General features: G+C 68.4%; 39 protein-coding genes and 4 pseudogenes. 22 read left to right on the top strand and 21 right to left on the bottom strand.

Annotated elements, in window-relative coordinates; genetic code table 11:
• Nucleotides 1-151: 151 nt before the first annotated feature.
• The 3 genes from ACWIHY_RS28865 (at nt 152) to ACWIHY_RS28855 (ending at nt 1,306) form a co-directional block, all read left to right on the top strand.
• Nucleotides 152-454: an ATP-binding protein gene (locus tag ACWIHY_RS28865; protein WP_454378736.1), complete on the top strand. Its 303-nt coding sequence runs from the start codon at nt 152-154 to the stop codon at nt 452-454.
• Nucleotides 455-491: 37 nt separating this feature from the next.
• Nucleotides 492-620 (top strand): hypothetical protein, encoded by a 129-nt coding sequence (locus tag ACWIHY_RS28860; protein ID WP_454378734.1) that lies wholly within the window; start codon nt 492-494, stop codon nt 618-620.
• Between the two features lie 476 nt (nt 621-1,096).
• Complete coding sequence (locus ACWIHY_RS28855) at nt 1,097-1,306, top strand: hypothetical protein (RefSeq protein ID WP_069925154.1); 210 nt, start codon at nt 1,097-1,099, stop codon at nt 1,304-1,306.
• A gap of 792 nt (nt 1,307-2,098) precedes the next feature.
• On the opposite strand, the gene ACWIHY_RS28850 is transcribed toward ACWIHY_RS28855, so the two are convergent.
• Complete coding sequence (locus ACWIHY_RS28850; RefSeq protein ID WP_229843852.1) at nt 2,099-2,248, bottom strand: hypothetical protein; 150 nt, start codon at nt 2,246-2,248, stop codon at nt 2,099-2,101.
• 420 nt (nt 2,249-2,668) lie between these two features.
• Here ACWIHY_RS28850 and ACWIHY_RS28845 point away from each other — a divergent pair, with 420 nt between their 5' ends.
• On the top strand, nt 2,669-3,034 hold the full coding sequence (locus ACWIHY_RS28845; protein WP_454378744.1) for an STAS domain-containing protein: 366 nt from the start codon (nt 2,669-2,671) through the stop codon (nt 3,032-3,034).
• A 53-nt stretch (nt 3,035-3,087) separates the two neighbouring features.
• On the opposite strand, the gene ACWIHY_RS28840 is transcribed toward ACWIHY_RS28845, so the two are convergent.
• On the bottom strand, nt 3,088-3,309 hold the full coding sequence (locus tag ACWIHY_RS28840; protein ID WP_454378731.1) for a hypothetical protein: 222 nt from the start codon (nt 3,307-3,309) through the stop codon (nt 3,088-3,090).
• A gap of 407 nt (nt 3,310-3,716) precedes the next feature.
• Here ACWIHY_RS28840 and ACWIHY_RS28835 point away from each other — a divergent pair, with 407 nt between their 5' ends.
• Complete coding sequence (locus ACWIHY_RS28835; protein WP_454378729.1) at nt 3,717-4,238, top strand: hypothetical protein; 522 nt, start codon at nt 3,717-3,719, stop codon at nt 4,236-4,238.
• Nucleotides 4,239-4,274: 36 nt separating this feature from the next.
• Here the strand turns inward: ACWIHY_RS28835 and ACWIHY_RS28830 are convergent, their stop codons facing one another.
• Together ACWIHY_RS28830 and ACWIHY_RS28825 are read right to left on the bottom strand one after the other, a co-directional pair.
• Nucleotides 4,275-5,528, bottom strand: coding sequence for an IS701 family transposase (locus tag ACWIHY_RS28830; protein WP_454378728.1), 1,254 nt, complete (start codon nt 5,526-5,528; stop codon nt 4,275-4,277).
• Between the two features lie 53 nt (nt 5,529-5,581).
• Nucleotides 5,582-5,882 (bottom strand): annotated as a pseudogene (locus ACWIHY_RS28825) (NF041680 family putative transposase); the annotation flags it as partial.
• Between the two features lie 893 nt (nt 5,883-6,775).
• Between ACWIHY_RS28825 and ACWIHY_RS28820 the strand changes: the two are divergent.
• The 4 genes from ACWIHY_RS28820 to ACWIHY_RS28805 all read left to right on the top strand — a co-directional run bounded on the left by ACWIHY_RS28820 (nt 6,776) and on the right by ACWIHY_RS28805 (nt 12,739).
• Nucleotides 6,776-8,857 carry a HelD family protein gene (locus ACWIHY_RS28820; protein ID WP_454378726.1) on the top strand — a complete coding sequence of 694 codons (2,082 nt, stop codon included), beginning with the start codon at nt 6,776-6,778 and terminating at the stop codon, nt 8,855-8,857.
• Between the two features lie 652 nt (nt 8,858-9,509).
• Nucleotides 9,510-9,647 carry a hypothetical protein gene (locus ACWIHY_RS28815; RefSeq protein ID WP_454378724.1) on the top strand — a complete coding sequence of 46 codons (138 nt, stop codon included), beginning with the start codon at nt 9,510-9,512 and terminating at the stop codon, nt 9,645-9,647.
• A gap of 534 nt (nt 9,648-10,181) precedes the next feature.
• The gene (locus tag ACWIHY_RS28810; protein ID WP_454378723.1) at nt 10,182-11,939 is read left to right on the top strand and encodes an aminotransferase class I/II-fold pyridoxal phosphate-dependent enzyme; all 1,758 of its coding nucleotides are present in this window, start codon (nt 10,182-10,184) and stop codon (nt 11,937-11,939) included.
• Nucleotides 11,936-12,739: a phosphatidate cytidylyltransferase gene (locus tag ACWIHY_RS28805; protein ID WP_454378721.1), complete on the top strand. Its 804-nt coding sequence runs from the start codon at nt 11,936-11,938 to the stop codon at nt 12,737-12,739. The genes ACWIHY_RS28810 and ACWIHY_RS28805 overlap by 4 nt, the downstream gene beginning before the upstream one ends.
• Nucleotides 12,740-13,443: 704 nt before the next feature.
• On the opposite strand, the gene ACWIHY_RS28800 is transcribed toward ACWIHY_RS28805, so the two are convergent.
• From ACWIHY_RS28800 to ACWIHY_RS28785, 4 genes are all read right to left on the bottom strand, one after another.
• Entirely contained in the window at nt 13,444-13,785 is a 342-nt protein-coding gene (locus ACWIHY_RS28800; RefSeq protein WP_454378719.1) for a HopJ type III effector protein, read from the bottom strand.
• A gap of 419 nt (nt 13,786-14,204) precedes the next feature.
• Nucleotides 14,205-14,630: a hypothetical protein gene (locus tag ACWIHY_RS28795; RefSeq protein ID WP_454378717.1), complete on the bottom strand. Its 426-nt coding sequence runs from the start codon at nt 14,628-14,630 to the stop codon at nt 14,205-14,207.
• Nucleotides 14,631-15,043: 413 nt separating this feature from the next.
• Nucleotides 15,044-15,673, bottom strand: coding sequence for a class I SAM-dependent methyltransferase (locus tag ACWIHY_RS28790; protein WP_454378715.1), 630 nt, complete (start codon nt 15,671-15,673; stop codon nt 15,044-15,046).
• Between the two features lie 706 nt (nt 15,674-16,379).
• Entirely contained in the window at nt 16,380-18,512 is a 2,133-nt protein-coding gene (locus ACWIHY_RS28785; protein ID WP_454378714.1) for a SpoIIE family protein phosphatase, read from the bottom strand.
• 785 nt (nt 18,513-19,297) lie between these two features.
• Between ACWIHY_RS28785 and ACWIHY_RS28780 the strand changes: the two genes are divergently transcribed.
• The 3 genes from ACWIHY_RS28780 (at nt 19,298) to ACWIHY_RS28770 (ending at nt 23,792) form a co-directional block, all read left to right on the top strand.
• Nucleotides 19,298-19,516 carry a hypothetical protein gene (locus ACWIHY_RS28780; protein ID WP_454378712.1) on the top strand — a complete coding sequence of 73 codons (219 nt, stop codon included), beginning with the start codon at nt 19,298-19,300 and terminating at the stop codon, nt 19,514-19,516.
• Nucleotides 19,513-20,688, top strand: a complete 1,176-nt coding sequence (locus ACWIHY_RS28775) for an FG-GAP repeat protein (protein ID WP_454378710.1) — start codon at nt 19,513-19,515, stop codon at nt 20,686-20,688. Before ACWIHY_RS28780 ends, ACWIHY_RS28775 begins: the two co-directional genes overlap by 4 nt.
• Before the next feature lie 371 nt (nt 20,689-21,059).
• Nucleotides 21,060-23,792: a SpoIIE family protein phosphatase gene (locus tag ACWIHY_RS28770; RefSeq protein WP_454378709.1), complete on the top strand. Its 2,733-nt coding sequence runs from the start codon at nt 21,060-21,062 to the stop codon at nt 23,790-23,792.
• A gap of 52 nt (nt 23,793-23,844) precedes the next feature.
• Here the strand turns inward: ACWIHY_RS28770 and ACWIHY_RS28765 are convergent, their stop codons facing one another.
• Entirely contained in the window at nt 23,845-24,720 is an 876-nt protein-coding gene (locus ACWIHY_RS28765; RefSeq protein ID WP_454378708.1) for an ABC transporter substrate-binding protein, read from the bottom strand.
• Nucleotides 24,721-25,059: 339 nt separating this feature from the next.
• The gene (locus ACWIHY_RS28760) at nt 25,060-26,316 is read right to left on the bottom strand and encodes an FAD-dependent oxidoreductase (protein ID WP_454378706.1); all 1,257 of its coding nucleotides are present in this window, start codon (nt 26,314-26,316) and stop codon (nt 25,060-25,062) included.
• Between the two features lie 98 nt (nt 26,317-26,414).
• Between ACWIHY_RS28760 and ACWIHY_RS28755 the strand changes: the two genes are divergently transcribed.
• Nucleotides 26,415-27,419: a helix-turn-helix transcriptional regulator gene (locus tag ACWIHY_RS28755; RefSeq protein ID WP_454378704.1), complete on the top strand. Its 1,005-nt coding sequence runs from the start codon at nt 26,415-26,417 to the stop codon at nt 27,417-27,419.
• A gap of 25 nt (nt 27,420-27,444) precedes the next feature.
• On the opposite strand, the pseudogene ACWIHY_RS28750 reads toward ACWIHY_RS28755, so the two are convergent.
• A pseudogene (locus tag ACWIHY_RS28750) lies at nt 27,445-27,900 on the bottom strand (IS30 family transposase); the annotation flags it as partial.
• Between the two features lie 79 nt (nt 27,901-27,979).
• Here ACWIHY_RS28750 and ACWIHY_RS28745 point away from each other — a divergent pair.
• Nucleotides 27,980-28,828 (top strand): annotated as a pseudogene (locus ACWIHY_RS28745) (IS5 family transposase); the annotation flags it as partial.
• Between the two features lie 34 nt (nt 28,829-28,862).
• Here the strand turns inward: ACWIHY_RS28745 and ACWIHY_RS28740 are convergent.
• Nucleotides 28,863-30,281: an IS701 family transposase gene (locus tag ACWIHY_RS28740; protein ID WP_454378703.1), complete on the bottom strand. Its 1,419-nt coding sequence runs from the start codon at nt 30,279-30,281 to the stop codon at nt 28,863-28,865.
• 79 nt (nt 30,282-30,360) lie between these two features.
• Nucleotides 30,361-31,329 carry a hypothetical protein gene (locus ACWIHY_RS28735; RefSeq protein WP_454378701.1) on the bottom strand — a complete coding sequence of 323 codons (969 nt, stop codon included), beginning with the start codon at nt 31,327-31,329 and terminating at the stop codon, nt 30,361-30,363.
• 736 nt (nt 31,330-32,065) lie between these two features.
• Here ACWIHY_RS28735 and ACWIHY_RS28730 point away from each other — a divergent pair.
• Nucleotides 32,066-33,289 carry a glycosyltransferase gene (locus tag ACWIHY_RS28730; protein ID WP_454378700.1) on the top strand — a complete coding sequence of 408 codons (1,224 nt, stop codon included), beginning with the start codon at nt 32,066-32,068 and terminating at the stop codon, nt 33,287-33,289.
• Between the two features lie 664 nt (nt 33,290-33,953).
• On the opposite strand, the gene ACWIHY_RS28725 is transcribed toward ACWIHY_RS28730, so the two are convergent.
• Nucleotides 33,954-34,631: a hypothetical protein gene (locus ACWIHY_RS28725; protein WP_454378699.1), complete on the bottom strand. Its 678-nt coding sequence runs from the start codon at nt 34,629-34,631 to the stop codon at nt 33,954-33,956.
• A gap of 111 nt (nt 34,632-34,742) precedes the next feature.
• Complete coding sequence (locus ACWIHY_RS28720; protein WP_454378698.1) at nt 34,743-35,249, bottom strand: hypothetical protein; 507 nt, start codon at nt 35,247-35,249, stop codon at nt 34,743-34,745.
• Nucleotides 35,250-35,402: 153 nt separating this feature from the next.
• Here ACWIHY_RS28720 and ACWIHY_RS28715 point away from each other — a divergent pair, with 153 nt between their 5' ends.
• Both ACWIHY_RS28715 and ACWIHY_RS28710 read left to right on the top strand, forming a co-directional pair.
• Nucleotides 35,403-35,654, top strand: coding sequence for a hypothetical protein (locus ACWIHY_RS28715; RefSeq protein WP_454378696.1), 252 nt, complete (start codon nt 35,403-35,405; stop codon nt 35,652-35,654).
• A gap of 200 nt (nt 35,655-35,854) precedes the next feature.
• Nucleotides 35,855-36,319 (top strand): hypothetical protein, encoded by a 465-nt coding sequence (locus ACWIHY_RS28710; protein WP_454378695.1) that lies wholly within the window; start codon nt 35,855-35,857, stop codon nt 36,317-36,319.
• A gap of 42 nt (nt 36,320-36,361) precedes the next feature.
• Here the strand turns inward: ACWIHY_RS28710 and ACWIHY_RS28705 are convergent, their stop codons facing one another.
• Nucleotides 36,362-37,453, bottom strand: coding sequence for a NucA/NucB deoxyribonuclease domain-containing protein (locus ACWIHY_RS28705; protein ID WP_454378694.1), 1,092 nt, complete (start codon nt 37,451-37,453; stop codon nt 36,362-36,364).
• Between the two features lie 951 nt (nt 37,454-38,404).
• Here ACWIHY_RS28705 and ACWIHY_RS28700 point away from each other — a divergent pair.
• The 4 genes from ACWIHY_RS28700 to ACWIHY_RS28685 all read left to right on the top strand — a co-directional run bounded on the left by ACWIHY_RS28700 (nt 38,405) and on the right by ACWIHY_RS28685 (nt 41,898).
• The gene (locus ACWIHY_RS28700) at nt 38,405-38,674 is read left to right on the top strand and encodes a hypothetical protein (RefSeq protein ID WP_454378692.1); all 270 of its coding nucleotides are present in this window, start codon (nt 38,405-38,407) and stop codon (nt 38,672-38,674) included.
• Nucleotides 38,675-39,675: 1,001 nt separating this feature from the next.
• Entirely contained in the window at nt 39,676-39,900 is a 225-nt protein-coding gene (locus ACWIHY_RS28695) for a hypothetical protein (protein WP_454378691.1), read from the top strand.
• A gap of 588 nt (nt 39,901-40,488) precedes the next feature.
• The gene (locus tag ACWIHY_RS28690; RefSeq protein ID WP_454378689.1) at nt 40,489-40,797 is read left to right on the top strand and encodes a hypothetical protein; all 309 of its coding nucleotides are present in this window, start codon (nt 40,489-40,491) and stop codon (nt 40,795-40,797) included.
• A 9-nt stretch (nt 40,798-40,806) separates the two neighbouring features.
• On the top strand, nt 40,807-41,898 hold the full coding sequence (locus tag ACWIHY_RS28685; protein WP_454378687.1) for an IS630 family transposase: 1,092 nt from the start codon (nt 40,807-40,809) through the stop codon (nt 41,896-41,898).
• A 136-nt stretch (nt 41,899-42,034) separates the two neighbouring features.
• Here the strand turns inward: ACWIHY_RS28685 and ACWIHY_RS28680 are convergent.
• The 5 genes and pseudogenes from ACWIHY_RS28680 to ACWIHY_RS28660 all read right to left on the bottom strand — a co-directional run.
• Nucleotides 42,035-42,277: pseudogene (locus ACWIHY_RS28680) on the bottom strand (IS3 family transposase); the annotation flags it as partial.
• Between the two features lie 118 nt (nt 42,278-42,395).
• Nucleotides 42,396-42,806 (bottom strand): IS3 family transposase, encoded by a 411-nt coding sequence (locus tag ACWIHY_RS28675; protein WP_454378686.1) that lies wholly within the window; start codon nt 42,804-42,806, stop codon nt 42,396-42,398.
• A 69-nt stretch (nt 42,807-42,875) separates the two neighbouring features.
• Nucleotides 42,876-43,178, bottom strand: coding sequence for a transposase (locus ACWIHY_RS28670; protein WP_454378685.1), 303 nt, complete (start codon nt 43,176-43,178; stop codon nt 42,876-42,878).
• Between the two features lie 109 nt (nt 43,179-43,287).
• Nucleotides 43,288-44,127, bottom strand: coding sequence for a hypothetical protein (locus tag ACWIHY_RS28665; RefSeq protein ID WP_454378684.1), 840 nt, complete (start codon nt 44,125-44,127; stop codon nt 43,288-43,290).
• Nucleotides 44,124-44,744 (bottom strand): ATP-binding cassette domain-containing protein, encoded by a 621-nt coding sequence (locus ACWIHY_RS28660; protein ID WP_454378683.1) that lies wholly within the window; start codon nt 44,742-44,744, stop codon nt 44,124-44,126. Before ACWIHY_RS28660 ends, ACWIHY_RS28665 begins: the two co-directional genes overlap by 4 nt.
• A gap of 496 nt (nt 44,745-45,240) precedes the next feature.
• Here ACWIHY_RS28660 and ACWIHY_RS28655 point away from each other — a divergent pair, with 496 nt between their 5' ends.
• Nucleotides 45,241-45,588: a phosphatase PAP2 family protein gene (locus tag ACWIHY_RS28655; RefSeq protein ID WP_454378681.1), complete on the top strand. Its 348-nt coding sequence runs from the start codon at nt 45,241-45,243 to the stop codon at nt 45,586-45,588.
• Nucleotides 45,589-45,767 lie beyond the last annotated feature (179 nt).

Raw genomic sequence — 45,767 nt, 5'->3', positions numbered from 1 at the left:
CGCGGCTGCCTCGCGCAGTGCTTCGACGGGATCGGCGTTCTCGGTGATCGACGAAATATCAACTCCAGTCATGAGTCAACCTTAGTTGACCTCCCTTTCAATCGTCAACCTAAGTTGACCGCACCGGTGAGTAGGGGCGAACTTGCGACAGGTGGCCAGTTCGTCGCCCCAGGTGATCGCTGGCCCGTCGGGGACTGGAAAGTCGCACTTCACGGGGGTCTGGCACAGGCCGCGATCGAGAAGGACCTGCGAGTGGCCTGGTTCACTGGAGACCCTGAGCGCGGCGATCGGCAAGTCGAAGGTCGACGGGTCCACAGCCCGGACCGTTGCGCGGATCTGCTGGGCGGACCTCATCGTCGTCGACGACATCGGCCTGCTGCCCGTCGGCGAGGACGCCGCCGAGGCGTTCTACCGGATCACCGCGCCGCTTACGAACGCCGCTCGATCGCAGTGACCAGCAACATCCACCCCCCTCAGGCTTCGACACGATCATGCCCAAGACCCTCGCCGGAGCCAGTACCGACCGCCTGATGCACCACGCCCACCTCGTCACCACCACCGGCGACTCCCACCGACTCGCCGAGGCCCTCGCCGACAAGGGAGTGGTCCCCCTGCACTGACCCCCACCCCCAGGAACACCACTGGCCACAGGCGTGGCTTTCCGCTGGCCACCAGGCTGGATACCCAACGACCACCCACCTGGGCATCTCAATGACCGTTGACACCTGGATCGCCACCCCATCCCAGAGCCAAGTAGCCCGGATGTCCACAAGACGCGCCTTCTGCAGAACACCCAGCGGTTCCGGTGCTCGGCGAAATACTCCCCCGGTCGCACACGCGGCCCGTCACACCTCCCGGAGCGGGTGTCGGTGGGCCTGGACGGCGCGTCAAAGGGCGCTCCTGAGCCGCGTCGCTGCGCGAGGACCCCTGCGGGGCCACCCATGACCCATCACCCCGGCCCACGCCCGCGTAAACGTCCGGCACCCCGAATCCCCCCGCCGGCCTACGCCGATTCGCCCCAACGGACGCCATGCCTTCTCATGGAAGCAGCATGCGGACAAGGCCCCACACGCCGCCGGCGCAGAAAGGCACACCGATGCACGAGATGCGCGCGGAGTCGACCATCGGCACGGGCGAACTGATCTGGCATGTCATCCGCAAGGACCTGACCACCAGCTCCCTGTGCGGGCGCTTCCTGGACCCTGCCTCCCCAGCCGCACCGCTCACTGAGAACGAAGCTACCGAACGGTACTGCTCCTCCTGCATGACGGCCTTCGTCGCAGCAGTACAAGACCAGCGGCACTGACCGGCAGACGTGCGGCCGGCCCCCGCTCCTCGCCCACCGGAGACGTGCGGACGGCCTTCGTATCCCCGCCCCCAGCGGATCGCCAAGACGCCACGACGACCAGCGCCCACCCTCGTCCGGATGTGGGGGGGGGCCGGCTGTACCGGCCGGTACAGCGTGGTGCAGGGACGGGGGGAGGGATGGCCCCGCACCACGCTGGTCTGCCGGTGCCCCCGAGGGCGCCTGCCCGACAGCATGCCCCACCCCGCGAAGGGCCCCCCGACCGAAACGGCAGTGCCCACCACGCTTCACCCGGCCGGGCCCGTGACGCAGGGTTCACCACCGCAGTTGAGCCGGGCGACGCGCGCAACCCTTGGGATTCCATCGCTCGCGTTCCCGGGGCCCCGATAACCGCGCCTGGCTCGGGCCCCCCACCCCAGCCCCATCGGTCCCAGGCGACGGCCGCCGTGTACAGACCGGCGAGCTCCGGTGCTTCAGCGGCGCGGCGATCGCCGACCGCGCGGGCGACCGGCAGGTCGCGTCCGTCAGCTATGGAGTGCAGAGCGCGCCAACTTAGGACAGAGGCGCGGGAACTACTTGGCGCGTACAAGGCACCACGCGGACACTGGCGTTGCCCGAGCTTCTACGGCATCGTGGGGCGCCAGGAGAGGCCGACTCCGCTCACCCAAACCCAGGGCTAGATACTGGTCACCGTGGGTGCTGTCTGTTCTCGTTCTCGTGGACAAAGCCATAGGGTTCTTCAACGCACGATCTCCGTGCCCGCTCCCAGGGCGCATAGGCCCGGCGGTGTGGTCAAGGCGCCAGGGGCTTGTCGTCGGTGTGGCCGCACACCCAGGCCAGGGCGTCGTGGACACCGTGGATGTAATCGCGGGGCACGGTGCGCTGGGTAGAGTCTTGAATCTGCACGGTGGCGGCGTCCGCCTCCGCGATCAGTACCTCCATTGCTGGTGCACCGTCCGTTCCTTGCGCGGTGATGGGCGCGGGCTCCCCACGCCCCAGCGCCCAGAGGTACCCAGCCAGAGCACCCCGGGCATACTGCGTCTGCCGATCCGGCCCGGCAGCCCCAGCCTCCAAACACTCGAAGGCTCGTTCGACCTCGGTCACATCACGGACTCCGGTCTTCGCCTGCGTCGTACTGAGCGGATGCCTCGTCATACAGATACAACTAACCCCGCTCACTCAGACCATGTCACGGCGCACCCGGCGCTCACCCGGCAAGCGGTAGCCGCCCCGGCGCACCAAACCCCATGCGAATACAACCCGTAGGTACGGGCAGCGCATACGACGGCTCGCTCACGGGGAAGGCGAAACGCGTCACGCAGAACCTTTGACAGTCACCTGCGTCCTGGACACGCTGTGGACATGGAAGAGGACCTAGGCACCCAATCCGTGTACTCTGCGCCGGCCCAGCGGTTCGGGGTGTGCAGCACCACCACCGGCGGCTCGACCACGGTGTTCGTCGCCGGGGAGATCGACTTCCAGACCTCGCCACAGCTCGGCACCATGTTCGCCGCCGTGCTCTCCCACCACGGACCTCGCACCAAGATCGACCTCAGCCAAGTGTCCTTCTGTGACTGTGCAGGATTGAACGTCCTCCTCCAAGCCCGCGCCCAGGCCACAGACGCCGGGACTCGCTTCAGCCTGACAGGACCCGTCCCACCCGCCGTCGACCGACTGTTCCATGCAACTGGCACCTCCGCCGTACTACCAGTCACACCAGCGGCCTGAAACGGCCAACCGGCTCGGACATCGCCGCCGCTGACTACCAGGGCGCTGTGGGCTCATCCCCCGGGGCGGGTGAGCCCCCGGACGAGCGGCGCCACGCCCAGCGGGCCGTCCACGATCCAGAGCTGATGCGCTGCCAGGATCGTGCGCAGCGCCTGGTGCATGGCAGCATGCTGGGCATCGCGCAGATCCTTGGGCAGATGGACGGCGGCCGCCGCATCCTGCTGCCACAGCACCCGCAGCGCACGGCCGTTACCCAAAGCCGGGGCCAGGCCCACGCCGTTCTCCTCACCGTCCGCTGTCGCTTCAGTGTTGTGCGGCTGCAGGCCCGCCAGCAGTGCAACCTCGGCGGCATCTGATCCGCAGCCGCCATTACAAGACCGTGACCGACGAGGACGGCAACCACGTCACCGAGGCTGAAACCCGAAGTGCTCTTGCATCTCACTCTCGTGGTAACCAACCTTGCCTATGCGCCGTGGCAGGCCGACTGTCTCGGTTTGCAGGATGGGGGGACGACGCTCGTGGTGAATGGTCGGGTACGGCTCAGTGGCGGTACTGCCTGGCAGACGGACTTCAGACGCCGGACTACAGGCCGCCAGGTGCGTACGGCCATGGAGGTCGCCACGACCGCCGCGCGCTGAACGGCGCCCTCACCAAGTTGCAGAGGGCGATCGACACCCACGCAGTGGCGAAAGCGGCCGACCTGTACGAACTCGCCTGGCATCAGGCGTCGCAGGCACCTCCGAGCGAGACCAGGGAACAGCGCCCGCAGCTGAAGTCGTTCAAGGACATCCTGGGTTCGCGTCGCTGGCGGAACGAGGAACGGCGCCAGGCCGCCGAAAGCCCAGCACCCAAGGCCGCACCGAATCCTGAGCGGCGTGTGCTGCCCAAGCCCCGGCCGGTAGCAGATCCGGCACCGACGCGCAGCGTGGTCTGGTCCTCGAACCCCAGCTCCGAGCCGCCCAAGCACCGGCAGGCACAGACCGCGCCTGCCGTGGCTGGGTCGCGTCCGTCATCCCGTGCGGCGGCGCCGGCACTGCTGGAGCCCGGACGGCTGTGGGAGATCGCTACCGAACTGCGGCCCGCGCTCGAACAGACCGCCCGCGCGGGCGCCACCATCAGCTGGCCCGCGATCCGCAAGCGCCTTAGTACTCCAGCGGGATTTCGTGTCCTGGGCTGGTTCTTCTTCGGTAGTGGCTGCGTTTAGCGGTGGCTTGGTGGCGTCTGCGCCAGTGGGACCACATCAGCGCCTGGGCCCGGGGTTCGCGGGGTGGTCCTGGGGTCGGGAGGAGAGTTGCCAGGAGCCTTCGGATCTCTGCCACGGTGAGGGGGATGAGGCTGGTGGATTCGTTTCTGCAGCCCCCTTTTGTGTGGTGTCTGGCCGGGCTGCGAGGGCGGTGAGGAAGGCGTGGGCGAGCATGGCGAGGGTGATGTGCCGGTACCAGCCCGGGTAGCGGCGGACTTCGTACTCGTCCAGGCCGCACTCGTTCTTCGCGGCCTGGAAGCATTCCTCGACGGCCCACCGGGCTCCTGCTATCCGCACGAGTTCGGGGACCTCGACCGCGGTCGGGGCATAGCCGATGTAGTAGGCGATCTCAGCCGGGTCGGAGAGGCTGCGGCGGGCCAGGACCCACCGGTAGTGGGTGGGCGGCTTGGGATCGAAGACCAGGTTCACCGGCAGCTGTGCGGCTGCCCAGTCATAGACACGTGGACCTTTTGCGCCCGGCCCGCAGGACAGCCGTTGCCAGGCGTCGGGCGGGGCATCGTCGATGAGTTCGTCGATGCGCCAGACGCCGGCGAGGGACTTGAGCTGCTGGGACTTGGGAACGGCGACCACATAGCCCAGACCGTGTTGTTCAAGGCGCCGGCGGAAGGCCCAGTCCTGGCCGTAGGCCTCGTCCGCAGTGACCCAGGCGACGGGGGTGCCGGCCGCCATGGTTCGGGCGATGATTGCCTTGGCCAGGTCGCCTTTGGTTGCGAATCCGCGTTCCTCGGGGATCTTCGCCGCCCGGCAGCGTTCGGGATCCTTCGTCCACGACTTGGGCAGGTAGAGCTCACGGTCGACCAATGCCCGCCCGCGGGACGTGGCATAGGCGGCGAAGACTCCGATCTGGCAGTTGTCGATCTTTCCTGAAGTTCCGGTGTACTGCCTGCCAACACCGGCCGAAGTGCTGCCCTTCTTGATGAACCCCGTGTCATCGATGATCAGCACACCGCCCGGTCCGAGGGTTTCGACGACGTAGTCGCGCACCTTGTCCCGCAGACTTTCGGCGTCCCATCGGGCTCCGTTCAACAGGTGCTGGAAACCTTCAGGGGTGCGGTGACCTGCGTATTCAGCGAGCTGCCAGCCGTTCTTCCGTGTCACCGGCCCCAGCAGTCCACGTACGTAATCCCGCATCCGCCACCGCAAGTCCACCCGGCTGAACAGGCCCGCGACCCGGCCCAGCAACGACTCCAACTCGGCTGTCCAAACGTCTACTTCAACGGTCCCCACCATGACCAGCACAACGACCAATCCCAGCCCAGGACACGAAATCCCGCTGGAGTACTAAGCCAGAACGGCTTGTTCGCCCCTCCACTGGGGCAGCTTCTCAACCGTCAGGCGGATCACGGTGCCCTCAATGATTGGCAACGGACCCTGGTAGTCGATCCACGCGGCCCGCCGGGTAAGCCGAGGGTGGAGCCGGTCCCACGCCTGCGCGGTCGCCGTCCCGTACCAGGTGGTGCTGGACTGGGTATCCGCGGTGACCTCGCCCCACGTGGCCGGATGGCCGAGGACGAACTCGCCGCCGCGCTGGGGCGGCCGACCGCCTTGCGGCGGGGTTCTGCGGGAGGGTCGGACCGGTTCCTGGTCGCGTTGCTGGCAGTAGGCGGCGCCCTGCTGACCTCGGAGTACGGGGGCGGCTTTTCGACCTTCCATGGGGCGTCGTATCTCACGGACGTTTCACGAGGCCGTCAGCTTTCTGCCCTACGCTACGACAGCTCGCCGCCTGCGAAGTTGTGAATACATACCGTCTACAGACTGAGACATTCAGCCATCGGTGACGTGCTGGACATGGCACTCTGAGGTGTGACTCTCAAAGCGGTTGCCCCGACCGCTAGCTCACCGCCATCACGTTGACCTCAGCATGTGCGCGCATCCGCGCCAGGTGCGGCACCACGACTTCGCGGGGTAGCTGTCGTTCTCGGCCGGGTGGGGCACCCGCGAGACCCTGCACGTCACTCTTGTGCGGCCCGAGCTGGTTGTGGAGGTCGGGGTCGACGTCGCCCGGGACAGCGCCGGGCGCTGGCGGCTCCCCGCCCGCTGGCACCGGCCCCGCCCCGACCTCTCCCCCGCCGACCTCCCCCGGTTCACGCCACCCGGGCCGACGGGCTGACCACGTACACCGGACCAGCCCGCGACCGCGCATGGGCCACCCGGCCGTCGTACGGCCTCCGTGACGTCACCGCCGCCATGGCGCGGCACGGGCACTGCGGCTCCGAAGTCCCGGACAGCGTCGTTGAACCCCGCCAGATTGTTCCGGCCCAGCTGGCATTCTCATCCCCGTCCAGCCCTGGGCTGAGAGCGAGCAAAGGCGGGCATCGGGAGCGCAATTGGCGATATACGGAACGGCGGAATGCATGCTACGCCATACGGTCAGCCGTCATGGATCAGCCGTAGGGCCATGGCTTACCAAGTAAGTCAAGACTTACCTTTAGGGAACGTTGACCTTATGGTGTGGCTCGAATCGAAGGAGTCCCCTGTTGTCGAAACTGAATGATCCCGCTGTACGTGCGGTTGAATCGGAGCGGGAATCTGTCTCCGCCTTATATGAGTTGCTCACCGAGCGGCTTTCCGAGGCGCGAGTACACCGAGCGAGTGTGCTGAAGGCCCCGGCGGAAAGCGCCGGTGAGGCATACGAGAGAGAAATCGCCGCCGAGCGTCTGGCCAAGGAAATCGGCCGGCTCGAGGGCGCCGAAAAGGGGCTGGTCTTCGGGCGCATCGACTGGACGGATGGCACGGCCCTGCGCATCGGGCGAATCGGACTGCATACGGAGGAGCACGACCTGCCTCTGCTCGTGGACTGGCGCGCGAACGCGGCGCGGCCCTTCTACGAGGCGACACCGGTCCACCCGATGGACCTGCGGCGGCGCCGGCACCTGCGCCTCGAGGAGCGCACGGTCATCTCGGTGAGCGACGAACTGCTGGACGGGACCGCCCCGACCGACGAGGACGTCGTGGGGGACGGCCCGTTGACCGAGGCTCTGTCGGCACGGCGTACGGGCAGGATGCACGCGGCCGTCGCGACGCTGCAGGCCGAGCAGGACGTGATTGTCCGCTCCGCCCACCGCGGGGTGACCGTGGTGCAGGGCGGGCCCGGCACCGGCAAGACGGTGGTCGCCCTGCACCGGGCGGCCTATGTCCTGTACGCGTTCCCGCGCGCCGCAGAGGAGGGCGTCCTGGTGGTAGGCCCGAACGCCCGGTTCCTCAACTACATCTCCCAGGTCCTTCCCTCGCTCGGAGAGAACGACGTCGTTCTGGCGACCTGCCGGGAACTGGCCGGAGTGTCCACGGACACGGTGGACCCGTTCGATGCGGCGCGTCTCAAGGGCAGCTCCGACCTCGCCGACGCCTTGGCCGACCTGCTGCGCGTCCACCAGGCCCCCGCCGGTGACTTCACCGTGCGGGTCGGACAGGAACTGGTTCACCTCTCCGGCGAGGAAGTCGCCACGGCACGAGACACCGCCGTGGCAGCCGCACCGGGGCACAACCCCGCGCGCCAGGTGTTCAAAGAACTCTTGGTCGACGCCGTCACCGACGCGATGCAACGAGACATGGGCGACCTCCTGGAGCAGATCGACGCCGATGCCGAGAGGATGACGGGCATCAACCTCGACCGGTTCACGGGAGCCGCCCAGCGCCGTGCCGAAGGTGCGGCCGACTCGGGTCCGGTCCACGAGCTCGACCTGGACGCCATCCGAGCCGATCTCCTCGACGACGCCGGCGTCGACCGGGCGGTCGAGGTGCTGTGGCCGCGGCTGGTACCCGGTGACCTCGTGAAGGCGCTCCTGAAAAACGCCGGCGCTCTCGCCGAGCGCCTGCCCGGCCTGACCGCGCAGGAGCGGTGCCTTCTGCTGCGCGGTCCGGACGACCAGTGGACCGATGCCGATGTGCCGTTGCTGGACGAGGCGGCGAGTCTGGTCGACGGACCCCCCGAGCGAACGTACGGGCACGTCGTCGTCGACGAGGCGCAGGAACTGACCGCCATGCAGTGGCGGATGATCGTCCGCCGCTGCCCGGCAAGGGCGATGACGCTGGTGGGTGACTTCGCCCAGGCAGGCCCCGTCGCGACAGCACGCGACTGGAAGGAAGCACTGAGCCCCCACGTCGGACCGCGGTTCAAACTGCACAACCTGACCGTCAGCTACCGCACCACGCAGGAGATCCTGGGAAACGTCCGGGACCTGCTCACGCGGATCGCTCCGGACCAGAAGCCCACACGGTCACTGCGAAGCGGTGAGAGCCCTCGCACCGTGACCACACCTCCGGACGGGTTGGTCACCGCCGTCGTTCAGGAACTCCGCGCCCAGAGCACCGCGCACCCGGGCGAGCTTCTGGGCGTGATCTGCGCGGACACCAGGGTGAGCGAGCTGACGGCCCAAGGCATCGCTCACCACGCACGCATCGTGCCGGCGTCCGAAACACGCGGCCTGGAATTCGACGAGGTCGTCGTCATGAACCCCGAGGAAATCATCACGGCCCGCCCCGGTGGGGAAAGGGACTTGTACGTAGCCCTGACCCGGGCCACCAAACGCCTCTGCACGATCACCGTCCAGCCCGCCTGACGACTTGGCGCCCGCGTCGCCGCCGCGCGGAGGAGGACGCGGACGGCACGACGTGGGACGTCGGCCGGCTTCGGGTCGAGCCGTTGACCAGCCCACAGGGATACGGGCTCTACACCCGGTACGAACGGGGCCGTGCTGGAGAAGGCCGCCGCCGATGGGCAGTTCCCCTCGCTCAGCACTCCTGACGCCGGAGTCGTCCGCCCGCTCATGCCGAAGAACGACAACTTGGCGATGCCCACTCGGACGCCGTCGAGCCCGAGGACGCGTTCCGCCCAACGTCCCTCGATCGGCGTCTTGCCCTCCAGCTCCGTGCCAAGTTCCACGAAGAACGAAAGATCAGTGTCACGTCGTCGACAACGATGAGGACGTCGCCCATCCGCTGGATCGTCATGCTGGCCCTGGCAGCGCGGCGCAGAGCACGGTCACGCCTGGCACGACGGGTGGGTGGACATGGAGGGCGCCATTCAAGGCAGGCCGCACGTACTGGTGGGCCGCGACGGGGGCATGGTCCTCTTCGCACGCGGCGCCGACAACGCCCTGCACCACCGCTGGCAGACCGGCACCGGCGGACCCTGGTCCGCATGGACACCCCTCGGCGGGACAACTGACCGACGATCCCTCCCTCGTTCTCAACCCGAACGGCGCCCTGTCGATGTTCGGCCGCGATCCGGGCGGCCGGGTGACCCACACCTGGCAGCGCGGCGCGGAACACGGCCACGCCTGGCACGACCAGTGGGTCAACATGAAGGGCAGCCTCGCCCCCGAAATGCCGGACGCCGTCACCGCATAACCCGCCATGGCCGGAAGACGCGGCGCGGGCACCCGCGAGCACCTACCCCGGACCGGGCACCTGCTCCGAACGCCCGCGCCGCGCCGCGCCGCCACCGCCGCGGCGCGGTTCCGCACTTCTACGGCGCCTCGGGCAGCATGCATCGCCACCGTCGGCATCTCCACCACCAGCGGGGTTTCTCCGACGGACACCGGCAGGAGGCCAAATCCCGGCCGGCGTCTTCGACCGTAACCTGCCGCGCCGGAGACCCGGTCACCGATGGAGGCCGTTCGCGACCGCCCGCCCGCTGTGGCGGGACGGCACCGCCGGTACGGAGCAGAACGTCCCCTGGCAGGGGGAACCTGAGACAGCCGGGAGCTCGATGCAATGATCGCGACGGTCGGGGCCACAGGTCACGGGACCGCAGCAGCCTGGACATCGGCGACCGGAACCGCCTGAGTACGCATACTCAAACCGCCTGAGCTGTCTGCCCCTGCTCCCCGGAACCGGTCGCGGCCACACTGGACCGCCTTGTCCCCGTACGAAGAGGTTCCGATGAGCCGTCTGCTCAGCCTGCGTTCCGCCACCACCGGTGACCTGTCCTGGATTCATGCACTGCGCCACCGCGTCTACGCGGAGGAGCTGGGCCAGCAACTGCCCAATGCCGAGGGGCGGCTGGTCGACGGGTTGGACGGCGACAACGTCTACCTGGTCGCGGCGCGGTGTGCGGACCGTGTCGGGTTCGTGAGCGTGACGCCTCCGTGGGCGGGCCGGTACGGGCTGGACAAGTACCTGACCCGGGCCGAGCTTCCGCTCCTCGACGAGAGCGACGTCTTCGAGGTGCGGCTGCTCACCGTCGAGCCCGACGAGCGGACCGGCGCGGCAGGCGCGCTGTTGATGTACGCGGCGCTGCGCTGGATCGCGTCCCGGGGCGGGCGACGGGTGGTGGCGATGGGCCGCGCCGACCTGGTCGGCATGTACCGGGCGGCGGGTCTGCGTCCCGTCGGCCGTACCGTCCGCAGCGGGCTGGTCGACTTCGAGGTGCTCACCGGGGAGGTGGCGGAGCTGTCGCGGGGTTCGGCGGGGCGGCATGCGGCGACCCTGACCCGGTTGGCGGCCGGCGTGGACTGGCGGCTGGACGCGCCGTTCGCGCCCCGGCCGGACGGCTGTGAGCACGGTGGGGCCTCGTTCACCGCGATCGGCGCGGACTTCCGCACGCTCGAACGGCGTCACGAACTGGTCGGGGCCGACGTCCTCGACGCCTGGTTCCCGCCGGCTCCCGGAGCGCGGGCGGTGCTCACCGAGGACGCCGGGTGGGTCTCCCGCACATCACCACCGACCGGTGCGGAGGGCTTGCTCGCGGAGCTCGCCGCGGTCCGCGGCCTGCCCCCGGAGACGCTCGCGGTCGGCGCCGGCTCCTCCGACCTGATCTTCCGTGCCTTCGGCCGGTGGCTGACGTCGGCGAGCCGGGTCCTGCTGATGGACCCTGGGTACGGCGAGTACGCCCATGTTGCGGAGCGAGTGATCGGCTGCTGCGTGGACCGGTTTCGGCTGCGGCGCGAGGAGGGTTGGCGCATCGATCCGGCCAGGTTGTCGGCGGTCGTCGCGGACGGGTCGTACGACCTCGTGGTTGTGGTCAACCCGAACAACCCGACCGGCCGCCATGCACCGGCCGCCGAGTTGCGCGCGGTGATCACCGCCGCCCCGGCCCGGACCCGCTGGTGGATCGACGAGGCATACCTCGGCTACGTCGATCCCGCCGAGTCTCTCGCCCCGTTCGCCGCGCGGGACCCGCGAGTGGTGGTCTGCACCTCGATGTCCAAGACGTACGCCCTCTCCGGCGTGCGGGCTGCATACCTGGTGGCCGAGCCGGGTACGGCGGCGGAGCTGCGCCGGTGGACCCCGCCGTGGGCGGTCGGGCTGCCGGCCCAGCTCGCGGCGGTGGCGGCCCTGCGCGACCCGGCGTACTACACCAACGTGCTGCGGCGCACGCACGAGCTGCGCCGCCGGCTCGCCGCTGACCTGGCCGCGGTGGACGCGTCGGTCACGGTCGGGGAGTCGGTGGCCAACTTCCTGACACTCACGCTGCCGCCGGGCGGGCCGAGCGCCGCGTCTTTGGTCGCGGAGTGCCGACGCCACGACGTGTACCTGCGGGACCTGTCGCCGCTGTCGGCGTCGTACGAGGGCCGGACCGTGCGCGTCGCGGTCCGCGACACCGGCGAGAACGCGCGCATCGTGACCGCCTACCGCGCCGCTCTCGGTGAACTGCGCCCGAACTCCTGCGTGTTGCCGGCCGTCGGGGCGGCACAGTGACCTCGGTGGCCGCGCTGGCACCGTGGTTGGGCGGCGCGCTGCTGGTGAGCGGTGTGGCGGTGGGGGCCTCGCAGCGGCGGGAGTTGATTGTCCGGTGGTGTGCATGGGCGGTGGGCGTGCCGGTGGTGATCGCCGCGTTCTGGTGGGGACGCCCCGGGATCGCCCTGCTCGCCGTAGTCGTCGCGGTGGTCGCGGTGCTGGAGTTCGGCGCGCTGACCCGGCTGCCTCGCACCGACCGGGCGGTGCTCGCCGCGGCCGTGACAGGATTGATCGTCGCCGCCGCGTTGGCGCCGGAGCACATCTGGCGGGTGGGCGCCGTCGGGGCCCTCGCACTGGTCGCCTTGCCGCTGGCGGCCAGTGACGCCGAGGACGGCCTGCGACGGCTCGGCACCGGTCTGCTCGGCTTGGTGTGGCTGGGCGCGCTGGCCACGTTGCCGCCGCTGGGCGCGCTTGGCCTGGCACTCTTCGCCGCGGTGTCGATCGCCGACGTGGTGGCGTACTTCGCCGGCCCGCGGCTGGGCGGGCCCCGATTGTCGCCGCTGTCCCCGGCCAAGCGATGGAGCGGGACGCTGTGCGGCGCGGCAGCGGGCCTTGCCGTACTCGCGCTGCTCTCGGCGTGGAGCTGGCCGGCCGTGGCCGCGGTGGCCGTGGGCGGGCCGGCGGGCGATTTGGTGGAGTCCCTCGTCAAACGCGGCGCCGGGGCCAAGGACTCGGGCCAGTGGCTGGCGGGAGCCGGAGGGCTGCTGGACCGGATCGACTCACTCGTGGGGGCGTTGGCTGTGATCGTCGTTCTGGGGTGAGCGGGCTCGCAGTCCAGGGGGATGAGATGGCGACGCAATGTCGAGCTTCCTACCTGGTAGGCCGTTAACGCTCCGATGTCTACAACTGTCCAGCCCCAGTCGTCAGCCAAGCCGCTGTGTACCGTGCCCATTTCGGGCCGGGTGAGTTCGGCAGGCCCCGCCCCAAGACACCTCCGCCAGTACGACTGGCGCAGCAGCTCGCGGGCCGTGCGCAGGACCGTCGACGCGGCCTCGGGTACGCCGGTGGTCGCCACCAGGTCCCCGACGAGGTCGCACATGTCGGCGCATTGGCCGACGAAGTGGTGGACTCGCTCATCCGGGACCGGGAGCGGCAGCCGCTGCGTGGTCATCTCCGCGGTCTCCCAGCTGCGTTCGCCAGGCGGCAGCGGCTTGTCCGCAGGCGTCGTGCAGCATGCCCGTGCGGAGATTCCTCCCCCTGCCGGAATGGGTTGTTGTCACACCTAGCAAACCGGGCAGACTCGTCGGTCAGCCCGAGAGCCTCATCATCTGCTACGGCGCACGCTGCTGGCCCTCATCCGGTGCCGACCGCCACCCAGGCGTACGCCACCGCCGTCAGGGGCCAGCACGGCGGCGGGCAGGGCCCGAACGGGCGGGTCACCGTGGCAGGTGTGAGGCGGCACGAGGAGGCGTCTTCAGGACGGGGTGGTGCTCGTGGCCTTTGGTGCTCGCCCGGATTTCGCTGTTCAGCTCTTGCGGGCCAACGGTTGCCCGGCGAAGCTCACCCCTTCCAGGCCATGGGCTATGAGGTTGCGAATGTTGCCGTGATCAGTGTCGTTCGGCGTCGCCAGCACACTGCGATAGTGCTCACCGAATGCCAGCAGCGCCTCTTGGTCGCTCAGCCCTTCCAGCAGGGCCAGTCCCAGCGTCTTGCAGGAACCCTCGTTCTCACCTGCGGCATTTTCCAGTTCCCCGTTGCGGAACGCCTGCGGCTGATACTCGTAATGCGCGCCGACGAAGGCCAAGGTGTCGACGAACTCGTGCTCACCTGACGTAAGGCTTGCCCGCAGCGAGTTCAGATCAGTCATGTTGGTTCCCCTGTGTTGAACAGACGATCCGATTGCCGTCCGTGACCGGACGACGATACCCCTTATAGACAGCCCGTAAGAATCGCGCGCCATGTCCGAACGAGCGGCATCTCCGCAGGTCACGATGTGCGTCTGTGCGACCCGCCGAGAGCCGGTTTCGGTCCGGGCGATTCGCCGCGAGGGCGGTGCTGATCAGCAGGACCTTGCCGTTCCCGCCCGGTGCCGCAGACAGGTCGGTTGCGTACCGTGGCAAGGCGGCGTCGGGCGGTGGCGTCAGTGCGGGGCAGGCTGATGACCTTCATGACAGAACACAGTGCCCTGTCCTCCTGCTGGAGCACATGCAGTCCCAGTGGAAGCTGTCCCGAGGCCTGGGCAGCGGGATTGTCGTGGCGACGGGCCGTCTCAGCGCCCGCCGGCGCTCAAGGGCGCCCGTACCGCTTGCACAGGAGGTACGTGATATTCCCGGCATCGAAACTGCCGTCATCGAGGCAGATACGGACGACGGCTGCACCACCGGGGACATCCGCTTCGACAGGGACAGTGAACTTCGCGCTCGTGCCACACACATTGGCGCTGTAGTTTCTGTCCAGTTCGACGTTGGCGTTGTTGAGGGTGAACACTGAAGTGCCCCGGCAGCTGAACCCGTCCACGGACTTATGTTCGCCCGTCACGGTGACCGAGCGGGCATACCAAGTGATGGTGCCCCTCGTATAGGTGTTCCCGAGCGTGACGTCGAATGTGCTGGTCGGGTAGGCGGACGCCTGGGCGGTGGCGGCGGGCGCGTTCAGCAGCGTTCCTGTGGTGAGCGCGACGCCGCAGAGCGCAGTGGCGAGACGAGTCTTCATGCGACCTCCAGGATGGATGAGCCGGTTGCTGCTTCACATCCTGGGCCGGCCGACCACCTGCGGCCTACCTCTTAAGGCACAGCTTAAAGGGTACGGGACGACAGGCCCGGCTCGGCCTCCTGCCGTCGGACGGACTCAAGCGCGGTCCCTCGCATCCCCGGCGTCAGGTCCTGTCGCGTCATCGTGTGGCGAGGCGCCGCACATCATGACGTCGAACGGAACGTGGCTGGATCGACAGCGGCCCGCAACTTTTTCCAAGGAACGTCAGGAAGCGGCCGCATTAGCGGTGTGGTCGTGGCGGACGCGGACGGCATCAAGGCGGCCGGGGTGGCAGCCGCGACCCCTCACATGCGTCGGAACGGATGTCACCGCACATCCAACCGTTCCAACCGCCAACCCGGCGAACCAGAGCACTAGGGGCGGCGGGCCAGCAAGTGGGCGTCGAGGAAGCCTCGCTCGGAGGCCGGGTCGTGGAGCAGCCGGGCGAACGTGACGAGCCCGGCCCCCGCCAGCAACTCGGCGAACCGGTCCACCGGCCAGCTATAGGCGGGCGTCACCTTGTGGTCGAAGCGGACCGGCTCCGGTCCGTCGGTCGCGAAGAATGAGACCAGGAGCAGACCACCTGATGCCAGAACACGTACCTGCTCGGCGAGTAGCGCGGGCAATTCCCCAGGAGGGGTATGGATCATCGAGTAGTGGGCCAGCACACCTCCGAGCGCGCCGTCCTCGACCGGCAGTGCCTCCATCCGCGCCTCATCGAACCGCAGCGCCGGATGGGCCCGCCGAGCGTGGTCGACCATGCCCGGGGAGAGGTCGAGCCCGAAGGCGTCCAGCCCCAGTTCGTGCAGCATGGCCGTCAGATGTCCAGGCCCGCACCCGACGTCGGCTGCCCGCAGGTTCCCCGTCCCCCGCACCAGCTCGGCGTAAGTGCCGATCATGTTCCGCGAGAACGGGTGCGTCTCCAACCGATTAGCGAACATCGACGCATAGCGCTCGACGACCTTGTCGTAGGCCGCCCTGGTCTCGTCCTGGTGTTCCGCCACGAGGAAGAAGCTAACACCCGTTCCGTTCGCGGCCGTTCTCCGCTCCATACCGCCCCTGGGGCTGATCCCGTCACCTGAGTACGGGACGACCCCAGTAGTTCGGAGAAGCTGCCTGGAGTGCCACGACGGCACCCCGGCCGACCCGACCAGCCATGTCACTCCCTCGCCGGCAGGTCATCAGTTGGCTGCCTGATGCCACAGCGCAGTGCCCGGAACAGCCACTTACGTTGCCCGCGTGACTCGGCTGTTCCGGGCTTCCTATCCAAGGATGACTGGCCGTAGGCGGCGATGTTCGCCGCGGCGTTGATCGTGGTCGTCATGGCGGTGGTGACGGCCTGACGGGCGCGGGCCGCTGCCAGGACGGATATGTGCAGCCCTGCGCGAGGGGCGAGGACCAGACCCGGCAGGCCGAGCGGGGCCAAGCTGATGCCGTGGGCGCGGGTACGGGTACGGGTACAGGTACAGGTACAGGTACAGGCCAGGATCAGCCGGGCGGGGGTGTTGCCGGCGATGTTCCTCAGGTGCAGCGGAGCCCGCCTCTGCTGGGCGTGCACGTACGCGAAGTCAAGGGCCGGCTGGCCCGAGGGGCGATCGGCTAGGCGGGCTTCGAAGCATGCCAGTAAATCGGTGACACCGCCTTCGGCTGATCATTCCCAGCCGCCAGCCGGGCGGAACGGAGCGTCCCTGTCGGTGGTGAGGACCGGGCTCAACGTCTCCTCAGAGTTCGGGATGCCTTGATGAGCAGCAGGGCGATGTCGTCGTGACGGGGTGCGGATGTTGTGGCGTATTGGACAAGGGCGTCAGCGACGTCGTCCATCGTGCGGCCTTTGATGTGGGCGAGCTGGCGGGCGAGGTCGGCTGTGGTGTCGTCGATGTCGATGCCTGGCATTTCGACGAGGCCGTCGGTGTAGAGGGCGAGCGTGCTGCCGGGCGGCAGAGGGATCTCGGTGGTCGGATAGCTCGCCTGGGGGTCGATGCCGAGTAGCAGGCCCGGGGGTACGTGGAGGATTTCGGTGCGTCCGTCGGGGTGGCGCAGGATCGGTGGGGGGTGTCCGGCGGTGGCGAAGTGCGCGCGGTGCTGTTTGAGGTCGATGTGGGCGATCAGGCAGCTGGTGAAGAGCCCGGGGTCGAGGTCGACCAGGAGGCGGTTGGTGCGGGCGAGTAGTTCGCCGGGTGGTGTGCCGATGGTGGCGTGGGCGTGGACGGCGGTGCGGACCTGTCCCATGAGGGCGGCTGCGGTGATGCTGTGGCCCTGGACGTCGCCGATCGCGACGGTGACGGTGGTGTCGTCGCGGCGGATGAGGTCGTAGAAGTCTCCGCCGATGTCCTTGCCGCGGCCGGCGGGCAGGTAGCGGGCGGCCACATCGAGGCCTTGGACGTGCGGGAGGGTATTCGGGAGCAGGGCCGATTGCAGGGTGTGGGCGAGCTCGTGTTTGGTGTCGTAGAGGCGGGCGCGGTCCAGTGCCTGGGCGACAAGGCCCGCCAGTGAGGTCAGCACGGCGCGTTCGGCCGGGGCGAAGGGGTTGGGCTGGGCGTAAGCGAGGACGAGGGAGCCGACGACGCGGTCGGAGGCGATCAGAGGCAGGAAGGCCCAGGAGGCCATGTTGTCCAGATGGACGGCTGAGGGGTACTCGCGCTGCAGCTCGGCGAAGGTGGGGAAGAAGCTTGGCGCACCGGTGCTCAGGACCCGTGCGGTCGGGGTGTGGGAGGTCAGCGGCTGGGCATCGAGGAGCTCCATGAGCTCGGCGGTGTATCCGCGGTAGCCGATGTGGCGGAGCCGACCTTCTTCCGCTGTCAGTATGGCCATCGCTTGGGGGCCGAAGGCGGGCACGATCTGGTCCGCGACGAGATCGACGACTTCCTTCACCCCGACGGCTTCGGTCAGGGCGGCGGCCAGGTGCATCAGATGGTAGAGAGACGTCACGCTGGCCAGCTCTGCGGAGGGCAGCGGATCCCGTCGTACATGTGGCCCCTCAGAGCCTGCGGCAGGGGTGATGTGGACGCTGATACCGGAAGCGTCGGGGTAGAGCTGGAACGACAGCCACGTATCCGGCGGACGCAGCGCCGTGAAGGACGTGGGTTGGCGGCTGACCACCGCCGCCCGGTAATGATCTTCGAAGACGGGCTCGCGCATCCACAGCAGCGCCTCCCAGGGCCGGGCACCCCTAAGGACCTCGACACCGGCGCCGACGAGGTCGGTGGCGGCGGAGTTGACGAACGTGATGCGGCCGTCCAGGTCCATCGCGCAGCAGCCCACCGGCAGGCGCTCGGCGAAGCTGACCACGGCCAGCGCCTCATCCCGGTCCGGGACACGGGAAGTGGGCGGCGAGAGCACATGCGGCGTGTCCACCGGCTGCGCCAGATGGTCGCTGTCGGCGGCCTGCCGCAACAGAACCTTCGCGGTGCGGCAGAAGGCGTCAATCGCTGCGCGTTCGGCCGGGCTCAGTTCCGGCGGGCGAAAGATGGGCCAGAGCAGCACAAGGCCGCCCGACGCGGCGGTGCCATTCGTGATCGGGGCGGCGGCAAGCATGAAGTCATAGGGCAGCACGAGCCCTAGCCGGGGATAGCGCCGCGCGACCTCCTCCCGACCGCCCAACCACACCAGGCGCTCATCCCGTACGGCGTCTGCGACCGGGACCGGTGCGCCGAGGTCGATCCGCGCCCACGGAGCAGTGATGTGCCCTGGAGCTCCCGAGACCACCGCCAAGCGCAGGACCCGTTCACCTGGCGGAAGGAGATAGACGAGAGCCACGGAAGCCCCGGTGGCCCGGACCACTTCGGCTACGGCGCCATCGAGCTGCTCCAGACCGGCTCCTGCGGCGGAGGCTGCCGGCTGCATGTCGTCAGCGCCCGTTGGCAGCGGACCGCGCGCGCCCGAAGCGGCTGCGGGCCGCCTCCGCGTTGCTAACCAGACCGGAACCGGTCTGCGCCCAGCTGGCACCGGCCTCCCGGTCAGACATGACCGCCGAGCACTCCAGCTGCCCCGCCAGCTCCCGCACAGATGCGACGGCAGCGCTGTGGCAGCCCCGGGCGAGGCCAGGCGCGGGTGCGTGCAGCGCCTGCTTCTGAAGGTCTTGAACGTGCAGCATCACCGAGCCGACAGCCACGATCCTCTGCCGCCCCCCGCGCCGGGCACGCCAGACCGCCTGGCGGTGCGCCGCCCGCCCATACCGCCGGGCGGCCGCCCACGCATGCTCCGGTATCCGAGCACCGCACCAGTCACACCGGCCGTCACCCATATGGCGACCATATGCCCGCTATGCGGTGACGGCATCCCCGACCGTGACAGGCTCCCAGGGGGAGCGCTACGCACTGTCGGGCTTCCGCCGCCGCCTCGACGACCGGGCCCCGCGCGCACGGGACCGCGCCGACTTCGCCGCCGGATGGCTGCCCCGCGCCTAGCGGCCAAGTGAATCGGCTGCGGATTGCTCAAGCGGGACGAGTGGTACGGGTCAGGTTGCGGCCGGCCCACCCAGGTTCCGCTCGACGGCGAACCAGATCAGCTTCTCCGACCTCGCGCACAACCCTTGGGCCGCATCAGCGGTCTCCTGTTCGAACCCCGTGTACCTCCGATGACAGCTCCGGCAAACACGGGCGATTCCCACATGCAACAGGAGACTCAACTTGCGTAAGCACCTTGTCACCGCGCTGGCCACCGCCACGGCAGCGGCACTGACCGGCGGTCTGCTCGTCGCCGGCGCGGGCACCGCCGCTGCGGCCGGCTCGGGCGTACCCGGTGACTTCAACAACGACGGTTATCGCGATATCGCCGTCGCCGCCCCCGCGCCTACGTCAACGGCCGCTCCGGCGCCGGCCAGGTCGTCATCGTCTACGGCGGTGTGAGCGACCCGTCCAACGCCAGGCGCGCCGTCATCAGTCAGGACAGTGCCGGCGTCCCCGGGGCCGCCGAGGCCGGTGACGGGTTCGGCGGCGCCATCGTCGCGGAGGACTTCAACGGCGACGGCTACGCCGACCTCGCCGTCGGAGCCCCCGGCGAGGACGTCGGCACCGACACCGACGGCGGCACCGTCGCCATCTTGTGGGGCTCGGACGCCGGCCTTGTCAGCGGTGTGACGGTCGCCGACCCCGCTCCGTCCTCGCACGACAGGTTCGGCCGGCTCCTCACCGCGCTCTCCGACAGCGACCAGAAGCCCGACCTGGCGATCGCCTCCGACAAGCCCGTCATCGACGTGTACCGCGGGGGCTTCACCAAGTCGGGCGCGAACGGCGGCGGATACCGCTTCGCCCCGCCTGCCTCGACCACGACCGCTCCGGCCTCCCTCACCTCGGGAAACTTCGGCGGCCATGACCTGATCGCCGACCTGGTCGTCACCGGCGCCAACACGTACTACGTCCTCGGCTCCGCCTCGGGCCTGAACCCCGCCAGCCACACCAAGCTGCCCACCAGCAGCGCCGCCGCGATCGGCGACTACGACAACAACAAGTTCCAAGACATCGCGCTCGGTTCCCCGGACGAGTCCGGTGGCATCGTCCGCGTCTTCAACAGCGACGCGAACGGTCCGGCCGCCGCTGTCTCGTACAGCATCACCCAGGACTCCCCCGGCATCCCCGGCGCAAGCGAGGCCGGCGACCGCTTCGGCGCCTCACTCGCGGTCACCCGCTGGAACGGGGGCAGCTACCAAAATCTGGTCGTCGGCGCCCCGGGCGAGAGCCTGGGGAGCGCTACCGGCACCGGCGCGGTCACGTACGTGCACGGCAGTGAGAACGGGCTCGACGGGATATCCAATGACGCCTGGTTCTACGCGCAGAGCACACCGAACGTCGCGGGCAACGACGAGACCGGCGACCACTTCGGCAGCTCCGTCCACCTCGCCGACACCCACAACGACGGCGTGACCGACCTGATCGTCGGCGTCGCCGGCGAGAACTCCGCAGACGGCGCGGTCGTCTACCTTCGCGCGGTCGGCTACTCCGGCACGCCTGGCATCACCCCCGCCGGCACCGGCGTCTCCACCACCGGCTCCCCCGCCTTCGGCGCCCACCTGGCCGGCTGACGACGACAGCGACCCGCCCCGGGCTCGAAAATCGAATGCGTTGCATTGCATTGCGATCGCACCTCGGGCGGAACACCTGACCGGTTCCCTCAGCCTTGTCCCCGCGGTACGAGGCGCAAGCGGTGGGTGCCGGCAACAGCATTCGCTTCGGGCCTCGTCGGTCCGAGGGCGGGTCGACGAGGCGCGGGGCCGGGGTGTTGCGCCGTGTCCGCCGCCGGGTCCACGTGCGGACGGCTCCCCGCTTGCCGCGGCACCGGCCCGACCGGACCAGCCCGGGTTCGTCCTGAGCCGCGCCCGCCGGGCCGGTCACTGATACTGGGAAAATGGGCAAACTTGGACGATACGTCCCAGCGAGCCGACGGGGCGACCGTGTGCCACCGAAGGCCAGGCCGCCGGAAGCCGGCCCGAAGGCCCGTCACCATTCGGCCGGCCGACGTGTGCTGTCCCGGCGGAAGCCGCACAGCGTCGCCGGTCAGGTCTTCCTGCTGCAACTGGTGGTCGTCCTGCTGCTCATCGCCACGGCCGTGGCGGTGCTCGTGATCCAGGACCGCAACCGCGCGATCCAGGAAGCCGGCGACCGGTCACTGGTGGCGGCCGAGTCGTTCGCGAACGCCCAGGGCACCGCGGAGGCGATGAAGAGCGATGACCCCACTGCGGCACTCCAGCCAAATGCCGAGGCAGTGCGCAAGAAGACCGGCGTCGACTACGTCGTGGCGCTGAGCCCCTACGGCTTCCGGTGGACCCACCCAGACCCGGACCAGATCGGGAAGCACGTCTCCACCTCCTACGGCCAGGCGCTCGAAGGCGAGCCCCACCAGACCACGTTCGACAGCAGTCTGGGGAAGGCGGTCGACTCGACGGTGGCCGTCTTCGACGAGAAGGGGACTGCGGTCGGCCTCGTCACCGTGGGGGTCACGGTGGACAAGGTGACCAGTGTGGCGCAGCACCAATTGCCGGTGATTTTCGCCGCCGGCGGTGTCGCGCTGCTGCTGGCTGCGGGTGGGTCGGCACTGGTCAGCGGGCGTTTGCGGCGCCAGACCCGGGGCCTGGGGCCGGTGGAGATAACCGGAATGTACGAGCACCACGACGCGGTGCTGCACGCGGTCCGTGAAGGCGTGATCATTCTGGACGGTGACGGAAGGCTGCTGCTGGTCAACGACGAGGCGCGTCGGCTGCTCGCACTGCCGCCGGAGGCCGAGGGCAGGCCGGTCACCAGACTCGGGCTGAGCCCGGCCCTGGCCGGACTGCTGGGATCGGGCCGGGCGGCCACGGACCAGGTCTTCCTGGCCGGGGACATCCTTCTCGCGGTCAACGTGCGGCCGGTGGGCCCGAAGGGGGGCAGCGTGGCCACCCTGCGGGACACCACGGAGCTGCGCGCCCTCGCGGGCCGGGCGGACGTGGCGGGCGGGCGCCTGCGACTGCTCTACGAGGCCAGCACGCGGATCGGTACCACCCTCGACATGAAACGCACCGCCGAGGAGCTGACCGAGGTGGCGGTCCCGCGCTTCGCCGACTTCGCCACCGTCGAGCTGGTGGAGCCCGTGCTGCAAGGTGGTGAACCGACCGGGGCGAGTATGGAAATGCGCCGTATCGCAGCCGCGGGTATCCGGGAGGACGCGCCCCTTCACCCTGTCGGGACGCTTATGCGCTACGTCCCCGGCAACCCCGTGGCCATCGGCATGACCACCGGCCGGCCGGTCCTGGTGGCGCACCTCGCCACGGCCGACGGATGGCGGGCGCACGACCCGGAGCGGGCCCGGAAGGTCATCGAATTCGGTATCCACTCCATGATCTCGCTGCCGCTCCAGGCCCGGGGGCAGTTGCTGGGGGTAGTGGAGTTCTGGCGTTCGGAGCAGGACCCCTTCGAGCCGGACGACCTGTCCCCCGCCGAGGAACTCGCCGCCCGGGCGGCCGTGTGCATCGACAACGCGCGCCGATACACCCGCGAGCACACCACAGCCGTCACCCTTCAGCGCAGCCTGCTGCCCGGCGTGCTCCCCGAGCTGTCCGCCCTGGAGGTTGGGCACCGGTACCTGCCCGCCCAGGCGGGGGTGGGCGGCGACTGGTACGACGTCATCCCGCTGCCGGGTGCCCGGGTGGCCCTGGTGGTCGGCGACGTCGTCGGACACGGTCTGCACGCCGCCGCGACGATGGGTCGCCTGAGGACCGCAGTGCACAACTTTGCCGCCCTGGACCTGCCTCCGGACGAGCTTCTCGCGCACCTGGACGACCTGATCACCCGGATCGACCAGGACGCGGCAGCCGAGGGCAACACCGAGGCCGTCACCGGTGCCACCTGCCTGTATGCGGTCTACGATCCGGTCTCCGGGCGGTGTGTGTTTGCCCGGGCCGGTCATCCCGGTCCGGCGCTGGTCTCGCCCGACGGCTCCGTGACCTTCCCCGACATCCCCGTCGCCCCGCCGCTCGGCGTAGGAGGTGGTCTGCCGGTCGAGACGGCCGTACTCCGGCTGGCCGCCGACAGCCGGCTGGTCCTCTACACCGACGGCCTGGTCGAGGCCCGCGGCCGTGACATCGACATCGGGCTCGGCATGCTGAGGGAGGCGCTCGCCGCTACGGACGGCGGCACCCCGGACGACACCTGCCGGGCGGTGCTCGACGCGATGCTGCGCACCAGGTCGAGTGACGATGTCGCCCTGCTCGTCGCGCGCACCCGGCTGCTCGACCCGGAGCAGGTCGGGGAGTGGGAGGTGCCCGACGACCCCGCGGCCGTCCCCCGGATCCGCGCCGAGGCCACCCGCAGGCTGGAATCCTGGGGGCTCGGCGAGGCCGCCTTCACGACCGAGCTGATCCTCAGCGAACTGGTGACGAACGCCATCCGGTACGGAGGGAGCCCCATCAGTCTGCGGCTGCTGCGCGACCGCGACAGCTTGATCTGCGAGGTCGCCGACGGCACCAGCACCTCCCCGCACCTGCGCCGCGCAACCTTCACCGACGAGGGGGGCCGTGGTCTGTTTCTCGTCGCGCAACTGTCCCGCCGCTGGGGGACCCGGTACACCGACCGAGGCAAGATCATCTGGGCTGAGCAGGCGCTCGACGCCGGAGCCGTCGGGGATCTGAGCGGTCTCCTGATGGCGGACCTGTGAAGCGGGACGAAAACCGGACCGCTGCCCCGGGGTGTGTGCACGCCCGGACCCTTCAGAAGCCGTCGGCCGTGAAGTACGGGATCTTGGCCGGGTCCTGACCGAAAGCGGCCCCGAGATAGACGGCCGACAGTTTACTGAGAGTCCCGTCGTCGATCAGCTGCCTGATGATCCGGTCCAGCTCGTCCTTGTCGGTTGACCCCTTCGGGTAAAGGGCGCCGTAACCCTGGTCAGTTCTGTACTGGCCCACGAGGCGCACCCTGCCCTCCCGCTTCTGGGGATAGGCCAGCAGAATGGTCGTGTCGTGGACGACCGCGTCGATTGATCCCTCCTCCAGTGCCGTGACCAGCTCCGGATCGTTGGCGAAAGCGGTGACGGGCTTGGTCGGCCTGAGGCGCTTCTCGACAAACTCCTCGCCCGTGGTGCCCTCGGCCACTCCGATGCGGACGTCACGGATGTTGTCTTCGTTGATCTTCTCATCGTCCCTGATCAACACTCCCAGGGTCGAGGAGAGGTAGGGCGGGGAGAACTCGGCGACCTTCCTCCGTTCCGGGGTGATCGTGATCTGCGCCAGGGCCAGGTCGAAGTCCTTGGTCCGGCCGGACACGACCTCGGGAAAGGGGGCGTTCTCCACCTTCACCCGGTCGAGTCCGGACCGGTAGGCGATGTTGGCGGCCATGCAGTACTCGTAGCCGCTCTTGATGGAGTCCGGCGTGTCGCCGTTCCACCAGCCGGGCGCGGGCAAGGTCGTTTTGACCGTGAGGGCGCCCGCCGTCTCGGGTGACAGGTGAAACTCCCCGTAATGTCCCGAGACCGGGCAGTCGCCGTAGTGGGCCTTCGACGACTCCGACCCGCCCTGGTCACAAGCCGATGTCGCGACGATGAGCGCCACGCTGACAGCCAGAGAGACGATCGCTGCCGCGGCGCGCATCCTTGCACCTCCGGTAGGGGCATACTCCTTGAGTCACCATAAATCACCCCGAACCATACGACTGCCGGAGCCACGTGGAAGGACTCCGAGGCGCGGGTCGCGTCACCCGCCTTCCGGCGGTGTCGCAGTGGCCGGCCGGAGCGCGAGCCATTTCCCAGCCGCGCCGTGTCGTGGTCGTGCCGCACCCCGGTGTGACCAGCCGTGCAACTGCCGGAAGAGGTCACGGAGCGGGTCGCCCACGTGGCTCCCTTCGAGGACGGCGCCGACCGCGCAAGGTGGAAGTCGTCGGGGAGCTCTCTGCCGCCCTGGTTGGCTCGGTGAACCAAGACCACGGTGGGCTTACGCCGACATTGATCGTCGATGACGCAGCCGGGTGGAAACGGCCAGGATCGGGGTGGTCACGGCGGTAGCGGCGGCGCCGAGTGTGGTGTCGGTGGCCAGGATCAAGCGGACTGTTCTCATGGCAAGGGTGAGGATCTCGCTGCCGCGCTGGCGCATACCCGCCTCGAATTGGTTCACGGCCTCGGCCGTCGTGGTATCGCCGTCAGTGACGTGGCCAAGGTGCTGAAGCAGGGCGGCAGCATCGCGGATTGCCGCGCCAGCCCCCATTCCGGCGGTGGGTGGTGTCGCGTGGACGGCGTCGCCAAGCGCGGTAATACGGCCCGCAGACCATGGCGCGAGCTCGGCCGCGCGGGTCGAGGCGGCGTTGAAGCGGTACGCGGCCAGGCTGTGCGGGTCGGCGCGGGCGATGACTTCGAGTGTGTGCTCGCCCCAGCGCCGCTCGCGGAACCGTCTCAGCAGCGCGGCCTGCAACTCGCCGTCGCGCAGGTCGCGTAGGGAGTCGGTCGCGGGGGATTCGGGGAACATAGCGCCCCAGATGTAGGTGGGACCGGTGGTGACGGACATCCGCAGCTCGGGGGCGTCGAGAGTGGCGTTGCCGACTGGGTCAAGGAAGCCGACGTATAGCGCTGCACCCCGTGGGCCGATCGCCAACCCTGATCGTGGTCCGAGCCGTTGCTGTTCACCGAAACTCAGGTCCCTGCGGAGGGTACGGCCGGAAAACCCGATGATGCCCGCCGGGCTGTTGGTCGGGCCTCCCGCCAGGTGCTGGGCAACCAGGGAGTGGGTGCCGTCCGCGCCCACCACCAGATCCGCCGAGACAGGTGCGGCGTCGGTGAACAGCACTCGGGGTGCGCCGTCGTCGCCCTGGCCGACATCGGACACGGTCCGCCCCAGATGCAGGTCATCGCCGACTTCCTCGGCCAGCAGCATGCGCAGCGTGATGCGATCGACATCGATGCTGGAATCGCCGCTGAGATCCGGCCCGCGGCCGAGTAGACGGCCGCGACAGTCCCAGAACGCGTCGCGGTCGCGCAGCCGCAGCGCCGAGGCCGATGCCAGCAGCCGCTGCATGATCTCCGGCGCCACCAGCTCCCGCAGCGCCGACTGGGCCCGCTCGTCCAGTGTGATGTGGTAGCCGCCTGTCGCCGCCACGTCGGTGTCACGGTCGAACACCGCCACCTCGAACCCCCTGCGGCGCAGCCCCGCCCCCAGCGCCAGTCCACCGATCCCGCCACCGACCACGACAACACGCATACCTATCCGTCCTTTTCCGCCACTGTTTGCCTGCACGGGCACTCAACAGTGACACCGGTAGTGGACACCGAGTGGCCACTACCGGGCATGATGGGACGATGGCGAGCACCTCACGACGGGCATTGCGGCTACTGTCCCTGTTCGGATCGCGCCGCCTGTGGCCACTGCGCGAGCTCGCCACCGGGCTTGAGGTCAGTGAGCGCACCGTCCGCCGTGACATCGAGACCCTGCGCCAGCTCGGATACCCGATCACCACCGTCCACGGGCCCGATGGCGGTTACCAGCTCGGCGCAGGGCACACCCTCCCTCCGCTGGTGTTCGACCACGATCAGGCCCTTGCGGTCGCGGTGGCCCTACAGACCGCGCCCAGCACGGTGTTCGGCCTGAGAGACGACGCGGCGCGGGCGCTGGTCACCCTGGAGCAGGCCATGCCCGCTGCGCTGCGGGAATCTATGAAATCCCTACGCCTGACCAGGCTGCAGAACTACTGGGAGTTCCCAGCACCCCCCATCGACTCGACCGCGCTCACCGCCGTGGGGGCCGCGGTGCGCCACCGCCACGTACTCGTCACCGAAACCCTGCGCGCCGACGGCTCACGCCCCGAAACCGGCGACGACGACTTCCTGCCCGCCCGCCGCATCGAGCCCCATCATCTGGTCGTCTGGGCCGGCCGGTGGTACCTGGTCGCCTACGATCTTGGAGACCACCAGTGGCGAGTGCACCGTGTCGACCGGCTCCGACCCCGCCCCACGGCACATTGCTTCAGTCCGCGCCAGCTCCCCTACGACGACCTCGCTCACTTCGTCATGAGCAGTCACGATCGCGGCGACACCCCCGCCGCCTGGCAGTGCACCGGCAACGCCCGACTCAACTTGCCGGCCAGCATCGTCGCCCGCTGGGCACCAAGCGGCTCGGTCGTTGAACACCTCGACGCCGAGCACTGCCGGCTCACCCTCGGCGCCTGGTCCTGGGCCGGCATCGCCGGGATCCTCGCCACCTTCGATACCGAACTCACCGACCTGCACCCGCGCGAACTTGCACACACATGCCACCGACTTGGGTACCGATTGGCCATCGTCGCGGACGCCGAAAGACAACTGTAGTCATCTCTCATAAACGGTGGCGAGCTCAAGCGGTCAGCGCATCACCGCTGTTCAAGAGGTCAGCGTAGACCTCTGCCGGAGTGCGGTAGCCATGGGTCTTGCACGGCCGATGGTTGAGCTCATGGGCGATGGCATCCAGGTCGGCCTGGCTGAACGTGCGGAGGTCCGCGCCCTTGGCCAGGTACTGCCGAAGCAGCCGGTTGGTGTTCTCGTTGGTGCCGCGCTGCCACGGGCTCCGAGGCTTGCAGAGGTAGATCGGCATCCCCGTCTCGGCGGTGATGGCCTGGTGCTCGGCTATCTCCCGCCCCCGATCCCAGGTGAGCGTCCGCCACAGTCGCGGCGGGATGCCGAGGAGGCTCCTGGTGAGGTGCGGAGTGACCTGCTCCGCCTTGATGCCGTCAGGGAGCGCGACGATGGCCGTGTAGCGGCTGGTGCGCTCGACGAGCGTAGCAACAGCCGAGGGCCGGGTGCCCATCACGAGTCGGGTAGCGGGGACGCATTTTCACCGCACACGGCTCAAGCAAGCCCCAAAGGCTCGCCGGCAGGCAGAAGTTCTGGACTTGTCATCGCGGCGGCTCCATTCCGCCGTTGACAATGGGTGTGGAGGAGACGGGTGGGACTTCGTGCGGCCATTGTTGCCCCGGAGGACGCTGGGGCGCCCTCGGCTCGACGACCGGACGATGCTCAACGGGATCGTGTGGAAGTTCCGGGCCGGGGTGGCCTGGCGCGATGTGCCCGAGCGATACCGATCCTGGGCCAGCCTGCACACCCGGTTCCGCCGCTGGGCCGCCGACGGAACGTTCGACCGGATGCTGCGGGCCGCGCAGGCCCGGGCGGACGCGGCCGGGGACATCGACTGGCTGGTGTCGGTCGACTCCAGCATCGTCCGCGCCCACCAACACGCGGCCGGCGCCCGAAAAGGAGGCACCGCAGCCCGGCGCTCGGCCGGTCCCGCGGCGGGCTGACCAGCAAGATTCATCTGACCTGTGACGGCCTGGGCCGCCCGCTCGCCCTGGTGGTCACGGGCGGCAACACCAATGACTGCACCCAGTTCACCGCCGTGATGGAGGCGATACGGGTGCCCCGGCCGGGGCCCGGACGGCCGCGCGTCCGGCCCGATCACGTCCTGGACGACAAGGGCTACAGTTCCAAGGACATCCGAGCCTGGCTCAGGCGGCGCGGTATCGGACACACTATCCCCGAACGCGCCGACCAAGCCCGTAACCGCCACCGGCGCGGCAGTCAGGGCGGCCGCCCGCCGGCCTTCGACAGGCAGGTCTACAAGCGGCGCAACGTGGTCGAACGCTGCTTCAACCGCTTGAAGCAATGGCGAGGCATCGCCACCCGATACGACAAAACCGCCGAGTCCTACCAGGCAGCCGTCACTCGCCTCGCTCCTGATGTGGGCGTGACACTTTGACGACAACTCCTAGCGGTGGTTTGTTAGCCGGGGTGTATAGGTCGATGGGTCTTCCGGTGCTGACCGCGTTGATCAGGTTCTGGAGTTCGGTGGGCGGGGGCTTGGTTGTCCAGGCTCGCCAGTAGCGTTGCAGCATGGCCCAGGGCGTCAGCCAGCCACGGATGGCCCGGATCGCCTTGGGCCAGCTGGCCGGTTGGGGCTGGTGGGACGGCGGATGGCCCCCTCTCTGCCCGGCCGGCGGCCGGTTCCTGGTCATCGGCGTGTGGGGGTGGAGCGAACCAGGTGTCCCAGCAGAAGGAGAACGCGCAGGTGACGAGGGTCTGGTGACGGCGGATGGCGGTGTCGGAGCGGACCTGGAAGTCGGCCCAGCCGAGTTCGTCCTTGACCTGTTTGTAGCTCTGCTCGATCCAGTGCCGGAGACCGTAGATTCGCACGATCTCGGTCAGGTCGGCCGACGGATTCGGGCTGTCCGCCGCACGTGATCCGCCGGGCCTGGGCAGGTCGGTGGCCAGGTACCAGGTGGACTGTGCGGGCAGGGTGGCCGGGTCTGTGGTGGCCACGACCAGGCGAACATTTTCGTCGGGCCCCCACCAGCCCAGTCGCGCGTCAGCGGCCCACCAGGTGGTGGTGTGCCCGTCGCGGAAGGTGCGGGTGACCGCGCTCCAGTCGCCCGGCTCGTCCGCGTCGTGCCAGGCCAGGGCGCGGGCGGCATCGACGGGAGTGTACGCCTGGTCGCCGTAGGCCCAGGTGCCGTGGCTCGGCTTGAGGGCCAGGACGAACGGCAGCCCCACCGCGGCGAGCTCGCCGCGGAAGCTGCCATGGTCGCCGTAGGCGCAGTCGGCGGCCACCGCCCGCAAGGACACCCCCGCGGCCAGGGCCTGCCGGGCCAGTTCGGCTCCGATCTGCAGCTTCGTGCGGAAAGCGGGGTCGCTCTTGCCTTTCGGGAAGTGGTGAGCGGGGGTACAGGGCACAGCGTGCAGCGGGTAGTAGACGCGCTCGTCCGCCCAGCAGGTGGTCACCGTGACGACGCCGCGGTCGATCTTCCCGACCGAGCCCAGGTACTGCTTGCCGACGTGCGCGGTCGCGCTGCCGTCCTTGCGGTCGCCGGAGTCGTCGATCACCAGCACGCCGCCCGGGTGCGGGGCGGTCGCCGGATCGGCCAACAGCATCTCGACCCGACGAGCGTTGACCTGCTCGTGGTCCCAGGTCGATTCGGACAAGAAGAACTGCAGCCGCTGCACCGCCGGGTGCTGGGCGCCGACCACCGGCTCGGTGCCTGCGAGGCACGTCAGCGTCTTGTTGCGGTCCCTCGGCAGCAGCAGTCCGGTCAGGTACTCGCGGAACCCGCGACGCTGCGCCAGTGTGGAGAGCAGGTCATCGAAGCGCGCGGCGTAGGCTTCCAGCGGTCCAGGTGCGGGCGGACACGGCACACGACGGGTCATCACAAGCCCCCCGGCAGCGAGGCGACGTTCCTCTGCTACCGGCCTACTGCACCCATGACCCGCCGTCAACAAACCACCGCTAGGGCCCTTCCTCCGTCCCTCCCGGCTGCGGCTCGGCTCGCATCGCGCGCAGTCGGATCAAGGAGTCCCGGGCGAGCGAGGCCGTGAACGCCGGGCACAGCAGCGGCTCGAGCGGCGGTGGGTTCTTCAGACACGGCCCGTGCAGCTCGTAGACACCGCGTCCGCCGGCGCTGCTCAAGTGAATCCCCACACAGACGGCGGCGGTCGCCCAACGGGGAAGGGCAGGGTGTTGGTCATGGGTGCACACGGAGTCCGCGAGCCCGGCGAGTACCGCCTCGAAACCCTGCACCAAGGCATCGTGCGCCTCGTCAGAGCTGTTGGCGGTCCCGGCCCACCAGGTCAGCGCCGCGGCCGTGATCACATGGCCCGCCCGGTCCTCCCCCTCGGCACCGCTCAGCGCCTTTCCCACATCGGCGACTTCCTCGCCCACATCCGTACCGGGCTGCGGGTAGCCCTCCAGGACGGCCGTGAGCGTGTCGAGGCGCCGCTGGGCGGCGAACGGCAGCAGGGGCGGGGCGTCGGGGGCCGATCCGGGTTCGAGCGCCTCCAGGACCATGGCAGCGAACCCGTCGACGGTACGCGGGCAGAGCCACTGCTCCTGCGGATAGTTCTCCCACCACTCGATGCTGTCGTCGGCCAGCATCCGCAGCACGTCCGGGAGCGTGTCGACGAGGTCCTCCCACTGCTCGTCGAAGGGGTGCTCCGCATGCCCGCAGCTCTGCCCCGCGCGTTCGCGGCGCACGGCCTGCGCCGCATCGGCCACCACGCGCGTCACGTCCCCGTCGGCCTGTTCGGTGTACGGAAGCATCAGCACAAGTCCGAACACCCGCTGATACGCGAGCTCTCCGCCGGGATCGTCAGCCAGTGCTCGTGCGCACTCCAGGACGACCTGGTCCTGGACGTCGTAGGGACCGTAGTCGTCCTGTCCGGTCTCGCTCCAGGCACGGACCAGCTGTTCGTATGTCATCTGTCCTTTTTCCGCCATGTCAGGGAGTCATGAGCCGTGGCTGCGAAGGCCGGTGAACGTCGATCAGCATCATCTCGCGGACATCACCGAAGCGCTGCCGGGCGAAGGTCTCGCCAGCCCCGCACCGATCCCTCACCGCACCGCGTTTGAAGTTCTGGTCCGGTGGATCCCACCATAGGCGCTGGCGGTGCGCTCGCACTTGGCCGGCCAGCTCATCGAGGCACTGGGAGCGCGGAAATGAGCGGAGGTGACGAGAGCCCGCGGATCAAGCACGCCCTCGGGTACCCGCTCCGTGCAGCGCGGGCCACCCGGTACGCAGTCTGGTGAGCTGGCGCGGTGAAGGTTGAGTGCTGCTCACCGAGGTTCGGCCTATGAAGCAGGTGAGAAAGGATCCCTCTCGGCCAGCGGTACCAGCTGGCGCACGGGGGCGGCGGTGCTTTGCGTGTGCTTGTCCGTCATCAGCGGACCAGAGCGGGAAGAAGCGGGAGTAGCCGCTTCCACGATCAGGATATAGCGCACAGGGGGGCTTACGGCGGGACCCCGGGGGTGCTGCAGAAGCGCCCACCTAACCCAGAACGAGGCCAGGCCCTCTCCTATCAGCGCGATCTGTTTGGTGCTCACATCCCTTTCGAGAGGAGCACTTGCGCAAGCTGGCCTACGTTGACTACTGCCGTTTACAGCAAGACCGGGGCCCTGACAGGCCGAGCCTAAGATCCTACGAAATGAGACTTACTACATGCGCGTGCTGTTGATGGCTTATGGGTCGCGCGGAGACGTCGAACCGCTGGTGGCGGTCGCGGTGCAGCTGCGGGACCTGGGAGTGGACGTGCGAATGTGCACGCCTCCTGACTTCGCGGAGCTGTTCGACTCTGTCGGCCTCCCGCTGGTGCCGATCGGCGAGCCGGTGCGCCCGTTCGTGAAGGGGGTGCTCACCGGGAAGACGAAGGCTTCCGCGGAAGGGCTGCCCGCACGTGCGGCCGCGATGACCGCCACGACGTACGAGGCGGTCGTCACGGCTGCCGAGGGATGCGACGTGATCCTGGCGACCGGTCTGCTCCCGGCCGCAGCCGGCGCGAGGACGGCAGCCGAGCACCTGGGCATCCCTTACGTGTTCGTTGCCTACTTCCCCGCCTACCTGCCCTCGCCACACCATCCGCCGTTCGAACGGCCGGGCCGGCCGTTCCCGCCCGGCGTGACCGACAACCGAATGCTGTGGGACCTGGACACCGAGACCATGAACGTGCTGTTCGGGACCGGTCTCAACACCCACCGGGCGTCCATCGGCCTGCCGCCGGTGGGCCACTTTCGCAACTACGTCCTCACCGATCACCCTTGGCTGGCCACCGACCCGGTCCTCAGCCCGTGGCAGGAGCCGGCGGACCTCGACGTGGTGCAGACCGGCGCGTGGTTCCGGACGGACACCCGCCCGCTGCCGGCCGACGTAGAGGCGTTCCTCCACGCCGGCGAACCGCCGGTGTACGTGGGGTTCGGCAGCATTCCCATACGAGATGCAGACGACGTGGCCCGGGCGGCCGTCGAGGCAGTCCGGGCGCAGGGCCGCCGGGTGCTCCTCTCCCGCGGCTGGGCCGACCTAGCCGTGGCCGACGACCAGGACGACTGCTTCGCCGTCGGCGAGGTCAACCACCACGCCCTGTTCCCGCGTGTCGCCGCCGTCGTCCACCACGGCGGCGCGGGCACCACGACCTCGGCCGCGCGGGCCGGTGCGCCCCAGGTTGTCGTACCTCAGCTGGCGGACCAGCCGTACTGGGCCGCCCGCGTGGCCGACCTCGGCATCGGCGCGGCACACGACGGAGCGAACCCGACCTTCGAGTCCCTGTCGGCCGCGCTCGGTGTCGCCCTGGCTCCCGAGACCCGAGCTCGGGCAGCCGCCGTGGCCGGCATGATCCGCACCACCGGCGCGGCGGTGGCCGCGAAGTTGCTGCTCGACAAGGTCGGCTGAGAAAGGTACCCAACCAAGAGGCCCGTCGACCGGCGGTGGCGGGCCTCGGTCTGCCACCGCGCCTGGTGTACGGAGGAACGCGCCAGTGGCAACCGACCCCGATGCAGGTCGTCACCACTGACTGAGGTCCTCGGGACTAACCAAACTGTTCGAGGACTGAGACCCGAGGGCCCGGGCGGCCCCGCTCGCACTGCGGGGCCGCCGCCGCCGGACTGTGGTGCCTCCCCCTACCTCTGGGCAGGCCCTTGGGATCGGCTGCCAACCTGGTGGGGACTCGGCATGATCAGGTCATGGGCTCCGCAGTCGTAGCCGCGCTCATCCCGACACCCGTCGCTGTTCTGGGGACCTGGCCGCTTACGGAGCGGGAAGGGCGCAAGGCCGCGGCAGCGTCAACTCCGTTCGCCGGGACGCCCAGGGTGATGTGTATGCGCATGGCGTGGCAACGGCGCGGACCTTTCGGCGTTCGGCGGTACAGATCATCCTCACCTGGCCGGGGAACATGTCGATACCCCAACTACCGCCTCCGACGCAGAGCGCCCGGGAACTCGTGCTGCTGCTCAGCGCGGAGGGTGACCGGATCGAGGAGGCCGCGGCGGTAGTGGCTCTGGAGGGCCCACCGAAGCGTGTGGAGATCACCGATGAGATCAGCGGCCACGCGCAGGGGTTACTGCGGGCCGCAGATGCCGTTGAGCGCGCCGAGCGCACCAGTCTTAGCCCTGAGCCGATGCGTGGAACGGCCCTCGGGCACGAGGAGATCCTTGGCGAAGCGATCATCGGGTTCACAGGCGCGGCGAGCAGGTACTGAGCTTGCTCCGCATTGACGGACACCTTTGGTGTGGTGGTCAGGCCGCGGGTACGGTCGATCCCCGATCATCGCGTGCAGGTTCTTCCCCTGGGCTCCGCGCTCCTTGCAGATCTCCTCGGCTATGGACCGGTAACCGACCTCAGCGAGCCGGAAGGCCGCCACCTCCTCGGCTCGCCCGGCCTCCAAGAAGAGGCCCCGGACCTTGTCCGGGGCGTCCTGCGAGAGTGGACGCGGCTCCTGCGCCGGCCATACCCGGGAGATGAGCGTGTGTTTCTGCGTACCGGCGACGTGCTTGATGTTCTCCATGGGGAGGCGGTCGACCGAGTACAGCTCGACCACCGCCTTGTCGCAGAAGTCGCACGACCAGACCTGCTCCTCCACATGTTGGCCTGGCCTTTGCGTGTCCCCCGGGGTTTTGATCTCGGGATCGATCCAGCGGAGGTTTCGCAGGGACATCGCGACCCGGTTCGAGCAGTGCGGGCAGTCGGCCTGGCGCTTGGGGCCTTGGTGGGGGATGAAGATGTCGTTGTCTGGCATGCCGATCAGGTAGCCACCTGATGCCCTAATCCCCGAACGATTTGGTCAGACTGTCGCCCCTCTGTTCCTCTCGCGCGGTCCCAACCAATCGGGCCCTGCGCCCGGCTGTCGTTACACGTAGTCAGCGGCGCTCACGATGCGACTGAACAGGTCCCGCCAGTCCGCTGCGGGCAGTACCCGGGCGGCCCGGCACAGGTCGACTGGGTGGCCGACGGCCAGGGACGCGGCGATCTCCAGTGCGGCGAGGTGCGGCCCCATGGCACCGGGCTCCAGGTCGCCATCGTCGAGGGCGTCCGGTGAGCCGAGGAGGGCTACGACCCGGTCCCAGTTGACTGATGCTGAGTCCTCGGCGCGGACCGGGGAGGCGGGCACGCTGTGCCGGCCGTTGACGAGCTGCCACACCTGGGGGTCGATCGGCTGCTCGATGCTGCCGCTGAAGGCAGGGTCGTGAACGAACCGACGGAGCCAGTACCCGTCCCGGTAAAAGCCGAGTACGACTGTCGCTCGCCGCATCTGGAGATTTCCGACGCTGGCCGTGAGCCACCGCGCAAGCCGCACGCCCTCGGGCACGGCACGTCGCGGGGCAGGGAGATCGTCAGTGTCCACTTCGAGGTCCATGCAGCCACCTTGGCGGCGCTACGGGCCTAAGACACCAACACGCGCCACAGAGTCACCCGAAGAGGCTCCACCGAGTCGGGCGCCTACGGCCTCGGGGAACATGGGGGAACAGCGGTCATCAGCGGAAACGATTATGGTCCGGGTGGCACGAGCGTGCTGACCCGGTTACTCGCGGCGGGCTTTGCGCTGGGCCGGGACCGCCGGGACGCCCTGGGCGCCGTCGAGCGGATGGCAGCGGGCGAGGCGCTGGCGGTGCACGGCGGGGACGGCACCGACGCGCGGGGGGTACCCCTGGCCACGCCGTACGGTCATCCCCTGGTCGAGCGCGGCACGCTCAGCGGGCTCCAGGTCGGCCGCGCGGAGAAGTCGGCAAGCATGCTTCAGCCCACGGGCCCCACCAAGTGAGCGCGAGCCATGCAGGCAGAACGTGGAAGCCTGGGTATGCGAGCGGGTAGCGGCCGAACTGGCAGTTGAGTCTGCCGCCATCTCCCCCAGTGGACATGGCCGGAACCGTGCGGGGGTGGTTCGCGGCCGCCGGATTGCTTCGGTCCAGGCCGATACGATCTCGCGCGAGGCAGCGCGGCGGCTCGTTTGAAGGAGTTCACGTGGCAGAACTGATGCAGCAGCAGGAGCTCGATATCGAGGTTGACTTCTTCGGGTTCGGGTTTCAGGAGGTGGACGATCGATTCGTGCCGGTCGGCTATCCGGAGGGACGTGTTCCGGAAGCGTTCTTGACGGCCCACCCTGGCCGCATCGATGTCGAAAGCGGGGGGCACACTCACACCGCCGCCATGACCGTCGAGGTGTGGAACGCGGAGCCCCCTTCCGCAAAAGGAAGCGAGGCGTGGGAGGCGCAGGGGCAGGCCCGGATTCACAGCGCGTCCGGGGAGTTGGCGCTCTGGGCAGGAGCCGGTCCCATGACCGAGTCCGTGCGCCTCCCCGAGGCGGGCAGGGAGTGGCAGGTACGGATCTATTGCGTGGGCCGGGAGGAAGTTCGGCGCCTGGCAGAGGAGTCGGTACCCGATGGGGTCGAGCGGTATCTGGCGCAGTTCTGGCCTGTCGACGCGTGAAGGGCGGGGCAGGAGCAAAGCCGCTCCCGCCCCGCAGGGCTTTCAACTGATTTTGACGATGAAGCCGTCGTCCATGCCGTCGAGGAGACGGTTCTTCGTATAGAACTGCGACAACAGAATGCCCGCATCCCGGTTCTCGGCACTGTTCACCGGCAGAACGGAGAAGTTGTTCTTCTCAACGTGCGGGTCGTACTCAGCCTGTGCGCACCCTTCGTACGTGGTAGCGAAGGGGAACTCGTCGCACTGCTTGCCGCCGTCGGTGTAGCTCGGGCCGAAGTGTCGCCGGCAGTTCGTGACGGCACGGGCGCGGTTGTCCTTGCGTCGCCTTTCATCCAAGTACAGGCGATGCAAAGGTGTTTTCGCGTTCTGTCCGGGGATCTTCTTCAGGGCGTTCGGTGGCTTGGTGGCACCTGGACTCGCATAGGCCTTCTTGATGTGCAGGGCCACGCCGCGCTCCACGGCTCCCTGCTTGGAGCTGTAGTTCAGTGTCGCGAGGTAGCTGAACGCGGCGCTGCCCTTGTTTGCGGCGCTGCCGCCACCGGTGGAGTTGTTCAGGTACTTCGCGGCGTCCCAGCGGGGCGCCATCATGAACGGCTTGCCCGTCTTGGGGCTCTCCCCCACCCATCCTGGCGGGAGTGTCGTGGTGATCTCCGGCTGGTACACAGCGAAGACGACATCGGCCGCACCTGCTCCGGTGCCCTGTCCCGGGGCGTAGCGCACCTTGTTGTTGAAGTGCGCAGGGCTCATGAGGCGCAGCTCTTGCCAGGTCTTGGTGACGGGCAGGTTGCCGCTCTGGGTCGGTCTGGCCGCGGCGGGCCAGTCCTGCGGAATCTGGGGTTTGATGCGGATCTTGTAGCCGGCGGCGACACCGGTCGTGCCGACTTGGGTGAAGTCGACCACGTCGTAGTCGAAGTGCATGGTGCGGTCGGCTTCCTTGGGCACCGTGCCCCGTACATATACCGTGAAGGTACTCGTGCCGATGGCACCGCTTTGGCGCTGCCATAGCGTGGTTATCCTCAGGCCGGTGCATACCGCGAACCGGGACTTGATGTAGATCTTGGCGTCGCCGCCCATCTTTCGCTTGCACTCATCCAGCGACATGGTGCGGGAGGGCGCTGGGTAGGTGACAGCCATCGGCGCTGCCGGCGGCTGTCCATAGGATGCCGCTGTACTGGCTGCCGCGCTGGCCCTAGGCGCGAATGACGCCGCCGGTCCCACCGTCTCCAACGCTGTCCGGACGTCATCCACCAGGTGACTTTCGCGTGCTAGGGCGCTGCGCGCCTGCGGTGTCTGCAGTTCCCTCAGCGTGGGAACGGGTGCACCTGGTATCTGCATAAAGGTTTCCGCGCGCAGCTGCGGTGCCGATTCCGCTGCTACTGAGGTCGGTGCCGCCACCGGCGTGAGAGCTGCAACTGTCAACAGTGCCAGCCCTCTGATGCCTATGCCCCGGTGCCGTAACGGTCTAGCCATGTGTGCCCCCCTGGGAATCAGACGGTGCCCCGGCGAGGGGCACCTGGTCGGCGACAACATCTATCGATTCCGAAGCGGTTGGGGAAGTCGGCAATTACTGAATGGCGCGATCATGACGGCCTTCGACACAGACAACGACCGGCGAGGAAGACGCACTCCGCCGCACTCGCGGGGTCGGACATTAGAGGGTCGACGGTGACACTCCTCGCTCTTCCTGCCCCTGGTCGAAGCACTGTTGAACCGTGCCCAGACCGTAGTACTGGAGCGACCTTCTACGACCGAGGAACGGGAGCGGGCCAAGCGTCTTGAGGGTGACCCGCGTATCGCCGCCACCTTGCCAGACACCCATCGGCTCGGACTCGTCGCCCCCTGGCCGCCGGCCCGGAGCTGCGCGATCTGCTCGCGGCACACACAAACGACACCGACGGGCAGTTCGTCGGCGCCGCGCTGGTGCATGCTGCTGGGGACTGCGCCCCGACGGAACGGAGATCGACTTCTCATTCCTGGTGTGTCTGTCCCTGCCGAATTACCGGCAGCAGGTCCTGGGCGCGATGCGCGGGGGTCGCCAACACGATCAGCGCGTACTTCGCCATGCGGGCCGCGACGAACGCCCTGATGTCGGACCTGTCCAAAACCGGCCTGGACACGAACGATCCGCACGTCAGCTCATTCCAGGGACCGGCGTTCGTCGAGATCGGCACCCAATTCGCCGCCCAGGCCTGCGGCTGGGACACCACCGAGCTGAACTCCGACGCGGCGGCCGGGTACGCCAAGTTCAAGGACCGGGACCTCGCCCAGCGGTGGCCACGACCACCACAGGGAGCACGCCGTGCTCAGCCTGCTGACTGGGCAGGAGAACCTGCGGCGCACACACTGAGCTCATAGCACCCAGAGGCAGTTCTGTGCTCCGGATCGGCCCTGGCCCGGGGCAGAATCACGTTTCGCCCCAGCTTGTCAGTGTCCGCTGCAACACTGACCGCAGAACATCCCGCCCCGAACGAGGAGCCGACCGTGGCCCAGCGCAAAACCCCCCGCCCCTCCCTGGTGTCCTCATGCCTTGACTTTCTTGAGCGTCTTGCCCAGTTCAACGACAAGGTGTCAAAGACACTGCGTGGGGCGGCCAGGACGGGCCGGGACGCCCAAGCGGCCTACAGGAACCTGCGTGACGTTTGCACGCTGGCTGTGCAGCTGTGGAGTTCCGTCCTCGCCTTCTTCAGCGGCGATGAAGGGACCGCCCAAACCTGCTAGCCGTTGGGCCGTCCGGGCCGGCTGGCATCCGCGGCCTGTCAGTGCCCGCTGCCAGACTGGCCGGACAGCCCACCGCACCCGCAGAAGACCACCCTGGATCAGGACCACACTCCGCAGAACGCAACGCCCGCCGGTGCGGCGCTGCTGACTCTCACTTCAGCTTGTCGCTTATCGTCCGGCTGCTGGCGGTGTCGCACGTGATGATCGAATTCCGCTCAGCCTCGATGGCAGAGCTCAGTCGCCACCGGCTCGAAGAGCTCGGGCGTGGACGTCTCGAAAAGGAACTGCGTCAGCAGGACCTCGTAACCGTCTTCGATGTCCAGTCCGCCCGACGCACTGCACCGTCTGGGCCCCGGTCGTGAGCTCGTCGAGTCCCAAACGGCCCGGCACGTTCCTCGAGCATCGCGAGCACCTGGGTGCGGGCGAGGTTCACCGCCTGGTGCTCGATGTTGGTCACGATGCTCAGGCGCCGGACGTGGGCGTACTCGTCTTCGTCCTTCCACATCCACGCCTAGGTCCGGGTCGATGACGCGGTCGACGGTCGGGTCGAGGGTGTCGAACCCCATCTCGGTGCGGCGGGTGGAGTGCTCGAAGTTGACGTACCAGTCCTCAGTCCGGCCGCGGTGAAGAATGCATGGATGCTGAAACAGGCCGTGCGCGGCTTCCACAGGAGCAGGTCGGTCTCCTGTCACACCCCGGCGGCGAGCTCCCACTGGCCGGTCGCCGTCGCGTCGAACGCCTCGGTGCGCACCGACCGGTTTCCGTCGGCGCGGGCCTTGGCGTACAGGGCGGGCCAGCTGGCCTCCGCCCCGGGCGCGCACGCGGGTCACCAGCGCCTCGCCGATGTCGGCGATGATCCTTAACACCTGCTCGCTCCATACCCGGCCGCAGCGGTGTACGTTGCGGCGTACGACCGTCTCCCCCGTCCTGAAGCTCTCCGCTGGGTCCTCCTCCGCCGGCCCGACCGGAACGTCCGGCAGGGCGGGCACCACCTCAACGCGGCCCGGCCGGGCTGGGCAAGCCGCCGTTCGGGGCGGCTTGCCCAGGCTTCCCTTGTGCTTGCCCCCGACCCGATGGACGCCCGCCGACAGGCCGCAGACACCGCCCAAGATGCCCGGCCTGACCACACCGGGGCCGACGCCAGACCCCAGCTCGGCGCCGACCGCCCTCGCGACACGCGGTGAACTGCTTGCCAGGGATGCGTGTTGCACCGGCTCGGGGCGGCGGCCGGGGAAGCGACTCAGGTCGACGCCACAGCAGCAGCCGCAAGGCCGGCGATGTCCTCGAACGGGATCCGAATCCGCGCGTTTGCTCGCCTATGGTCGCTCCATGACCAATGAAGGCGTAGTCGTGGATGAGGCGATCCGTGCGGCGTGGGACTCATACCGAGTTCTGGACAAGCGGGCTTCCGCCAAGGAGCGCCAGGAGGCGCAGCAGCGGGTCAGGCCGCGATGGACGTCTACGGGCGTGAGGAGTTTTCCCGGGGCACGGTATTTCTGGTGGGTGTGCTGACCGGATACCTGATCGCCGAACAACCCGGTGGCGAGGATCGACTTGATCCGCTCAGCGATCTGATCCCCGCCGTGATCTGCAGGCTCCCCACCTTCGAGATGGCCGACCCTGCCCAGGTGCCGATGGTCACCGGCGTCCTCATGGCCGCCGCGATGGGCATGGATACCGTGGCGTGGCGCGATCGGTACGGACAGATTCCGCCGGAGGAGACTAATCTTCTGAGTCGGGAATTCCGTTCAGATGTGTAGGCTTGCTCCATGGCGCGGACGGGGCGGCCGAAGGCCGAGTTGACACTGTCGGATGAAGAGCGGGCCGCACTTGAGGGATGGGTGCGGAGTCGTTCCACACCGCAGGCGTGGGCCTTGCGGTGTCGGATCATCCTGGCCTGCGCTGATGGTGCGTCGAACAAGGACGTGGCTGCTCAACTCGGTTCCACGCCTCAGGCGGTGGGCCGTTGGCGGGCCCGGTTCGTTCAGTACCGGATCGCTGGGCTGGGTGACATGCCGCGTTCGGGTGGCCCCAGGACGGTGACGGACGAGCAGGTGGCCGCAGTGGTTACCAAGACGCTGGAATCCACTCCGAAGAACGCGACGCACTGGTCGACACGGTCGATGTCAAACGAGATGGGTCTTTCACAGTCGTCGGTGTCACGGATCTGGCGGGCATTTGGCCTGCAACCGCACCGCTCAGAGACATTCAAGCTGTCCACTGACCCGTACTTCGTCGACAAGGTCCACGATGTCGTGGGCCTCTACCTGGACCCGCCCGAACGCGCCTTGGTCTTCTGCGTCGATGAGAAGTCACAGATCCAGGCTCTGGACCGGTCCCAGCCCAAGCTGCCGATGATGCCCGGAGTCCCGGAACGGGCCACCCATGACTACGTCCGCGCCGGCACCACCACCCTGTTTACCGCTCTCGAGGTCGCCACCGGCAAAGTGACCGGCTCCCTGCACCGTCGGCATCGGGCCGAGGAGTTCAAGAAGTTCCTGATCAAGCTCGACAAAGAGGTACCGGACGGTCTGGATGTCCACCTGATCTGCGACAAATACGCCACCCACAAGACACCTGCCATCAAAAAGTGGCTGCTTGCCCATTCGCGCTTCCACCTGCACTTCACACCGACCGGGTCGTCCTGGCTGAACCTCGTCGAGCGATGGTTCGCCGAACTCACCAACAAGCAGATACGGCGAGGCGTCCACAAGTCCGTCCAGGCTCTTGAGAAGGACATCCGCAACTGGATCGCTGCCTGGAACACCGATCCGCGGCCCTATGTCTGGACGAAGACCGCGGACGAGATCCTCGAACGCCTCGCCTCATATCTGAACAGAATTCCTGACTCAGAAGACTAGCTGCCTGACGATCCCCAGTCAGGGGCAGCAATCGACGAGAAAGAGGAACTCCCGACACGGCCTTAACCGCGCATCCTGAGGTTCCCCCGGCGTGCGGGAGGTGCTGATCAGCTGGTCAGGACGGGTTGACGGGGTTTCAGGTTCGTTCGGCCGTTGCCTGGCCGGCGTAGCGCTTCTCCTCGAACTCAATCGGGCTGAGGTAGCCGAGCCGTTTTTGGATGCGCCGGGAGTTATAGAATCCATCGATGTACTCGAACGGTGCCAGGTTCGCCTCGGCCCGGGTGGGGAAAACGCGGCCGCGGATGCACTCCGTCTTGGTGAGCATCCATAGATTCTCCGCGAGGGCGTTATCGTACGAGTCTCCGACCGAGCCAATGGAAGCCTGAACTCCCGCTCACAGCAGGCGAGTTGTGAGCTTAATCGACGTGTATTGACAGCCGTGATCCGCGTGATGAATGAGCTGTCCGGGCTCGACCTCGCGGGAAGCGAGGGCGTACTCAAGGGTGACAGGACCAGGTCGGCGTCCGCGCGGGCGGAGGTCTCCCAGGCCACCACCCGGCGGGAGAACGTGTCCCGGATCGCGGACAGCCACAACGGCCCTCGCCGGTCGCGATCATCGTCAGATCGGTGACCAACAGCCGGTTCGGCGCACGCGCGGTGAAGTCGCGCTGGACCAGGTCCGGGGCCAGAGTGGCCTCGGGGTCCCGGCGCGTGAAGCCCTTGCGACGCGGGCTGATCCCCGCGAGGTCGGCCTCGCGCATCAGGCGCTCGACCCGTTTGCGGCCCACATGGACGCCCTCGCGCTTGAGCACGGCATGCACGCGCGGCGAGTGGTAGATCCCGCCCGAGTCGGCGTGGATCTCCTTGATCTGCTCGGTGATTTCCCGTCCCGGTGCACGCGTTCGCACGGCTCGCGCTCGGCACGGCGCCAGCGGTAGTACGTCGAGGAAGGGACGGACAGTTCCCGCAGTACGGGCTCAACCCCGGGTCGGGTCGAGCTGGGCCGCGAAAAAAGCCGAGGCCGTCCGCAGGGCCTCGTTCGCCCGCTTGAGCTGGGTGTTCTCCTTGCGCAGCGCCGCGAGCTCGGCGCGTTCGTCGGTGGTCAGCCGATCATCGCGCTCGCCGGCATCGGCCTCGGCCTGGCGGATCCAGCCGCGCAGGGCCTCCGGATGCACGCCGAGGTCGACGGCCAGTTTCTTGATCTGCGGCTTCGGATCGGAGGTGCGGTACATCCGCACCGCACGGTCACGCAACTCGAGCGAGTACTTTCTGGGGGGCAACCATGGTCGATGTTCCTCTCATGAGTCCCATCTGACCCGCTGTCAACTCTCCTCGCATCTCGGGGGAACCTCATCTTCCGCCCGCCAGCGCCGCCACCGCCCAGGAAGGTCAGCACTGCCGTATCCCATCACCGCAGGCACACGCCTGGCGTCGCAGGCACAGGTCAACTGACGACGAGGCCGTGATGAACTGGCCGTAGTGGCGGGTGCGTAGGCAGAAGATGAGCAGGGCCAGAAGGCTGGTGGCCGCGAACCAGTACAGAGCCCGGGCCGCGCAAGTGAAGGAGGCCGCGTGGGTGAAGGAGGCGGCCAGGGCCGCCTGCGCGGGTCCGTACAGCGGCAGGGCACTCAGAAATGCCTGGTCACCAGCAGGGTTCGAAACAGGGCTTTGCATGGCGACATCGATCAGCGTGGCCATCACCACGACGAAGAATCCTTCCAGTTCGCTACGCAGCAGGTAGCCGGCCATGATGCCCAGTCCTCCGTAGGCCAGGATGGCTGCTGCCAGGGCGGCGGCCACTGCCCCAGGTTGGGCCAGTGGCCAGGACAGCCGCAGCAGGCCGAGGGTGTAACAGGTGAGCAGCGCAGTGACGACGAGGAGGGCGCCAAGTTTGGCGGCCAGCAGCTGCAACCGGGGGTAACCCGCCAGTACCAGGCGCAGGTCCATGTCCCGGGCGCTGAAGGTAGCCATAAACATCATGAAACCGGCGATCACCGCGACTGCGTGCAGGGAGCTGGAGACCTGGATGGTGCGGTTCATCGACGCGACCACGTCGATGCCCAGTGCGCTGCTGTTGAAGGTGATGTTCTTGTTTAGAGCGGTGGCACGGACCAGGTAGATCCAAGTCGGGATAAAGAAGGCAATCATGGCCATCGCAAGGCGGTTGCGCAGGTGACCGGTCAGCGTGAAGCCGAAGGCCACCGTGAATGCCGTCCACTGATGCCTCATCGCGGCACTCCCTCCTCGTGCAGGCGGCCGTCGCGCAGATGGTGGACGGTGTCGAAGTGCTGCAGGTCGTGCAGCAGATGGGAAACCACCACCACCGAGCGCCCTTGCCTGCGCAACCGCCCTGCCAACTGCCAGAATCGCTGATGCGTGTCCCAGTCGAAGCCCTGGTACGGCTCATCGAGCACCAGCAACGGCGGATCGTGCATGAGCGCCAAGGTCAGGTTGAGTTTCTGCCGGGTGCCGCCACTGAGCTCCCCCGCCCGGGTGCGCCGCTCGCCGCCGAATCCGAGCAGGTCCATCAACTCCCAAGCGTGATCCAACCGGGGCAGCCGGTAGGCAACCTGGAACAGTCGCAGATGCTGAGCCACCGTGAGCGTGTCATTGACCACCGCCTGTTGCGGGCAGTACCCCAGCGCACTGAACCGCTGCACGGAGCCGCAGTCCGGCATCAGCTGTCCCACCGCGATACGCAGCAGCGTGCTCTTGCCCGAGCCATTTTCGCCCACTACGCCGGCGAGCATGCCAGCCGACACCGTCAGGTCAGCGCCGCGCAGCACCGCCCGTCGGCCGTACGCCTTGTGCACCGCCCCGATGTGCAGCCGCCTGTCTGGTGCCATGTCGTTCCATCCCCCACCACCTACCGCACAATCAACGTCCGCCTGCACAACGGGAGCAGACCGCACGCAGACACGGCTGATCGGCATCTGCCCAGACACGGGGACACACCCGGGAGGCGGGCAATCGTGCACCCTGCAACACGGCAGGCCCCCTGGGTGCCGTCGAGCAGGCTCACCACGGCCGACGGGGGCGGCGCGGTTTAAACAGTGAACTTCGCAAGGAACGTGTCGTTTACCTGCCGTGACAATGATCAACGTAGGATCCGGCCGAACGAGACTGGCGCAGCATCTGAGCCTGTACTTCGCTCCTCCCGTCATGCCCGTCATTGCTGGAAGCGCAGTCAGCTGGCATACCACCTGGCCCCACTACGACGGTCTTCTGTGGGGGTTATGGGGCAGCAGCTCCTGGGCACTGCTGTGTGCGGCCCTGGCCTGTGCCGGGGTCCGCCTGGGATGGTGGCCCGCCCCCGTTCCTTGTCGGCGCAGACACCGGCTGATGCTCCTGGCTGCGAGCGTCCTCGCCGCAGCAGTCGTATGGCTGATCTGCAGGCGCTTGGGGGCGCCCGCTCCACTGCTAGCCCTGGGAAGCACGGCCCCGCTGCTGGCAGCCCTCCTGCTCGCAAGCACGTGGGCGAGCAATGTCTCCCTGCACACCAGCGCGGCAGCCGCCAGCGTCACTCTCCTTACCCTCCATCTGGGCGCCGGCTCGGCCCTGCTGTACCTTCTCGTCGCAGCGATCGGCTGGTCCCGCCTGCATCTACGCGTCCACACGCTGGACCAAGTCCTCGTGGGTGCGGTGCTAGGGGCAGCGACATGCGTCGCCACGTTGTATCTCAACCCGTAAGCGGACCCAGCCGTGCCTTGCCTCCCTCGCTGTCCACTCCACTGACACGGCCCCGTGAACGCCGTGGGCCATCGCCGAATCTCTGAGTGAGCATCTGCGGCTGCGGGTCCACGCCCACTGCTGGTTTCCCCCGTTCGGCGAAGTAGCCGAAGTCGTGTCCGGTGGCGGACGCCGGGCCT

It is taken from the genome of Streptomyces sp. NPDC055287 (assembly GCF_053646035.1).
This window is presented reverse-complemented; position numbering and strand designations above follow the sequence as displayed.

Coding starts and splice junctions, on each gene's coding strand:
- ACWIHY_RS28860 (WP_454378734.1), top strand. CDS start 492: ATGCCCAAGACCCTCGCCGGAGCCAGTACCGACCGCCTGATGCACCAC.
- ACWIHY_RS28855 (WP_069925154.1), top strand. CDS start 1,097: ATGCACGAGATGCGCGCGGAGTCGACCATCGGCACGGGCGAACTGATC.
- ACWIHY_RS28850 (WP_229843852.1), bottom strand. CDS start 2,248: ATGGAGGTACTGATCGCGGAGGCGGACGCCGCCACCGTGCAGATTCAA.
- ACWIHY_RS28845 (WP_454378744.1), top strand. CDS start 2,669: ATGGAAGAGGACCTAGGCACCCAATCCGTGTACTCTGCGCCGGCCCAG.
- ACWIHY_RS28830 (WP_454378728.1), bottom strand. CDS start 5,528: ATGGTGGGGACCGTTGAAGTAGACGTTTGGACAGCCGAGTTGGAGTCG.
- ACWIHY_RS28815 (WP_454378724.1), top strand. CDS start 9,510: ATGTTCGGCCGCGATCCGGGCGGCCGGGTGACCCACACCTGGCAGCGC.
- ACWIHY_RS28810 (WP_454378723.1), top strand. CDS start 10,182: ATGAGCCGTCTGCTCAGCCTGCGTTCCGCCACCACCGGTGACCTGTCC.
- ACWIHY_RS28800 (WP_454378719.1), bottom strand. CDS start 13,785: ATGACTGATCTGAACTCGCTGCGGGCAAGCCTTACGTCAGGTGAGCAC.
- ACWIHY_RS28795 (WP_454378717.1), bottom strand. CDS start 14,630: ATGAAGACTCGTCTCGCCACTGCGCTCTGCGGCGTCGCGCTCACCACA.
- ACWIHY_RS28785 (WP_454378714.1), bottom strand. CDS start 18,512: ATGCAGCCGGCAGCCTCCGCCGCAGGAGCCGGTCTGGAGCAGCTCGAT.
- ACWIHY_RS28765 (WP_454378708.1), bottom strand. CDS start 24,720: ATGCGCGCCGCGGCAGCGATCGTCTCTCTGGCTGTCAGCGTGGCGCTC.
- ACWIHY_RS28760 (WP_454378706.1), bottom strand. CDS start 26,316: ATGCGTGTTGTCGTGGTCGGTGGCGGGATCGGTGGACTGGCGCTGGGG.
- ACWIHY_RS28755 (WP_454378704.1), top strand. CDS start 26,415: ATGGCGAGCACCTCACGACGGGCATTGCGGCTACTGTCCCTGTTCGGA.
- ACWIHY_RS28740 (WP_454378703.1), bottom strand. CDS start 30,281: ATGACCCGTCGTGTGCCGTGTCCGCCCGCACCTGGACCGCTGGAAGCC.
- ACWIHY_RS28735 (WP_454378701.1), bottom strand. CDS start 31,329: ATGACATACGAACAGCTGGTCCGTGCCTGGAGCGAGACCGGACAGGAC.
- ACWIHY_RS28730 (WP_454378700.1), top strand. CDS start 32,066: ATGCGCGTGCTGTTGATGGCTTATGGGTCGCGCGGAGACGTCGAACCG.
- ACWIHY_RS28725 (WP_454378699.1), bottom strand. CDS start 34,631: ATGCCAGACAACGACATCTTCATCCCCCACCAAGGCCCCAAGCGCCAG.
- ACWIHY_RS28720 (WP_454378698.1), bottom strand. CDS start 35,249: ATGGACCTCGAAGTGGACACTGACGATCTCCCTGCCCCGCGACGTGCC.
- ACWIHY_RS28705 (WP_454378694.1), bottom strand. CDS start 37,453: ATGGCTGTCACCTACCCAGCGCCCTCCCGCACCATGTCGCTGGATGAG.
- ACWIHY_RS28700 (WP_454378692.1), top strand. CDS start 38,405: ATGTCGGACCTGTCCAAAACCGGCCTGGACACGAACGATCCGCACGTC.
- ACWIHY_RS28695 (WP_454378691.1), top strand. CDS start 39,676: ATGCTGAAACAGGCCGTGCGCGGCTTCCACAGGAGCAGGTCGGTCTCC.
- ACWIHY_RS28690 (WP_454378689.1), top strand. CDS start 40,489: ATGGACGTCTACGGGCGTGAGGAGTTTTCCCGGGGCACGGTATTTCTG.
- ACWIHY_RS28685 (WP_454378687.1), top strand. CDS start 40,807: ATGGCGCGGACGGGGCGGCCGAAGGCCGAGTTGACACTGTCGGATGAA.
- ACWIHY_RS28665 (WP_454378684.1), bottom strand. CDS start 44,127: ATGAGGCATCAGTGGACGGCATTCACGGTGGCCTTCGGCTTCACGCTG.
- ACWIHY_RS28660 (WP_454378683.1), bottom strand. CDS start 44,744: ATGGCACCAGACAGGCGGCTGCACATCGGGGCGGTGCACAAGGCGTAC.
- ACWIHY_RS28655 (WP_454378681.1), top strand. CDS start 45,241: ATGCTCCTGGCTGCGAGCGTCCTCGCCGCAGCAGTCGTATGGCTGATC.